34 protein-coding genes and 2 riboswitches (2 of these 36 cut by a window edge) are annotated in these 57671 nt (G+C 39.2%); of the genes, 9 read left to right on the top strand and 25 right to left on the bottom strand.

Features of this window, described 5'->3' with window-relative positions; all coding sequences use genetic code 11:
- The 8 genes from LMF89_RS00980 to LMF89_RS01015 all read right to left on the bottom strand — a co-directional run.
- A protein-coding gene (locus LMF89_RS00980) for a four-carbon acid sugar kinase family protein (protein ID WP_229533468.1) crosses the window boundary here: on the bottom strand, nucleotides 1-1217 show its 5' portion. The gene continues 88 nt to the left of window position 1, outside the view; only the first 1217 of its 1305 coding nucleotides appear in the window; the start codon lies at nucleotides 1215-1217; its stop codon lies off the left edge, out of view.
- A gap of 146 nt (nucleotides 1218-1363) precedes the next feature.
- A complete protein-coding gene (locus LMF89_RS00985) occupies nucleotides 1364-3268 on the bottom strand; it encodes a sigma 54-interacting transcriptional regulator (RefSeq protein WP_229533469.1) in 1905 nt (634 codons plus the stop codon).
- Between the two features lie 381 nt (nucleotides 3269-3649).
- The gene (locus LMF89_RS00990) at nucleotides 3650-4966 is read right to left on the bottom strand and encodes an amidohydrolase (protein ID WP_229533470.1); all 1317 of its coding nucleotides are present in this window, start codon (nucleotides 4964-4966) and stop codon (nucleotides 3650-3652) included.
- A gap of 29 nt (nucleotides 4967-4995) precedes the next feature.
- Nucleotides 4996-5448, bottom strand: coding sequence for a hypothetical protein (locus tag LMF89_RS00995; protein WP_229533471.1), 453 nt, complete (start codon nucleotides 5446-5448; stop codon nucleotides 4996-4998).
- The gene (locus LMF89_RS01000; RefSeq protein WP_229533472.1) at nucleotides 5448-6242 is read right to left on the bottom strand and encodes a DUF3100 domain-containing protein; all 795 of its coding nucleotides are present in this window, start codon (nucleotides 6240-6242) and stop codon (nucleotides 5448-5450) included. The genes LMF89_RS00995 and LMF89_RS01000 overlap by 1 nt, the downstream gene beginning before the upstream one ends.
- A gap of 214 nt (nucleotides 6243-6456) precedes the next feature.
- Complete coding sequence (locus LMF89_RS01005) at nucleotides 6457-7782, bottom strand: helix-turn-helix domain-containing protein (protein WP_229533473.1); 1326 nt, start codon at nucleotides 7780-7782, stop codon at nucleotides 6457-6459.
- A gap of 244 nt (nucleotides 7783-8026) precedes the next feature.
- Nucleotides 8027-8236: a CopZ family metallochaperone gene (locus tag LMF89_RS01010; protein ID WP_229533474.1), complete on the bottom strand. Its 210-nt coding sequence runs from the start codon at nucleotides 8234-8236 to the stop codon at nucleotides 8027-8029.
- A 100-nt stretch (nucleotides 8237-8336) separates the two neighbouring features.
- Nucleotides 8337-8627, bottom strand: coding sequence for a dehydroquinate synthase/iron-containing alcohol dehydrogenase family protein (locus tag LMF89_RS01015; protein ID WP_229533475.1), 291 nt, complete (start codon nucleotides 8625-8627; stop codon nucleotides 8337-8339).
- Nucleotides 8628-8881: 254 nt separating this feature from the next.
- On the opposite strand from LMF89_RS01015, the gene LMF89_RS01020 reads away from it, so the two are divergent.
- Nucleotides 8882-9226: a hypothetical protein gene (locus LMF89_RS01020; RefSeq protein ID WP_229533476.1), complete on the top strand. Its 345-nt coding sequence runs from the start codon at nucleotides 8882-8884 to the stop codon at nucleotides 9224-9226.
- 81 nt (nucleotides 9227-9307) lie between these two features.
- On the opposite strand, the gene LMF89_RS01025 is transcribed toward LMF89_RS01020, so the two are convergent.
- From LMF89_RS01025 to LMF89_RS01055, 7 genes are all read right to left on the bottom strand, one after another.
- Nucleotides 9308-10120: an HAD-IIA family hydrolase gene (locus LMF89_RS01025; protein WP_229533477.1), complete on the bottom strand. Its 813-nt coding sequence runs from the start codon at nucleotides 10118-10120 to the stop codon at nucleotides 9308-9310.
- Nucleotides 10121-11500 carry a sn-glycerol-1-phosphate dehydrogenase gene (locus tag LMF89_RS01030; protein WP_229533478.1) on the bottom strand — a complete coding sequence of 460 codons (1380 nt, stop codon included), beginning with the start codon at nucleotides 11498-11500 and terminating at the stop codon, nucleotides 10121-10123.
- Between the two features lie 138 nt (nucleotides 11501-11638).
- Nucleotides 11639-12454: a PTS system mannose/fructose/sorbose family transporter subunit IID gene (locus LMF89_RS01035; protein WP_229533479.1), complete on the bottom strand. Its 816-nt coding sequence runs from the start codon at nucleotides 12452-12454 to the stop codon at nucleotides 11639-11641.
- Between the two features lie 21 nt (nucleotides 12455-12475).
- Complete coding sequence (locus LMF89_RS01040) at nucleotides 12476-13237, bottom strand: PTS mannose/fructose/sorbose/N-acetylgalactosamine transporter subunit IIC (protein WP_229533480.1); 762 nt, start codon at nucleotides 13235-13237, stop codon at nucleotides 12476-12478.
- Nucleotides 13238-13339: 102 nt separating this feature from the next.
- Entirely contained in the window at nucleotides 13340-13813 is a 474-nt protein-coding gene (locus LMF89_RS01045) for a PTS sugar transporter subunit IIB (protein ID WP_229533481.1), read from the bottom strand.
- Nucleotides 13814-13828: 15 nt separating this feature from the next.
- A complete protein-coding gene (locus LMF89_RS01050) occupies nucleotides 13829-14251 on the bottom strand; it encodes a PTS sugar transporter subunit IIA (protein WP_007960114.1) in 423 nt (140 codons plus the stop codon).
- Between the two features lie 470 nt (nucleotides 14252-14721).
- Nucleotides 14722-17385: a sigma-54-dependent transcriptional regulator gene (locus LMF89_RS01055; protein ID WP_229533482.1), complete on the bottom strand. Its 2664-nt coding sequence runs from the start codon at nucleotides 17383-17385 to the stop codon at nucleotides 14722-14724.
- A 309-nt stretch (nucleotides 17386-17694) separates the two neighbouring features.
- On the opposite strand from LMF89_RS01055, the gene LMF89_RS01060 reads away from it, so the two are divergent.
- The 5 genes from LMF89_RS01060 to LMF89_RS01080 all read left to right on the top strand — a co-directional run bounded on the left by LMF89_RS01060 (nucleotide 17695) and on the right by LMF89_RS01080 (nucleotide 21436).
- Entirely contained in the window at nucleotides 17695-18327 is a 633-nt protein-coding gene (locus LMF89_RS01060) for a TetR/AcrR family transcriptional regulator (RefSeq protein ID WP_229533483.1), read from the top strand.
- Nucleotides 18328-18473: 146 nt separating this feature from the next.
- Nucleotides 18474-18695, top strand: coding sequence for a hypothetical protein (locus LMF89_RS01065; RefSeq protein ID WP_229533484.1), 222 nt, complete (start codon nucleotides 18474-18476; stop codon nucleotides 18693-18695).
- A gap of 128 nt (nucleotides 18696-18823) precedes the next feature.
- Nucleotides 18824-19306 (top strand): LptA/OstA family protein, encoded by a 483-nt coding sequence (locus LMF89_RS01070; protein ID WP_007960108.1) that lies wholly within the window; start codon nucleotides 18824-18826, stop codon nucleotides 19304-19306.
- 103 nt (nucleotides 19307-19409) lie between these two features.
- Nucleotides 19410-20726, top strand: coding sequence for a lipase family protein (locus LMF89_RS01075; protein ID WP_229533485.1), 1317 nt, complete (start codon nucleotides 19410-19412; stop codon nucleotides 20724-20726).
- Nucleotides 20727-21259: 533 nt separating this feature from the next.
- Nucleotides 21260-21436 carry a hypothetical protein gene (locus LMF89_RS01080; protein ID WP_229533486.1) on the top strand — a complete coding sequence of 59 codons (177 nt, stop codon included), beginning with the start codon at nucleotides 21260-21262 and terminating at the stop codon, nucleotides 21434-21436.
- Between the two features lie 145 nt (nucleotides 21437-21581).
- Here the strand turns inward: LMF89_RS01080 and LMF89_RS01085 are convergent, their stop codons facing one another.
- The 4 genes from LMF89_RS01085 to LMF89_RS01100 all read right to left on the bottom strand — a co-directional run bounded on the left by LMF89_RS01085 (nucleotide 21582) and on the right by LMF89_RS01100 (nucleotide 47013).
- Complete coding sequence (locus tag LMF89_RS01085) at nucleotides 21582-36179, bottom strand: SDR family NAD(P)-dependent oxidoreductase (protein WP_229533487.1); 14598 nt, start codon at nucleotides 36177-36179, stop codon at nucleotides 21582-21584.
- A gap of 2 nt (nucleotides 36180-36181) precedes the next feature.
- Entirely contained in the window at nucleotides 36182-43714 is a 7533-nt protein-coding gene (locus tag LMF89_RS01090) for an SDR family NAD(P)-dependent oxidoreductase (protein WP_229533488.1), read from the bottom strand.
- A gap of 143 nt (nucleotides 43715-43857) precedes the next feature.
- A complete protein-coding gene (fabD, locus tag LMF89_RS01095; protein WP_229533489.1) occupies nucleotides 43858-46092 on the bottom strand; it encodes an ACP S-malonyltransferase in 2235 nt (744 codons plus the stop codon).
- Between the two features lie 624 nt (nucleotides 46093-46716).
- Entirely contained in the window at nucleotides 46717-47013 is a 297-nt protein-coding gene (locus LMF89_RS01100) for a LysR family transcriptional regulator substrate-binding protein (RefSeq protein WP_229533490.1), read from the bottom strand.
- Nucleotides 47014-47273: 260 nt separating this feature from the next.
- Nucleotides 47274-47361, top strand: a riboswitch (cyclic di-GMP riboswitch).
- A gap of 172 nt (nucleotides 47362-47533) precedes the next feature.
- Here LMF89_RS01100 and LMF89_RS01105 point away from each other — a divergent pair.
- Nucleotides 47534-48991 (top strand): methyl-accepting chemotaxis protein, encoded by a 1458-nt coding sequence (locus tag LMF89_RS01105; RefSeq protein ID WP_369412550.1) that lies wholly within the window; start codon nucleotides 47534-47536, stop codon nucleotides 48989-48991.
- On the top strand, nucleotides 48954-49247 hold the full coding sequence (locus tag LMF89_RS26095) for a hypothetical protein (RefSeq protein WP_369412551.1): 294 nt from the start codon (nucleotides 48954-48956) through the stop codon (nucleotides 49245-49247). Before LMF89_RS01105 ends, LMF89_RS26095 begins: the two co-directional genes overlap by 38 nt.
- A gap of 234 nt (nucleotides 49248-49481) precedes the next feature.
- On the opposite strand, the gene LMF89_RS01110 is transcribed toward LMF89_RS26095, so the two are convergent.
- From LMF89_RS01110 to LMF89_RS01135, 6 genes are all read right to left on the bottom strand, one after another.
- A complete protein-coding gene (locus tag LMF89_RS01110; RefSeq protein ID WP_229533491.1) occupies nucleotides 49482-50348 on the bottom strand; it encodes a ketose-bisphosphate aldolase in 867 nt (288 codons plus the stop codon).
- A gap of 19 nt (nucleotides 50349-50367) precedes the next feature.
- Nucleotides 50368-51222, bottom strand: a complete 855-nt coding sequence (locus LMF89_RS01115; protein ID WP_229533492.1) for a class II fructose-bisphosphate aldolase — start codon at nucleotides 51220-51222, stop codon at nucleotides 50368-50370.
- 11 nt (nucleotides 51223-51233) lie between these two features.
- Nucleotides 51234-52316, bottom strand: coding sequence for a PTS fructose transporter subunit IIC (locus LMF89_RS01120; protein WP_229533493.1), 1083 nt, complete (start codon nucleotides 52314-52316; stop codon nucleotides 51234-51236).
- 30 nt (nucleotides 52317-52346) lie between these two features.
- Entirely contained in the window at nucleotides 52347-52658 is a 312-nt protein-coding gene (locus tag LMF89_RS01125; RefSeq protein WP_007957991.1) for a PTS fructose transporter subunit IIB, read from the bottom strand.
- 22 nt (nucleotides 52659-52680) lie between these two features.
- Nucleotides 52681-53133 carry a PTS sugar transporter subunit IIA gene (locus LMF89_RS01130; RefSeq protein WP_229533494.1) on the bottom strand — a complete coding sequence of 151 codons (453 nt, stop codon included), beginning with the start codon at nucleotides 53131-53133 and terminating at the stop codon, nucleotides 52681-52683.
- A 142-nt stretch (nucleotides 53134-53275) separates the two neighbouring features.
- Complete coding sequence (locus LMF89_RS01135) at nucleotides 53276-55069, bottom strand: BglG family transcription antiterminator (protein WP_229533495.1); 1794 nt, start codon at nucleotides 55067-55069, stop codon at nucleotides 53276-53278.
- 363 nt (nucleotides 55070-55432) lie between these two features.
- A riboswitch (cobalamin riboswitch) is annotated at nucleotides 55433-55616 on the top strand.
- A gap of 166 nt (nucleotides 55617-55782) precedes the next feature.
- On the opposite strand from LMF89_RS01135, the gene LMF89_RS01140 reads away from it, so the two are divergent.
- A protein-coding gene (locus tag LMF89_RS01140) for a TonB-dependent receptor (protein ID WP_229533496.1) crosses the window boundary here: on the top strand, nucleotides 55783-57671 show its 5' portion. Its footprint extends 349 nt past the window's final position; the window shows 1889 of its 2238 coding nt (coding positions 1-1889); the start codon lies at nucleotides 55783-55785; its stop codon lies beyond the right edge, outside the window.

The raw sequence follows: 57671 nt of genomic DNA on the forward strand, positions 1-57671 counted from the left end.
GTTACCACCTGTAATCCATTGCAACAACCGCCGACCAATCGCCCCAGAGGAATACCAACAGCAACTTCCTCCAGTATTTCAATAGCCTCAGCCCCTAAGGAACGGCAAACATGGATGGCTGTATCACCGCCAGTAAGAACCATCCCAGCCAATTGATAATCTGTTAACTGTATGGCAATATCACCTAAAGCAACCGCCGTTTGCTCACTCACTTCGGTACTGCTAAGTCCGCAAATTTTTCCCGCTGCTACAGCGGCAAGAACATCACAGTCATCAACCGCGCTGGCAATTACTATGTCTTTACCCTGCTCCAATTGTTTTTTCGCTTGTATTGTGCATTGCCTTATTTCTAGTTCTTTATCCTGGATAAGGTTGGCTACATTCATTTTTACTAGTTCAATATTCGGTAAATTCAGCGCTGTACTAATCTGTGCTTGGGTGACCTTACTCACACTGCCGGCAATCACCAGCACAGGTCCTTTTGCTGCAATCCCTATGTTTTTTTGCTCAGCGGACCATTGATAAAAATCTGGTAATTGTTCTGCCAAGCCTGCCGAACCTACCCACAAAACCTTATGAAAGCCTTGTGTTGCTTTGACAATACGTTCTAAATGTTCATCCAATACTGCATCAAAAACGATCCATTTTTCACCACATTCCAGACATTGCTTAATGGCTTGTTTTACTGCTTCTAATCCTTTCATGACAACATGGAGTGAAATTAAGCCAATCTTACTATCGGTTTGTTTATGTAATAATTCCACAATCCGCGATTCATCTACTGGACTCTTCGGCGCATGAGCAATTTCAGTTAATTCGATTGGAATCTGGTCTAACAAATGATATCCACCTACAGTTACCCGTTTATTACTGGGGAACGCAGGGGCAATCACAACTATCTCTGGTTGAAAGACCGTTGCCGTCGCTTCTATTTCAGCACCCAGATTTCCCCTCAGGGTGGAATCAACTTTTTTGTAGATGTTTTTTACACCACTATCCTGCAAAACTTCGCAAACTGATTTTACCCGGTCATAAGCCGCCGCTGGCACAATATCTCTACTATCAGTATCTATAACAATCACATCAGCAGTTTCTTTCAGTATCTTTTTCTGATCAAAATCAATTCTCACACAACTGCTTATATTACGTTTAGAAAATTGTACTGCTGTATCATTTGCACCCGTTATGTCATCTGCAATAACCGCTAGTTTTATCATCTCTATCACCTTCTCTCTATTGCACCTCGCTGCTATGTATTGCAAACTTCGTGCCAACATGATTTTCCTTGATAATACTGGATTTATTTCTGCAACATAAAAAATACGTTGCATTTCTGCAACGTTTTTAGTGCAATATGCACGCATTATTTTTTTGCTGCTTTGGCATTTAATTTTCGCCATAAGGTAGTTCGATGAATCCCAAGCCTGGCTGCTGCCCGATTATAATTATATTCCTCTTCCCTCAGCACACGCAGTAAGATCTCATGTTCCACCATAGCCAAACTATCTTTCATCTCACCTTTTTCGCGGCTTCCTTCTCCTACTGATTCGCCTTCTTCATCATAGGCTTCAATCATATCCTGCTTGCTAATAATTGGTCCGCTGCTTAAGAGCATAGCTCGCTCTATTGTATTTGCCAGTTGTCTAATATTTCCTGGCCAGTTGCGCTGCTTTAAATACTCCCTGGCTTCCAAATGAATCCCCGTAATCTTCCCATTGATATGTTTCATTTTTTTGATCATTTCTTTTGCAAGCAGCGGGATATCTTCTATTCTTTCACGCAACGTCGGCATATGAATACGCAGTATATTAAGCCGGTAATAAAGATCTTGCCGAAAATTCTTTTCTTCGATTAGTTTTGCTAAATTTTGATTGGTTGCAGCAACAATACGTACATCTACCGGAATAACGGTATCGCCCCCTAAATGCATCACTGCTTTTTCCTGTAATACACGCAGTAATCTTGATTGGAGGGATAAAGGCATTTCACCAATTTCATCTAAGAAAAGGGTTCCGCCATGGGCCAGTTCAAATAATCCTTGCCTGCCACCTTTTTTAGCTCCGGTAAAGGCCCCTTCCGCGTAACCAAACAATTCACTTTCCAATAAATTTTCAGGCAATGCTGCACAATTTACAGCCACAAAAGGCCCCTCAGCTCGGGTACTCACATTGTGGATACTTTGCACCAGCATTTCCTTGCCGGTACCAGACTCTCCGGTAATTAAAATGGTTGATTGCGTCAATGCATATTTCGCGGCCTTACGTTTTAATGCATTACAAGCTGATGATAATCCAACAATATCAGCCATTTTTATTCGAGCCACCAAACCTTTGGCATGTAGTTTTTTACGAACATTCTGTTCTAACTGCTGCAATTGTGATACATTTTGGAAGTTATAAATGCTGCCAATGATTTCACCTTTCACCTTGATTTGATTATATTTAATCGTCAATGTCTTATCACCAATGCGTTGTACATCAGCCATTTTCTCGCTGGAATCATCATTTCCTGCCAGCGAGAATTGGGGAATGACGGTTTGCAGCTGATTGCCGATAGCTTCCAAATGGGATACTTGGAAAATTTTTTCCGCCATAGGATTAAAAATAGTAATTCGATCATTGGTATCCGTTGCAATAATACCTTCTGCTGACGTATCAATCACAGTGCCTAATAACTCTGATTTCTCTTGTTCTTCCCGCCGGATATGTGCAATTAATGCTGCTTCGTTGATGGCTTTATAAATTGCTTCTTTGCCAGACTGAATCAATGCCCCCTGCACACCAATACGTGCCGCTAATTTCGTTGATATTGCATCACCAACAATGAGCTCTACGCCGTTTTCTACTGCAGCAGCAATTTTTTCTGGAGCCTCATTTTCATTTTTCAAAGCAATTTCCACAAAAGTAATGCCCAGCAGCGTTGCTAAATCCTCACAGCCATAAATCACATTTTCAAACCCTGCGATACCGATTTTCTCAGGATACTCAGTGCTTTGCCTTAATGCACGCAGCACATCCATTACAGTGACTTGGATATGCACAGTAGGTATATTTACATTTTTTTTTATCAAGTTAGCCGTACCACCACGGCTAACAACTACTTCAACACCATCTTCCACCGCCTGCTTAACAATAGCAATGCATTCTTGCAGATCTCCCTTGACTACCTTAATGAGATGTGACGAATCAGCAAACCGTTCCGCTACCACTTCCTCTGCCAACTTTGCTAAATCCGCAAATGGCGCTACAAATAAAATCCTTGCCTCCACAATTGACTACCTCACTTTTAAATCCAGTAATTAACCATCAATCAAAAAGTTTTCAACAAACAGCTCGTAGAAATTTCTATTACTCTTATACTAACCTGAAACTTGCTATCAAGTCAAAATAAGTAATACTTGTAATAGGAAGAATAGCAATCTATAATTTATTTATGTTTTTACCGCAACAAATAGAAACAATCCCAACAGATCAACCACCCATTTCGAAGGTATATCTACGCACCATTAAGAAGGAGCTGCTACTATGATTTATCTCATCATAATAACAGATATACAAATTTAGAAGGGAACCACTCATTGGCGAGTGATTCCCTTCTAATCTATCCTCTTATATTATCCATTGCAATAGATGACTTGTACCAAACTCTTTTAATCCGCTTGATTAAAAGAATTTAAAAATTCCACGTATTTTTCTTTGGTCAACAATGGTTTATAATCATGCAATATGTTCTCTGCTGCTTGACCATCGCCATACAATAGGTCAATAATCGTCATCGCCAGTGCCTGGGCGGACTTAATATAAGCCGCATGAACATCAGCCACAACATATTCCTTACTATGCAGAGCACCTGATACACAAGCAAGCCAAGGATGTATCGTCGGCATAATATGAGAAAGATCACCGGTATCGGTGCTGCCAGCTTCATGCGTCCCGTCAATCACCTGGGTTTGTCCGTATAACACTTCCGCATTGCCTCTAAATACTTGATTCAGATCCTGGTTATTGTACATTGGCAAATAACCGGGTAAACTTTGAATAGACACTTCAGCGCCTACTGCATCCCCACCAGCGCGCAGGGCACGGTCAATCTTTCCATTGCTTTCTTGCAGTGCCTCCATAGTGGCAGCACGAACATAACTTTCCATGCGCACATCTTCGGGTATTACGTTGACTAAATCACCACCTTGGGTAATGATCGGATGAAACCGTACATAATCTTGTTCACGGAAAGTCTCCCGTTGGGCATTGACTCCCATTATGCCTAACATGGCTGCATTCAGAGCATTAATTCCTTCTGAAGGCGCCATTGCGGCATGAGCAGCTTTACCTCGATACTTAACCAATTTGCCGATAAATCCATTACTGGTACTGCCAAGACGGATGAAACTATCAGCCTGGGTATTGGTGAGTAAATGAATTTGCAGGGCCATATCAATATCATCAAAAGCCCCCAGGTGAATCAATTCCTGCTTACCGCCAAGATACGTGATTTTACCTTCTTCACGAAGCTTATTGCGATAGGAAATCTCAACATATTCTTCTGCCGGAACAGCGAAAAGCACTACATCTCCAGCTAAGTATTCCATGGCACCTGTTTCCAGTAAGGCTCTGCCTACAGCCATCAATATTGCAATCTGAACGTTATGACCACAACAATGAGCAGCACCACTTAAAGGATCTGCGCCAGGATGGGCAGCGCAAGTAACAGCATCAAGCTCACCTAGTATGGCAACGGTACGGTTAGATTTTTTACCTTTGAGACGTCCCTTGACACCGGTAAGTGCCACCCCTTTTTCATAAGATACGCCTAATTCACGAAATATTTCTTCTACCTTGGAAGCAGTCTTCGTTTCTTTAAAACCCAGCTCTGGTTCTTTATAGATAGACTCTCCCAACGCAAGGATTTGTTCTTTACTTGCTTCTATTGCCTGACAAATCTTTTGTTTTAATTCTTCCTTTTTCATAGCCTACCTCCAGCACCAATTTTTTTATATTAAATCGCGCCTTCCCATTTTAGGACAAATTGGGCAATAATCGCAGCAAATAAAAAAGTCCCCGTCATCACAGCCAATGTTACCGGTACGATTTTCCAAGATAACTTTTTAAATAACTCAATATCTTTCCCCAATGATAATCCGGCATAGGCCAAGATAGGAGTAGTAACAGCTAAAAATTGTACCTTTTTTGTTATTTGGATAATCCATGCGCTGCCAGGAAAACTGGGGAGAGAAATAATAATGGCAACAATGGAGATCCAAAAAACCATAGGCAATTTATTCAGTCCAGGCACTTGGCTGACAGCCATTCCAATAAGACCAATCACAATTATGACAAGAACACCTAATAGGGAACTATACCAATCTACTTGATAGCCAATGACATTACCAACTGCCATAAGCAATCCTGATAGTATCATGGCAACGGTCATATTCTGCAATTTATTCATTATACCTTCTCCTTTGCAGTCTCTTTATCGCTCTGAAACTTGCTTAAAAAATTATACAGTTTGGTCGCCAATGGTAAAGAAAAAAAGAGACTTACATAAATGCCCAAGATAGTAGACATTAAGTTCGCTGCCCCTGCATAGGCCCGAATTTGTTGTTCCATCTCCGGATAGGCTGCAATAATGGAACCAACTGAAGCCGCCATCATGCTGCCGCTGCCTACACCTGACCCCATAGCCAATGCATAGGGATGAAGAATTCCCAATTTGGCAACAACCCCTGTTAAAATCGACAGCCATACTGCGCCAACTAGCGTTCCACAGATATACGTGGCCATTACACCCCGTCCTTCTGGCGAATCAAGTCCGTACTTCTCTGCAATAATGGCAATATTGGGTTCTCTCGCAACAGAATACGTAGCGCCAATGGATTCTCTCCCCATCCTTAAAAATACAGCAATTGGCAAGCCTAATATAACCGTGCCGAAGAAATGGCCGATTTCTTGAAGGAGCAGCGCTCCTTTCGAATGAAATAACAAGGATAAATTCGGTCCAATATCCAAGCCAATTTTAACGATTAAAAGCATCATAGCAATGGGCAAAATCCCAGCAGCCACTTCCATTTGCTTTGTTGATAGAATCTTAAATTTAGGAAAACTGATGATGCCGCCAAGTACCAATGCATGCAATAGCGGCAGCAAAATAATGAGACCATACTTTATAATTCCAAGGTTCTCTGACATAACAACAATAATAAGTACTAAAAGATGAATTTTCCAATTACGTAAAATATCCACTACATCACTCCCAAATTATTTTTAGAAATTTGTTTTTATGATATTTTTTCTTTTGCAAATCACCTCTTTTATTTAAGGAATATATACGGTATTTTTCCTAAAATGATTATATAGCAGCATGATTAGAAACAGCAAGTACCTTTGTATATCTTCAATTGTTCTAAATGGAAAATAAGAGAATACCATGCAAAAAGCATATGGTATTCTCGACGAATCAATGTTTTTCATTTTTATACGAGGCTATTTGGTACAGTTTGTTTGGCCGCCCTCTTGCTGCTGCATACTCTTCGCCAACCTGCTCAACTAATCCAGCTTCACAGAGACTCGTTATAATCCTTCGAACATTCCGCTCGGTAACCGACATCTGAGCAGCCAGTTGAGAAATTGAAAAGGAGCTCCCCCCCATACGTTGTACAATGTTTTCTATTTTGCAGTACGTCTTAATTCCCACACTCACTCGATTTAGCTTCTTTAGCAGCTCCGTATCATTGGAATAAAATTCATAGCTTAATGCTTTGTTGTTTTTAACTACCTCAACCATTTTGCCATCATCCTGCACAATAACAATACGTGCTCCCTTTTGCTCTTTAGTGTTGCGAAGTGCACGATGAGCGTTGATCTCACCAGCAAAAACGGTTTCCCCAAAACCGATACCGGCTGTAACAGGAACATCAATATTTATTGCCAATAGTAATTGCTCAATTGTATCTTGCAGCATGGTTATTTCCCGCTGCACCGCCCCGCGGGAGCTAAAAATTTCATATACGCCCGTTCCTTTATCCAACAGATAGCCATCCAAACTCTTGCAAAGAGGCAATAAAATTGCCTTTAGCCTTAACTCTAAGATTTGCAGATCATAGGGGGTCTTCGCTCTTGCAATAATTTCTCCATAGCTGCTAATTTCAATAATCACCAAACCCACTTGGGTATTCTTAAAGTAGGATGACTGTACTTTCTCAATAATAATTTTGATAGATTGATAAATCTCTCTTTCACTTAACGTAAAGTGATAAACAGGAACGTCTTCTTTTTGCAATGCATTCATAACACTGCGCAAAGCAGTTATCACTCCATCAATTTTCCCCTCCCGCCACAATTGAAGATGAAACTGAATAATCTCTTCTGGGTCATATTGGCGGTTGTAATACTTAATGTAAACATCGCTCCATGGTATTCCCGTAGCACGGAGTAATTGCTCTATATCTACTTCCGCTTCAATGAAATCAACAGAAATACGTTCTAAAACCACTTTGTGCTCAAAGGCCATTTGCAGACAGCATAGGTAGAATCCTCCACCCATTGTCTGGCAATAGGCTACCGTATCATCCGCTTCTATATACTCCTGGGCAATGATATAGGGAACGGGACCAGAAAAAAGCCAGCCTTTCACCTGGCTTCGATGCTCCTGTAAAATCCTTTGGATTTCCATCTCGTCGTCATAAGGAAAGGGTATAAATTCAACTTCATGACTGACGTCTGCAGCCACCTCCAGAATCCGCTCCACAGTACGTTCGGGACCGATTACGCCAATTCTATGCATATATGATTACTCCTATCTTTTCTTTTACATATGTAAAAATTCGTAATAATTGAATGTTCAGAGTCTTTTCGAGTCAGAATGTTGCTCTTCTTACTTTTCAAGTCTTTGTGCTTTATTAAGATAATCATACCATAGAAAGAGCAGAATTTCCCCTAAGCCTTGCTGCATTGAAAAGAAATACCCTATAAAGTAGACATCTCCTTGTCTACTTTATAGGGTATTTTCCTCTAGGTTATGAATAGCATTATGCAACTACATCAAAACCCACTTCTTCTATCGCTTGGTGAAGGGCGGCAAGCACTGCAGAACCAGTCACTACCGCTTCTTTTTTCTCTAAATTAACAGCAGCGCTCGTAACTCCTGCAACTTCTTTAAGAGCCTTCTCGACGGCTGCCTTACAATGTCCGCAAGACATACCCTCAATTTTTATTATGATTTCACCCGTTTGAGCCATTTTTATTCACCTCCTCTTCCTCATTATGCCATACCCCCGTACAGTATAATAAAAAGTATATAACAATCATTTTATCTAGTCAAGACCATGATCATAGTACTTAACTTTTTACGATACTCAGCCTTTTGTGATTTCTACCGATAACACCCGCTTTTTGAATGGCTTTTTCTATATTTTTCTTTAAATTCTCTTCATTTTCCCTATCTAAACCAACTCGCTTCAAATCCACAGCTCTTGCAATTACTGTAATTTTTTCTGGAAGATTGTCTATGATCCCAAGCTGCTCAAGACTTATGGGGAGTCCTAATTCATCAATTTGATTTACAAGTTTTTCTACTTCAGCATCAGATTTTTCTTCTAAAATCAGCTGAACGATCAGTCCAAATATCACTCTCTCACCATGAAGGCTGTCTTGCGCCTCCGGGAAATGGGTAAGGCTGTTGTCTTCTCTCCTTAAAACATTTTCATTGCCTTCTACAGCATAACTTCCTCTTTGGCTTATCTATTTCCTTTTAAGTACCACTATTATTTGCAATATTGATTATTTAAATTAGGAAGATTCATCTGAATTTATACACGTTACATATTAGAATTGCGTAATATATATAAGGGGAAAGCCAAATATATGTAAAAGGAGAAAAATGTATGAAAATTCGAAAAGAAGACTTTGTTGACTGTGTCGGATCAGTAACTATAGTAACAGATGACCGTATTATATTTCAGGGACAGATCAAGAGATTTGAAGGTCGTTATTGCAAGCAGGAATGGCCGAAGGTGGAAGTGAAAGCAAAATTGGAAGATGAGCCTGAATTTATTGTACTGTCACTATCTTGCGAACCTGCAATAATAAGAGATAACGCCACAATACAGACCATAAATCCCGAACTATTTCGAGAAGGTGATATTGTTAGAATCAATGTAGATGAAATTATCGCCATTGGTCCAAGCAATGGTTGTATTGATGACGTTGATCTTGCGGAGGAAGAATAAAAAATATTAAAGTTTGTGAGAAAAGCACCCTTCAGGGTGCTTTTCTTATTGCAAAAAATAAACTACGCAATAGGAACAGAATTACGCAAAATAGGCTTTTAATTCCTTTAGTGAATCAAATATTAAAGTTGGATGTATCTCAGACTTCTGCAAATCTCCTAACTTAGTTTCACCTGATAAAACCAGAATCGTCACCAAGCCATTTCCTTTGCCAAGTGCAATATCCGTATATAATCGGTCGCCAACCACAGCAATTTCCTCTTCTTTGAAACCTGTATCTTTCAAAATATACTGCAAGGTATGAGTTGTCGGCTTACCAAAGTATTCTGGTGAAATCCCAGTAGAAGCTGTAATCATGGCGCATATGGACCCGCAATCGGGAATAAAGCCATCCTCCGTTGGACAATTAAAATCAGGATGAACCCCCAAGAAAATCGCCCCTGCGCGAATAAACTTACAAGCCTTGGATACCTTCTCATAAGCTAAGGTTGTATCAAAACCTACAACTACTACATCCGGGTCTTCTTCTACTAAATGTATATTGGAATTTTGAAAGTCACTTGTTAAATATTCATTTCCCAATAGAAATACTTTTTTCCCTGGCATTGCTTCTTGCAAATGACGGATAATGACATGATTTGAAATCAACATCGCATTCTCTTTTACATCATAGCCCATATGATGAATTTTATTGATATAGAACTCTGCATTTTGGGAAGAATTATTGGTAAAAAATTTAAAAGCAATCTTATTTTTTTCTAGTGTTTCTAAGAATTCAATGGCACCATCTAATAATTTACCACCTAAATATACCGTTCCGTCTAAATCCAGAATAAAGCATTTTACCTTATGTAAAATATCTTGTGCTTTACTTTTCACTGCCATTCCATTCATTTATGCTTCTTCCTTCTTTAAGTAATCATGAACCTCATGAGCAAATTCTTCTAAAAGTTCAAGGTCAGATAATAAATTAAGGATGGTATATCTTGTCCGAACTTCTTTTGCCATCAGAATGCCATTGATGACATGTTGCTCATCAATGCCGACTTCCCTGGGACGGCTCGCTCCTCCAGCATGTTTAAGAATGGCTGTAATCTTTCTTGCCGAAGGCATACACTTAACGATATCGATAATTTCATCCATATTTTCTTGGATGGTATGAATCCTTGCAATTCTCTTAGCTACAGAGTTTCGTTGTTCTTTTTCATTGATATGAATAATTTCCTGAGCAGCTTTTTGATAGAGACTTTCAACACTTTTCTTCCATTGCTCCTGATCAAATGAATTGGCTTTGCTAATAGCGTCGTCAAAATCAATCGTTGATTGGGCTAATAGTTCACTCAACTTTGCCGTAATTACGGCAGCGATCCCTACCTTTGTACCATGCAGAACAGCCTTCTTATGTTCAAATAAAAACATCATCTCCCAATAATGGGCTAAGTGATGCTCTGAACCGGAAGCGGGTCTTGAATTGCCGACAAAGCTCATGGCAATCCCCGTCACTACCAGGGCTTCCATCAAGTTTTTAATGGCACCTTCGTCTCTGCTTTTTATTCCTTCTACATTATTGATACATTTTGTCATGGATTCCGTAACCATTTTTACAACTACATCACAATAATATTCACCATTAATCACTTTACCCAATTTCCAATCGGTTAAAGCTGAATATTTTCCAACAATATCCCCAAAACCAGCGATAATCATATTCATAGGTGCTTGCTTTACTATAGTAATATCTCCAATGATGGCTTTGGGACAGACACATTCAAAAGAGGTTTTAAGATTATCAACAATTAAGGCGGCTCCAGTGGAAGCAAAGCCATCCATGGAGGGGGCTGTTGCTATAATAATAGCTGGAATGCTGATTTTGTGGCTGACAAATTTAGCTAAGTCATTGAGTGTACCTGTACCTATGGTAACAATTACATCTGTATCCTTTTCCACTTGAATCAGCAATGTGCCTACGGCTGCTTCGTCAGGAACCAGCTCTCCCTCTCCTTGAAATACAAACTTTTTGTATGCAAAGTTTGCTTGCCTTAAGGCTGCTTCTACCTGCTTGCCAGCGACTTCATCCGTGTGAAGATCGGCAATGACCAATGCTTTTTTATATTGAAAATCTCTTAAGCATTCAGGCAGTTTATCAATCCCATCCTTTTCGATTAGGATACGATCTATCGCAACGCGATGGGCTTCTTTGCATTCGCAATGTATTTCATTGCCTAAAAAATCTTCTATTTCTAAGCGCTCAATCCTATCTAGTGTTATATTCATCTTTGCTGCTCCCTTATCACCAAATTTCCTTTTAAAACATATAAACGAATCGAACCACAAAGACACAAAGTACACAAAGGGTTCTATTTATATTTGTACCTTTGTGGTTGATAAATTCTATAAGAAACACTATAGCTCTTAAAATATACCTAAAATTCCTGTAACAGTACCTAAGGCTATTAAGATACCCATTAGCTTAATAGGAGAAACACCCTTTTTGACCATCGAAAGAACAATTAAAGTTAATGCCAGCGGAATCAATCCTGGCATGAGTTTGTCAAGCAAATCGGTCTGTAAGTTAAATTTCACTTGACCTACATCGAAACTAATTAAGGTTTGCAGGGGAATAAACCGTCCTACCAGCCCTCCCATGACAAGAGTTCCTAAAATCGATGCACCTTCAATTACCTTATTAATCATGCCGCCTTCTAAAATTTGCTCCACTGCCTTCTTGCCATAGGTATAGCCATTCATCCACATGGTAAGTTGAACGGTAGTCATAATAGTAAATTGCGCAATTAAGAAGATAATGGGACCTGCAAGATTTTGATTATTGGTAATGCCAATGCAGATCGCAAGCATAATGGGAGTAATAATCCCTTGGGTTAATGTATCCCCAATGCCTGCTAAAGGTCCCATTAAACCAGTCTTAATCCCATTGAAAGCACCATCAGTAATAGGCTTGCCATTGGCTTTTTCTTCTTCCATGGCAATGGTAATTCCATGAATCACAGCGCCGCATATAGGCTCTGTATTGAAAAAGGATAAATGCCGCTGTACTGCTGCCTTGGCATCTTCTTTATCAGGATATAATTTTTCGATAACAGGCAGCATGGAATGGGCAAATGCAGTAGCTTGCATTCTTTCATAGTTATAATTGGATTGGGCGAACATGTACCATCGAAACCAAGATTTAAGCACATCATTCTTCGTTAATGTCTTTGCAGTTTGCATGCTAACTTACCTCCTTCAAATTTATACGTTGACATCTTTTTTACCGGAATAGCGTATGGAAGTTACTGTCAGGGCTAACACAACACCCATAATGGCAATAATCAATATATCCTGTTTGAAATACACGGATAAAATAACACCTAAGACAAAAAACGGCATGGTAAAGGAATTGCCAATTAATTTCAAATTCATTGCGATACCCAGAGCAGGCAGCATGGCACCAATTACCGTAAACACATGCAGTACGCTAGGACTCATCACTCGCAGCATTCCTGATACAGCATCCGGTCCATAGAATACTACCAAGGTGGCAGGAATAAAACTAACTAAGAATAGCAAAATCTGAGGAGGAAATACATTGATAAAGGCTAACCGCCTTAAATTGCCTTTTTCAACCTCTTTATCCGCCCAATGAACAAAAAAGGAATTCACCGTCATTTTAGCAATCCAGAGCACCGTTGCAATGGTTCCTAAGGGTACTGATATCGCCATGGCAGTGGCTACATCCAGGTTAGAAACTAAAGCAAGAGCCGTTCCAACGTATCCTGCAAAGGAAGGGTCACCCATTTGGGCACCACCGGCTGAAATAAAACCTAAATAAATAACATTGATGCCCGCACCAATTAATGCTCCTTCCAAGGGCTGCCCTAAAATGATACCGGTAATAAATCCAGCTACCAGCGGTCGATTAAAGGTAAAGAAACCAACATAGGTAAACCAGGGACTCCATGAAAGATAATAAAAGACACCGATTAACGCAGCCTGTAAAAAAGAGATGTGCATACTTTTTTCCTCCTTTATTTTGTGTGTACTCTCGCCAAAATGATCCTATAGACGTAAACAGTCAAAAGATGAGTATAAGATAAGCATCATATACTTTGAAGATTAAATCATCGTTGCCATTGGCATTTTATTTGCATCAGGAACAATTTGTACAAAAACATCCACGCCAAGAGTCAATAGTTCTTTAAATATTGCTTTTTCTTCTGCCGATATCGAAATATTTCTGTAGAGCTGCTTTCTGCCCTGTGTTGCTCCCATACCGCCCAGATTTAAGTCGGCAATGTTAACTCCAGCCTCTATAAGACCAAGTACGGTTTTGGGCGTCTTAACTAAAATAATAACTCTTTCGCCAGCATCTTCTCCTGCTAGTGTTACAGCGGCATCCTGAGTATTAAAAATATCTACTTTTATAGAAGATGGTGCCGCCATCTTTAACACTTTTACCATAAAAGAATCTTCGGCTACCTCATCATCCACGACAATAATTCGATCTGCTTTGGTGATTTTTGTCCAGGCTGTAATCACCTGACCATGTATTAATCGGTCATCAATTCGAGTCAGAACAATATGTAACATAACATCCACCTCTTCTTACTTATTAGTTTCATCAAATCGTTCAATTTCTTTAAAAAGTTCTCTGATTCCCGTGATACCTGTCTGGATACATACATTCGTTAACTCATCTAATCCATAGGACTCTCTCATACTAAAAGCCTCAATGATCATTGGTAAACTGAAACCAGCAATACACCTAAAGTTACTGGTAATGGTGCTGCTCGCTTTGGCAGTATTGTTATAGGGACTCGCGCCAAATAAATCAGCAAATACCAGCACCCCCATTCCTGTATCTAATGCTTGGATGGCTGCATTGACCTTCTCGCAAAACGCTTCAATACTATCTCCGCGATAACATCCCAGCGCCAATGCCTTTTCCTGCTTCCCCAAAATTAGTTGAGCAGTTTGTAAAGCTGCTTCACCAAAATTTTCATGGGTTACTACTAAAATTCCAATCATTAAAATCCTCCTTTCTTTGTACTAAGTATTACTGCAACTCCTATGCCAACTATGTGTCTCATTACCTGCCAGTCAGATGACAAACAGCCTATAGTCTAGGATATAAAGGCAGAGTTGCTACATAAATTAAAATTTAACCTTTGGGCGCATTCCCTTTTTAAGAATGTGTCTTAAAATGTGTCTTAGTCATATTTCATGGAATGTGTCTCAAAATCCAAGACACATCATTATATGAAAAACACTTCGCACCCTTTAAAACATGTAGAACAAATCGAACCACAAAGACGCAAAGGACACTCAAGAAAAGTTCCTTAAAAAAGGGCATCGGATATCTTTTCTGACACTCCTGTGATTTATTTCATGACCGTTGCTCACTAATGCTCGCAAAATGACAGGTAAATGAATACTCCTTATGAATGAAAAGAAGCTCAAGAGTTTACATTTCTCTTAAGCTTCTTTGCGCTATTCTTTTAGTTCGATAGGATATTGAAATGCCCATCCATCATTTCAACGACATAGGCTAATTCAGTATTGGGAATCTCAATGCCAAATGCCTCTTCCACGATAATGAACGTATCTTTAATCGTCTTGAAAAGAGATTCCTTGGACTCCTTAATATGCAAGAAATTTGTATAGGGTAAGGGTTCATTCCTTATGATTCTTTCAATCATGCAAGAACAATGAAATAAGAATTTGATCCTGATGCTTTCATCAATAACTCCATTACAGGTATCTGCAACCTTTTCTAATACTTCATTGAGTAATCTTGATGCTTTCCCTACATTTAAGAACGTGAGAATTTCTTCTAGCATAGCAATAGCACGCTCTTGATAGATAATGGGTGAGTAACCAAATTCAACTGGTGAGTTATCCACTTTTATTCTGCCGCCAATTAACGGACTCATTCCATTTACACTTTCCACCAACATATCAAGACTGATATTCGGTAACATAGCTTTTCTCGCTGCTTCGATCACCATAGGGGTACTCACCATTTTAACGACTCTTGTAGGTATGCCTGTTCTTTCTGAAATGATTTCGGAAAAGGTGGTAAGAGAACCCATATCGACTAAGAGCAGCACGCCTCGTCCCTTATTGATCTTTTTTACCCTTTCAGTTGCCTTGTCCAAAATTACTTCTACCTTTTCTTCCAAAGGCATGTCTATCGCATGAATACATTCATAACCTAGAAGGGTTTGGGCTACTTGAACCATATTGGTAGCTGTAGCATACCCATGAGTGATAACTAATACCTCAATATTTTCCTCACTCTTTTTTACATGCAGGGAGTATAGCAGCATGGCGGTAAAAGCAACTTCATCGTCTGGGATATGGATTGCCAATTTCTCTTCCAGCTTGTTTTTAATCTTTTCGGCAACAGCAATTTCTAGCTGATGCTCATCATATATTTTTTTGATATTTGGATGGATGGAGATCTGCCCTAAGCGCAGCCTTTCTACAAGAGTTTCCATATGTAAGGCTAGACTGTATATTACTTTACTATCAAATGACAATCCCATAGCCTCTTTTGATTCTGCCAAAGATTCCTCAATGATATTGACAATCTCGGGAGTAACGATTTTTGCCAAAACTTCTTTTTCTAACAACAGATTATGATCTTGGCTTGCAGAAAAAGAATCGTGAAAGCGATTTTGGATCTGCTGATTCATGCGTTCTCTAATTTCATTTACAGAAAGACCCTTTTCTAGAAATTTCTGCGCACTTCTAAGGATTACATCATAAAAGTCCTCTTCGGTTTTATAATCGTCATACAAGAGCACGTTTTTTAGACTTGCATGTAAGTCTTCCTTTGCACCGTTAAATGTTATAGATTCGAAATCGTTTAAATTAAAAACTTTTGCTATTTCCTGCCTCTTATTATCAATGGTGAAAAATCCTTCTTTTAAGCGCTGTGAGAGCTGAGATAGTTTTATATGCACATCACTTTGCTGCTCAGTGACATATTCTACAAATGCATTGGCACACATAAGCTGGATATCATTTTTTAATTGTCCTATATTACCTGGGCATTTGTAAATCAGCAATACTTTTAGGACCTCTTTTGATACCGTTACAGGTATTTTAATTTTGACAGACTCTTCTCTAAAAAACTGACAGATAAGGGTCATTCGTCCTTTCAATGAACGCTCTGCTAAACTAGGAAGCATAATAATTACCGGAATTCTTCTTAGCAGCGTACCAAGGATCACTTCCTTAGGATCTTCAGTCGTAGCGGCAATGATCAGTATGTCAGCCTTACGGGTATTTTCCGATTCCCCCAAGCGACGATAACTGCCTCTATCCATCAATGAAAACAGCATTTCCTGTCCCTCTGGCGGCAAACGATGAACTTCATCTAAAAACAGAATTCCTCCATTTGCTTGATCCACTAATCCTTTTTTCTCAATATCTGCGCCCGTAAAAGCACCTTTTACATTACCAAAAAGATGTGAAACTAACAGCTGCAGATTTTCCGCATAATCAGCACAATTAAATATGACATAGGGAGCACTGGCGGAAAATCGCCCTATCTCGATTGCATAACGATACATGATTTCCGCAAAAGTTGTCTTTCCGATTCCAGTAGGACCGATTAATAACGTATGTAATCCTTTCGGCGGATACAGAATCGCTGCCCGCGCCTGCTTTACCTGATTCTTTAAATCATCTTTAGAACCCACTATTTTTTCAAAGATATCATCTTTCGGTTTTACATGATTCTCTATTAATTGATGTATCTCATTTTTATTACAAGAAACTGCCTCTTCTTTTGCATTACAAAGCAGCGATGTTCCTATTATTAGCTTTCTAAAATCAGTATCATTTTTAATGATTGGATCTTTTATCATGATCTGTGCATTTGCTTCCAGCCAAATTCGATCCAGATAACGCACAGGTTTACCTAAGATTTTAATAACCCTTCCCTCAGCCACAAGGCTATTTAGTTCCGTGCTAACATTATTCCTGGTAATGTTTAGCTTCTCTGATAAAAGGGTTGTTTCAAAACCGATTTTTTCTAGTACTTTATACTTGCTAATATCAATCTCCTGAGTGAGCGTTCTTAATTTTAAATAGACTTTCTCTTTTCTATGCATCTTATGTTCTAGACCATAAGATGTATCATCCTTTGACAATAGATCCCCCCCTTGTTCCCCATCGTCTACACAGTACTGTAAACACATTAGGAATTATCTAAAAAAACAGATAATTCACATTCCCTGTATTCCACACATTTTCTCAAATCCCCTCTGTCCTGGATAAAATCAATCATTTCACATTTGTTACGTAATAGGAGCTTTCACAAAAGGGACTGTCTTTCATGCTTTTGTATTTTAAGACAGTCCCTGTAATCCAACCTTTGTTATTTTAAATAAAAAATACCTTGACATGAAATTCCAACAAAGTTTATAATTTGACTTAAATCAATTAATGAGGTGATGACCATGGCACGTCCTCCACAAGATCCCCAAATACGAATAGCCGAGATCCTGGATGCTGCTGAACCGCTGTTTTATGCCAATGGCTATCATGAAACAGCAATCAGTGACATTGTAAAAAAAATGGGAGTTGCTCAAGGAACACTCTATTATTACTTTAAATCGAAGGAGGAAATATTAGAAGCACTGATTAATCGGCACATGTCCACGTTCACATCGGCATTTGCGCCGATCATTTATTCCGAAAACATTGCCCCGCCCCAAAAAATTGAATCCCTGCTACAGGCTATATTCCGTACCATTCAATATAAAGAAGGGTTATTGTTTTATTTTTTATATGATGATCGGACTTTACATCTCTTAGACAAATTATCACGCCAGGGTAACCAGTTAGTGGCACCTTTTTTGCTGAAAATTATCGAAGAAGGGAAACAGCAAAACTATTTTCATGTTTCTCATCCCAAAGCAGCAATGAATTTGATTATGGCTATTATTGATTGCCTGATTGATGCAATTTATGAGAAATCACCTGATGATTTACTGACCTGCCAGTTTAAGCTTGCAGAAGAGCTCATGGCAAAAGCATTAGGGATGAAAGAAGGCACGATACATATCGTTATCAACGATTCAGAGCAATGAATATAAAAAACGCCATTCAGTCAATAACTGGATGGATGGTTTTATTTAGACTAATTTCAACACCACGGACACATTCGTTAAGCAGCTTTTGCTGTGTATTTTCGTTGACGAGCATCATTAACCTATAAATTAAGGAGGTATCGCAGATGTATAATACGATCATTCATGGTATACCCGTTGAATCGGATCCTTCCTTATCACGGGAAGAAATCAACAAGCTGGTTTGCGAAGTCATTCAATCCTGGACCTGGGAAGGCAGAAAACTGGGAAAAGTCGAGATTATACGTGATGGACAATGGATGCAAGTCCACTCTTATGAACAACCTTTTGTCCAACTTGTCCCCATGAGAGCAACATTGCAGGAGTGAATCATGCAGCCATTCCATTGATTTAGAAAAGTTCAATATTAAAACAAATAGAATCTTTTTCGGGATGTTCAAGAGCCAAGAAAATAACCTGCTAACAGAATCTTAGCAGCTCGGGAGGTCAATCAAATATGAACCATAAAATTTTATTATCCCTCATCTTGCTTTCGTGTCTTTTTGTCAGCACTACAATAGCTTCCGCAGCTAAGCCTATCATCAACGCTGATACCACCTACTACGATGTAAATACCGGGCTCTATATGTTAAAGGGAAATGTATATATTGAAGTTTCCAATCGCATCATAACGGCGGGCCAGGCAAAAGTCAGCCTGAGTTCACTGGAAGTCTGGGGCTCAGACGGCATAACCCTTACACAAGATAATATTTATCTTACAGCCGGCAGCGTTTACGTATATGGCAGTCAGAAGAAGGCTATGCTTGACGGCGGCGTGACATTTAAACAGCCTAACTTAACTATAACTTCTGATACAGCAGACTTTAACTGGCGTACTAAACTAGGGATATTCAACGGTCAAGTACAGATTACCCAAGGTGATAACACCTGGTCAGCAGACTCCGTAACCTATAATATCGAAACCAATACGCTGCAATAATCTCATCAGTCTGCTTTAACCTGCAGCGAAATAGTAGATGCCGCATTCAAACGAGTTATCCGTGTGGCGGTAATCTGAAATGAATTTGCTCCCATGGAGGCTTATGATGAAGAAGCTAGTACTGTTCTTGTTCAGTTTTACGCTATTATGGTATCCTTTTTTTGTCCACGCTGACCCAAGAGAAGACTATGAAGAAGCTTATAAACTATATATTGCCGCCGGAGCTAGCGGAGCGGCTTATAGCGATCGAATCGGCGAGTTGGCCACCCGCTATTTAGCACAAGGCGGCTGGCAGATTGATCATTACGTCCAGACGCAGGGTCATACCGGTGCCCGCTTTCTTATCGCAAAAAAAGACCATTCAGGTGGTGCTCCAGAGTATCTTCTTGCCATTGTTGGAACAGAAAACAACAAGGATCTAAAAACCGACCTAAAGGTTGACAAAATTTATTTTGCAGGTAGCAATACCAAAGAATTCACAGTCAATGCCAATAAAAAAGATGTTCCCAACACAGAACCTAAGGTTCATAAAGGATTTAATGAATTTGTACAAACGATTCCGTCTGCCGTCTTGCATAATCCCCAGCACTCCCGTCTCTCACTTCCTGATCTGCTCATGGCTGATAAAAACGCTAAACTGTATCTTACCGGTCATAGCTTAGGTGGTGCGGCGGCAACATTGGTCGGAGCAAGGCTCCTCAGTATGGGAATAAATCCGGAACAAATTGAAGTGATTACTTTCGGCGCACCGGCCGTGGGCAATGCCGCGTTTGCCGCCAAATTCGAACCAATTCTTCACCTGACACGAATCGTCAATGCGGGCGATCCGGTAACTGGCGTCCTGCAAACCTTAGTTGGTGGCTATCAGCAGTTTGGTCGAGAAATTAAATGGACTTCGCCTGGCACCGTGGGTGATCCCCATAAATTGGTCAGCTATGTCGATTCTGCAATAAAAAACTATTATGATAAGCGCAGCCAGGCCGTAAAGGCCGGAATGGAACTGCCCGCCGAGCCTGCTACAAAACAGACAGACCTCGGACGCGTCTACATTGCCCCACTCCAAAATAACCTTCCTGATGGTTTAACAGCAGACTTCTGGTATATGCATGAAGCATTAAAGGATGAGTACCGAAAAATACTGCCAGACTATGTTATAGCCAATACACAGACATCCCCTAATGCATGGCGGGAAGCCGCTGTCGCCTCTGGCTGTCGATGGGCCATTATCTCTGAGGTAAGCGCCTTTCGTGTAAAACAAGAAAGAAGCACCTATTACATAACAGTAACCCAGGCTGTGTATGATGTCGCCACCGACATGGTCGTTGACAATGCCATTTTTTCAACCGGGACATACAACCTAACTCCCCTAGAAGCATTCTTCCATGCTTTCAAAGGAATAAATATCCGGCAAAATAATTAGCTCTTGGGTTACCATTGGTTTGATATAGAAATACAAATTGCTGCAAAGTTAACTACTTTGCAGCAATTTTTCATATATCTTTGCTTTTAAGATGCCAAAGTGACAGATATAAAAGATAACCACTGTGCCATTGTCTTATCCATAAACTAGTGACTACTATTGCCATATATAAATATCTATATCCAATAGCTTCCTTTATTGAAAAACTACCAGTGACACCCACTCTATATGAATTCGCGCTTATTGCCCAGTTTCCCAGCTTGATGATACTCCCATGATATAATCCGCATCTCTGTAAAAGAAAGCCGTATAATAAACCGTAATATTTTTGTCACATTTCTCAAGTATAATTAAAATCAATTTTAGAATAATTGGAGGATTAACGTATGCCATCAACCTTATTTCACATTTTCATACAATCTGACTGCTTTATCGTTCCAGATTTGATTGATTAAGCTTGTACTTTCAAAGGAATATTAAATGGAAGTTTGATACTATAAAATGGCGAATAAAGTAATTCTGGAGGTTTAATTGTGAAGAAGTCAGTTCAAAATTTTCAAGTAAGTGAGCTACAAATTCCACAAAACAATATAATGAATTTTAAAATACGACAAGATAATTGTCAAAGAAATTTTGTATTGCAAAAAATACATTCTTTTTTTGTGAAAATAGATGCTTTAAATATTGAGTATATTTCTCGCAGATGGTAAGCGGGTTCTTAAGCCATCCACTAATCTGACTGAGCCCTTTGTATTGGACATTTTAGAAAAAGTCTAACACAAAAGGCTCAATTCATTTAGAAGACAGACGACTCTCTTGTTGATTACTGTTATAAAGTCTGGCTGCAAAGCATCATTAGGATATATATTTGTTTATATCTTCTTTAATCAGTGCCAGCAACTCATCTTGGTTCTGCTCTTTATTCAAAAAGAAATGGTCTCCAGATAACACATGTAATTTGCATGATGACGTAGTATTGTTACTCCATGACTGCATGTCCGTTTCTGTAACACGATCTTCTCTCTTACCATGAAAAGCAGTAATTGGTATATCAAATAGCTCTTCCTCTTTATACGTAAAACTTTCTACAATTCTCAAATCTGAAAAAGCTCCTCCTATTAGCTTCCTAGCCATATCTTCCTCCACAACTTTTCCTTTCATTCCTCCTATTTCATTCACTATTTCTTTTAATTGGGCAGGTGTAAAACATTCTATATCACTTAGGGAGGGGATTCCTTTAAATCCCATAGATTTCAATAAAGCAAGTCTTCGTTCAAAGTTGGGATTCGGTGTAGAACTAGGTGCAGTAAACCCTCCTACGAACAAGTGGCTAGGTTTATTATTGCTATTTTTCCATAAATAGTAGGCTAACCTGTAAGAGATTAGTGCCCCAAAACTATGTCCATAAAAACCATAAGGAATATCTAATTCAGGTTTAATCGCTTTTTCCAGCACACATATTGCATCACTAATATTATCTATAGGCTGTTCCTTTATTCTATTTTCTTTGCCAGGCAACTGGATAGGACATACTTCAATATAATCTGGCAAATTTGCTTGCCACGTACGATACAATGAAGCCCCAGCCCCGCCAAAGGGTATGCAAAAGAGTCTGAACTTGGCATTTTCTTTGATAATCCTATGGGCATACCATATACTTGCTTGATTTTTTTCTTTGAGTTTGCTTTTCTCTACTTCCGGTTCAACAATGAACTCTTGAAATTTAGTCTTCAGCGTAACAGCCAATTCCTTTATACTTGGACCCTGCAGTATGTCCTCCGCTGGAATCTTTATGCCTAATGACTTATCAACCATACTTATAAAATTTACAGCGACAATGGAATCCATTCCCAAATCTCTTAATGGTTCGTCAATGTCAAGATTTTCCGGCAGCATTCCTAGTTGCTCAGCCATAATTTGTCGCAGATAACTTTCCATTTCTTCAACCTTAAGAATTCCTAATTTATGTCTGCTTTCCACGTTTTCAGGCTCAGCAACGATCTCCTGGAATTCGGTCTTCAAAGTAGCAGCCAGTTCCTTTATACTTGGTCCTTGGAGTATTTCCTCCGCTGGAATCTTTATGCCCAACGACTTATCAACCATACTTATAAAATTTACAGCGGCAATTGAATCCATTCCCAAATCTCTCAAGGGCTCGTCAACGTCAAGATTTTCCGGCAGCATACCTAATTGTTCGGCCATCGTTTGCCGCAAGTATTGTTCTAATGCTTGCGTCTTAGAAGCTCCCGTTTTACTTCTTATCTCATCCATGATCCAAGAGCTTTTAATGCCGTCTACTTCATCACGAGTCAGCTTTAAAACTTCCATTCTTTTTATATCTAATTTTTTTACCTTTTTTCCTCTTGCCTGTACGAGAATAAGCCCATCATCATCAAAAAGCTTATATTCCCCTTGTATATAATTGTTCTTTTCACCATTCTTGTCTAGTATAAAGTGACACCATATCGCTTTGTCTCTATTGCCAACGCAATTTAAGTGGAATTCTTTCATCTCTACAACCATAAATACGGTACCTGGTGGCAGACAATCGGAACCAGCAAAGACGAAAAGCTGCGCGCATGCATCTAGCACGCCAGGATGGATACCTATAGAGTAATTATAAATCTTCTCAGCTTCAGTGAAAGGTCTAAAGCGTGCAAGTATTTCTCCATCCCTATGCCAAACTTGATCCACCCATTTTACACTATCACCAAGGCGAAAACCCTGCTCATGTATTTTCTGATAAAACTCAGAGGCCAGATACTGCTCGCTTTGCTCCATAATATAACTTAATTCTTCAACGGCTAGTCTATTATGCTCAATATCCTTGTTTATTTTAAGGCTTCCTGTAACATGCAGAGACCACTCATTCTTGTCTATTTCCCGGCTATTAAATTGAAACTTCATAAAACCATTTTCATCTTCAGGGCTAAAAAGCAAATTGACAATTCTACTACTGCTTTCAGTGAACCTCAAAGCTGATAAAAATTCCATATGATTCACCACATATGAGCTTGTATTGAAACTATCCTTAACAGCATCACACAGCATTTCCTGGTAGTATCCTACATGTAACACATTATGGTTATCCTTTAGTTCGGCAAAATTATCAGTATTCATTATATATTCAAATTGAACTTCTTTTAATGGTGAAGAAATACGTTTGCCTTTCAAAGGTACTGAAGTATTTTTTTCAGAATCAATTCGGTGTAATAACTTGTTTCGATTTTCAAAATTCGCCTGACCATCACTCAATGATACTTGTGAATCTTTAATTGCCTCAGGTATCCAGAATCGCTCCCTACTAAATGGATACGTAGGTAGGCTAATTCGGCGAGGCTTAATCTCTCCATAAATTTTGTTCCAATCAAAGACTAGCCCTTTGACCCAAATATCCAAAAGCTTTGTATATTTCCCTTTGCTGATCCAATTATCAATCGCCAATTGCAAATCTTCATCGGCAAAAATAGCCAGAGTATCTTTATTGCATTTCACCTGCCCCCGATACATCTGGACTATTCCATTATTACCTTCTACAAAACTCTTGAGTTTGTCATTAAGCTCTTTGATTGACCCCGCGATCACAGCCAAGCGTTCTTCCATGGCTTCGCGACCTACCTGGAGGGTATACGCCAGATTTGCAAGGTCAAGATCCGTGAATTGCTGTTCTTCAATTGCGATTAACAATTGCTGTACTTGCTCTTTGAGCCGAGCTTCATTCTTTGCAGATAACACCACAATGGCAGGATTTTGAGTAGTAATCGCAATGCGAGGTCGTTCCTGCTCCTTCGCGATATATTCTTCTATCACTACATGAGCATTTGATCCTCCAGCACCAAATGCTGAAATACCGGCTATCCTTGGATATTCCTTCTTTTCTCCGTTAATCTCAATCACTGGTCGCTTCCATTCTGCAAGTTCCTGCTGCACTACAAATGGTGTCTTTGCAAAATTGATATTGGGATTCAAGTCCTTAGCATGCAGACTTGGAACAATCTTTTGGTGCTTCATTTGCAATACAATCTTAGTAACTCCTGCAATCCCAGCTGCTGCTTCTAAATGCCCAATATTGGATTTTGCCGAACCAATGGCACAAAATTCGGTATCTTGTGTGTCTTTTCGAAAAGCCTGGCTTAATCCCGTAATTTCTATCGGATCTCCAAGTTCCGTTCCTGTACCATGAGCCTCTATATAACTTGTTGTCCGGGCATTTACCCCAGCTTTATCCAGTGCCCTACGAATGACATCTCCCTGAGCTGCAGGATTAGGAACAGTATACCCATTTGTCTTACCGCCATGATTAATACTGGTTCCTCGGATGATAGCATAAATATGATCCTCGTCAGCGATTGCCTGAGATAGGCCTTTGAGTAAAATAGCTCCAACTCCTTCACCAGGTACAAATCCATTTCCGCCTTGCCCAAAGCTCTTGCAACGTCCGTCCACAGACAACATTTGCTGGGCGCTAAGTCCGATATAACTTGAGGAATGAAGGTACAGATTAACCCCGCCTGCAATTGCCATTTCACATTCTCCACGGCGAATATGTTCAGAGGCTTCATGAATGGCTGTTAATGAGGCAGAACACATTGTATCAATTGGCATACTGGGCCCCTGCAGATTCAGCAGGTAGGAGATTCTATTTGCTACAGAACTGAAGGAAGTATGGGGAAACACTATTTTACCCTGTTTCCATAAATCAGGGGCATACAACTCAAAACCAGTCTTGGTAATTCCCGCAAAAACACCAATTCGCCCGTTATATTTTACGGCAAGCTGTTCTTTTGTATATCCTGCATCTTCAAACACTTCCCAACAAGACTCAAGAAACAATCGTTCCTGAGGATCCATATTACCGGCTTCCCGAGGCGAAATATTAAAAAACTGAGGATCAAAATCGGCAAACCCATCTATAAAGCCGCCCCATTTGCTATAGCTTTTGCCTTGTGCTATAGCTTCTTGTTTACTCGGATGGAAGAATCCATCCAAAGACCAACGCTCTGCTGGAATCTCTGTAATGCAGTCTTTACCTGATTTTAAATTCTCCCAATAGTCTTTGAGGTTTTTTGCCTGGGGATAACGCCCGCTCATACCGATGATGGCAATAGGTTCTTGCTCTCCATTACTTAGAACATTATTGGCAAAACTGCGATTTTGCTTCCTTCCTGCTTTCAATGATGTCAGTACAGGAATTTGACTATCTAGATGCAATGCTGGTGAGGACTTTTTCAAATTTTCCGGTTCCAGTATTGATTGAGCCTGATCCCCGAGCCCAGTCCACCGCATACATATTTGTGAATAGTCAGCAACAAGATATTCTGCCAGTGATGCTAAATTTGGGTACTCATAAAATAAGGTTTTTGATAACTCTCCAAAGATACCGGCAAGCTCATGATTGAGCTGGGTAATCACGATGGAATCAATCCCATAATTTTCGAGAGACTCTTCTGCATCAATTCTGGCAATCCCCAGCTTGGTTACTTCTCCTAACAGAACTTTAAGTTGGTGTACTGTTTTTTCTTTAAGTATTTCTGGATCAATTTGTGGCATCGCTGCATTCGACAAATGCAAGTCGGATTTGGCAGGAGTATCTAATAAATATTCTTGTATCCTCTCTAAGTCACCTTCCATCACCATCACCTGCTCTTTACCTGAAGCCAAGCTTTGATACAAAGCCCGAATACCACTTGAGGTCTGCATGGTAATAATGCCCACGCTCTGCATCATCATCTTCTCGGTTTCTTCATCAATGTGCATCCCTCCATCTTTCCACAACGGCCAATTCATCGCTAGCGTTTTTCCATGGCGCTGCTGTTCAGCCACCAGAGTATTGCGATATTTCGCATAAGCGTCCATGAAGGCATTAGCTGCAGCGTAGTCAGCCTGACCTGGATTGCCCATAGGTCCTGCTACTGAAGAGAAGAGAATTAAGAAGTCCAAAGGGAGATTTTTGCTTGCCTGATCCACGTTTACCAGTCCTGTAACCTTTGGCAGCATAACTTCTTGCAGTTCTTTTTTGGTCTTTTTGATAATAAAGTTGTCTCTAATGATTCCAGCACCATGAACGATGCCATTTAGGGTTCCAAAGTCTTTTTGAATACTTTGAATTAAATCAGCAACTGCTTCTTTTTGATTCACATCAACTTGTCTGTATTCGATTCTGGCCCCCAGTAACCGTAATTCCTGCAATTGACTTTGTTTGTCTTCTTTCAGGGGGGATCGTCCAGTGACAATCAGGGTTACCCCCTTAACACGCTGAACAATCTCTTTGGCAAATATAAGCCCTAATCCTCCAGATCCTCCTGTAATCAGATATATGCCCTGATCTTTCCAAGGGATTACCTCTTTCTCTCCGGGAACTTCCAATTTACTCAAATTGGAAACATATCGTGTGCCGTCTTGATATCGAATATAGTTATCGATTGGGCTTCGACTGTTCTCTTTCAGTTTTTCTATGATTCCGTAGGAATCTTCTCCTGCTTCTACTTCAATCAACTGTCCTATTATTCTGGGATTCTCAAGCTTGGCTGTTTTCAAAAGCCCGGAGAGTCCGGAGAGACCGGAGAAAAGTTGCTGCTCCTTTTGAGAAGAAACCACAATCTGTATCAGCACCTTGCCTTTAGGTTTGCTTTCAAGAATGCTTTTGATTTCTTCAAACACTTGGATAGCATAGCTTTGAAACCTCTTATCAATTCCATCTTGTTCATTTGTTACAGTAATGTAGCGCACACCACCCATTTGGGTTTCAATGCTTTCTCTGGATACATCATCCCGCTCACAAAGCATTACCAGATGCTGGGCATAGTCAGGAGCTGTGACTTCCCGGCCAACAGCTTGTTCTTTCCAGCTAGGATAGAACATCACAGTCCCTACATCTGTTGAAGCCTCTACTGCATCCATTTCATCGTCCAGTCTTTTAGTTGAATATCCTTTCATCCGTACACAAACCTTTCCCTGTTCATCGTATAAGTCAATATCAAGTTTTTCCCCTTGATTCCCTGCCACACTACCATCACTATATCTAATGAAAGCCCACATGGCAGAAGTGCACTTACTAAATAACTCCAAATCATTAAGAGCAAAGAGCTGAATTGGCTTGAGCTCATCATTGCCTATCCTTAGGCAGATTGACGCTTGCAATACAGCTTCCATTACACTTGGATGCAGCACATAGTGATCTTTCGTATCGGCTGCAGACTGAGGTAAGGATATCTTAGCCAGCACTTGACCTGATCCCACATACACCTTTTCAATTCCCCTGTATCCCAAACCATACTCGATCCCCATCGCCTTAAATGTCTCGTAGCATTGATTCGAACTGAGGGTATTTGGGCTGCACTGTACTTGTAAGGTCTCTAGATCTACAGTTGGGGCTTTTGCAATCCCACTTAGCACAGCAGTACCCTGACTGTGTACTATAGGCTCTTTATTGCCTTCTACGGACTTGGTATAAATTTCATAGGATATTTCTCCATTACCTTCGGGATATAGTCCTATATGTACCTGTATAGGCTGTCTATTGACTGCAATGGATCTTGCCCAGACAATATTCTTTAGCCAGAGCCCTGTTTGTTCTTCTTCCAAGGTTCCTGCCGCCTCAGCGACTGCCGCGCGAACCATCTCAAGATAGGCCGCCTCAGGCAAGACGCACTGACCTTTCACTACATGATCTGCCAGGAAAAATTCTTGACCTGTAAAGTTTGAACTAAATCGTTGTTCAGAAAAGTTCGAAGTATTTTGATGCAACAGCGGATGGATAGCTGCTGCCACAGAGGATTCTGTTGTGATGCTAGATTTTACTTCTGGAATCCAATAGCTTTCTCTGGCAAAGGGATACGCCGGCAAACTGATGCGACGAGGTTTGTAATTGCCATATAACTTCTCCCAATCAAAATTCAATCCTTTCGTCCAGAGATCCATAAGTTGAGAATATTTTCCGCTTTTAATACAATTTTCAATTAGCAAGTCTTCATTACCTGTAAACATTGTCAATGTATCTTTATTACGTTTGACCTGTCCTCTATAAAAATCCTCAATACCACTCTTTTCTTGCAAAAAGCCCTTCAGTTTCTCTTCAAGTTCTTTGATAGATAACACCGTCATAGCCAAGCGCTCTTCCATAGTTTCGCGTCCCACCTGCAGTGTATAGGCTATATCAGCCAAGCTGTTCTCTTCGAATTGCTCCTCTTGGATTGTGGCCAACAATCGCTCTGCATACTCTTTAAGTCTATCTTCCTCCTTGGCCGACAGTACAATGATTGCCGGGTTATGAGTAGTAATAGTAATAGAAGAACGCTCCTGATCCCTGGGAAGATATTCTTCAACCACGATATGGGCATTTGCACCTCCCGCGCCAAAGGAGGAGATACCAGCTCGTCTTGGTACTTCTCGGCCATCAATTAAGGGGCGTTTCCAATGCTCGGTTTTTGCTTGTACAATAAATGGAGTTTGAGCAAAATCAATATTAGGATTTAAACCCGCTCCATGCATTACATTTCTTACAAGAGTTTTATGCTTCAACTGCAAAAGGACTTTCGTCAGTTGGGCAATTCCTGCAGCAGCCTCTGGATGACCGATATTTGATTTTACAGAGGAAATTGAGCAAAAACTTGTATCTTTTGTATACTTTTGGAAAACATCGGTTAACCCTGTTATCTCAATTGGATCGCCTAATGCCGTCCCAGTTCCATGGGCTTCAATACAACTAATACTCCGAGGAGAGATTTGACTGAGTGCCAGCGCTTTTTCTATTGCCAACGACTGCGACACTGGGCTGGGAACAGTATAGCCATTGGTCTTGCCTGCATGACTGGTAGCACTGCCTTTAATAACGCCGTAAATAATATCCTGATCTTTTATTGCATCCTGCAAAGGCTTTAAGAAAACTGCACCAACTGCTTCTGCAGGAACATAACCTGTCCCCCCCTCGCAAAATGCCCGGCAGCGTCCGTCAGAAGCATTGAATTGCCCTTGTGAAAGTAAGATATATTTACTCGGATGAAGTGATAAATTTGCTCCGCCGGCAATTGCCATACGCGACTGACCGCTGCGAATACTTTCACAAGCCAAATGAATTGCATACAGCGATGATGAACACGCAGTATCCACAGTCAAGCTTGGTCCAGTTAAGTTCATTACAAAGGACACTCGATTCGCAATTGAAAACATTTGGCTGTATGCAGGATAAAGCTCTTGCTTAGCACGCACCGCGGATTCAGCTGCTAACAGCTGATAATTATTGAAGGTTGCACCAACAAATACTCCTATTTGATTTCCATATCCATCTTCTCTCAAAGATTTTCGAGTATATCCGGCATCTTCTAAACACTCCCAGGCCACTTCTAAAAACAATCGTTCTTGAGGGTCCATAAGCATAGCATCTCTTGGCAAAATATTAAAAAATAATGGATCAAAATAATCAATACCTTCTAAAAATCCACCCCACTTGCTATAACTAAGCCCACTTGCAGCAGCTTTGGCACGATCCGGTTCAAAAAATCCATCCAGTGACCAACGTTGGGGAGGTATTTCTTCAATACAATCTTTGCCATCATACAGATTTTTCCAGAATTGATCTAGAGTTGCAGCCTGTGGATATCGCCCGGCAAGTCCTATTATGGCAATATCAGCCCATGGGTGGGTATCTGGAACAGATGAACTCACTTGCCTTTCCCAAGGTTTTGCTGAGTATGTCGAGACCATAGTAGGAATTTCTTTTGTTTGAGATCGGTGGTGCTGTGGCAGTGTTGGTACATTAGCTTTACTGACCAAGGCCGAAACTGCGTCAGGATAGGCTTTTACAAGATAAGCGCCTAAAGTCCGGATGGTATTATATTTAAAAAACATGGTTGCATCTAGTTTCCCAATCCATTGCTCTATTTTTTGATTGAGAATGGAAATCATTATGGAATCCAAACCTAATTCTTCAAAGTGTGCATCCGCATCCAATCTGTTAGCCGGAATCTTAGTAACGCCTTCCAGCAATACTTTAAGCTGGTCTATGGAAGCTGATTTCAAGGTCTCCGCATCAGTGTTGGTGAGTACCTTCAAATGCTCTTGCGGCTGAATTGTGATATCATCTGCAGCATTCAATCTAAAATCCTCTCCCTTCATTACAGGATCTGCGGCAAAAAGCTCCTGTCCCGTAAACGCCGATCCGAAGCTTTGCTCAGAAAAATTTGAAGTGCTTTGATACAATAATGGATTAATGGAAGTTGCAATAGCTGGACTTGTTGTGTTGATAGGTTCAACCTCGGGTACCCAATAGCGTTCCCGCGCAAATGGATAGGTAGGCAGACTAATTCTTTGGGGTTTGCTATCACCGTATAGTTTATTCCAATCCAACACCAATCCCTTGACCCAAAGCTCGAGAAGCTTCCCATATTTCCTCTTAGTAAACCAGGCATCAATCGTTTTTGCCATATCTTCATCTGCAGCAAAAACAGCAAAAGCTTCCTTGTTGCGCCTTACCTGGCCTAGATACAAGTCCTCTATGCTTTCCTTGCCTTCCACAAAATTCTTTAATTTCGCCTCAAGTTCTTTGGTCGTTTTTACGATCATAGCCAGACGTTCTTCCATAGCATCACGCCCGACCTGGAGAGTATAGGCTATATCTGCTAAATCAGCATCTGAGAATTTCTGCTCCTGAATGGCGGTCAATAATTGCCTTGCCTGCTCTTGCAGCTGTTCTTCATTCTTTGCCGACAGCACGATCATTGCAGGGTTTTGGGAATTTATTATCATCTCTGACCGCGCCTGGATCTTAGGGACATATTCTTCAAATACGATATGGGCGTTAGCCCCCCCAAACCCGAAAGAACTTACGCCAGCCCGTCGGGGAAGATCATTGCCATAAGCATCTTTTAATGCCTTCCATTCTTGTGTTTCCTGCACAATATAAAAGGGACTATTATCCAGATTGATATAGGGATTAAGGGTATCGCAATGAAGCGTTTTCACCAGTGTTTTATTTTTAAGCTGCAGTAAGACTTTAATCACGCCTGCAATACCAGCAGACAGCTCCAAGTGGCCAACATTGCTTTTCACCGATCCCAGCCCGCAATGTCGGCCTGCTACTTGAGCATATCCTGAAGTCTCATAAAGCTCTTGAAATGCCATTTTCAGACCATTAACTTCAATTGGATCACCAAGTTTAGTACCTGTTCCATGGGCTTCAATGTAAGTAACCGTCCTTGGATCAATACCAGCCTTAGTATATGCAGCTTTCAATACTTGCGCCTGAGCCTTAGGATTAGGCGCCGTCAAAGAATTGGCATGGCCCCCATGGTTCTCGGCAGACCCCCGAATAATTCCATAGATGTGGTCTCCTGCCTGCTCTGCATCCTTGAGCTTTTTCAGGAATACCATTCCCGCTCCTTCCCCCCTAACGTAGCCGTTAGCCTTGTCGGAAAAAGTTTTGCATCGCCCATCTTCAGAGAGCATTCCGGCTTTATTAAAGCTGATATGAACCTCTGGCATCATGATAGTATTTACACCACCAACGATTGCCATCTCACAAGTTCCATTCTCTATGGCGCTTACCGCCCGGTGGATGGCGATTAATGAACTTGAGCACGCGGTTTCAATAGGTTCACTGGGCCCATGAACATTTAAAAAATAGCTCATTCGGTTGGGTCCTACCGAAGGCACGATACCAGTATTAAAATAACCTTCAATTGTCCTATTTGCCTGAAAAACCAGCTGCATATAACCGGTACCTGTTGTCCCCACAAAAATGCCTGTGTTGGTTCCCGAAAGACTTTGAGCCGAATACCCAGCATCTTCAATGGCTTTCCAAACATAGGTCATCAATAGGCGCTGCTGGGGGTCCATAAACTCGGCTTCTTTGGGAGATATACCAAAGAATAATGGATCAAACTCATCTATACCATCAATAAAGCCGCCCCATTTAGCATTTGTTTTATTTCTATCTTGTTTAGGATCACCATAATACTCCCGCCAATCCCAACGCTCTTTAGGGATTTCAGTGATACAATCCTTACCTTCTGTAAGATTCTTCCAAAAATCATTTACATCTTTGGCCATAGGAAATATACCACTTATTCCTACAATTGCAATAGGTTCAGGACTGATAGTATCCGGCTTCGATGAGTTCGCTGCTTCTAATGTGGGTGCCGTCACCATTCTTGCAAACCGGGAACGTTTTTTTCTTACGCTGAATAGAATTTCTTCCACTTCTTCTTCCTTAACTTGCACAGGGGGTTCAGCCTTAATTTGTACGCCCATTTTTGTTTTAAGCACAGCTTGGTGTTCTTCCACCAAATATTCTGCAAAACTATGAAGGGTTGGATATTCGAAAAATATAGTAGGCGTTAGTTCAAGACTGTATTCCTGATTCAGTTGATTGGCAAATTCAGTAAATGTAATCGAATCAAACCCATATTCACTCAGATCGGCATCCGCATCAACATCCTCGCTCTTAACTTTAAGTAATTTGGATACAGCTTGCAATAAAACGGCCTGCACGTTGTCCAGTATATTACCCATATCAGTCCCTCTTGTAGAATCAGATGCTATGGGAACTATCTCTGGTTCCACTTTAAATACTGCTTGGTGTTCTTCCACCAAATATTCCGCAAAACTATGAAGGGTTGGATATTCAAAAAATATAGTGGGCGTTAGTTCAAGACTGTATTCCTGATTCAGTTGATTGGCAAATTCAGTAAATGCAATCGAATCAAACCCATATTCACTCAGATCGGCCTCGACATCAACATCCTCGCTCTTAACTTTAAGTAATTTTGATACAGCTTGCAGTAAAACGGTCTGCACGTTGTCCAGTATATTACCCATATCAGTCCCTCTTGTAGAATCAGATGCTATGGGAACTATCTCTGGTTCCACTTTAAATACTGCTTGGTGTTCTTCCACCAAATATTCCGCAAAACTATGAAGGGTTGGATATTCAAAAAATATAGTGGGTGTTAGTTCAAGGTTGTATTCCTGATTTAGTTGATTAGCAAATTCGGTAAATGTAATCGAATCAAACCCATATTCACTCAGATCGGCATCGACATCAATATCCTCGCTCTTGACTTTCAGTAATTTGGATACAGCTTGCAGTAGAACGTTCTGCACATTATCCAGTATATTACCCATATTAACCTCGGTTGTAGCAGAAACTTTCGATTGCTGAGTGTTATAAGTTGTCATCAAAAGTTTTTGTTTCATTCGTGCCAGTTTGCCCTCCATCACCATCACCTGCTCCTTACCAGAAGCTAAGCCCTGATACAAGGCTCTAATACCGGTTGGTGTCTTCATGGCAATCATGCCCATGCTTTGCATCATCATCTTTTCGGTTTCTTCATCAACGTGCATACCGCCCTCTTTCCACAGCGGCCAATTAATGGATAAGGTCTGACCTTGCCGTTGTTTTGCATCTACCAGAGTATTACGATACCTTGCATAGACGTCCATGAAAGCATTAGCGGTTGCATAATCGGCCTGACCTAGATTGCCTAAGCTTCCTGCTATCGAGGAAAAAAGAACAAAAAAGTCAAGATTTAAATTCCGGCTTGCTTGATCCAGATTGACTAATCCAGTGACTTTGGGAGATAACACTTTTAAAAACTCATCCCTTGTCTTTTTAATAATAAAGTTATCTCGGTTTACTCCCGCACCATGAATGATACCATCAAGTCTTCCATATTGCTTTTGAACACTATCGATTAAATCGCTAACAGCCTGCTTCTGGGTCACATCAATTTGCTTATATTCTATTCGGACGCCAACCTGCTCTAATTCCTTGATCTTTTCTTGCTTGTCTTCCCTAAGCGGGGATCGTCCTGTAAGGATCAATGACACATTCTTTACTTTATGTGCAATATCATTCGCAAAAATGAGACCGAGGCCTCCAGCACCTCCTGTGATGAGATAGATGCCTTGGTCTTTCCAAGGTATACCCACTTCTTCCTGAGATGCTTCCACTTCTCTCCAACCGCTAACCAATCTTTTTTCTTCTTGATATTGAATTTGATTCTCAAAGGGACTTTGGCAGTTTTCCTTGAGTTTTTCTATGATTTCTTCAGAATTTGTCCACCGGTCCACTCCGATTAGTTGTCCTATAAGTTTAGGATTTTCAAGCTGAGCGGTTTTCAAAAGCCCGGAAAGTCCAAAGAAGAGCTGCTGCTCATTCTCTGTACAAACTACAATCTGAACTAGCGCCTTACCGGTAAGTCTTTCTTTGAGAATGCTTTGAATTTCCTCAAATATTTGAACGGCATAAGTTTGGAATCGTTCCTCTATACTGTTCTCCTTAGATTGTAAGACAAGGCAATGCACACCCCTCATTTGGGTTTTAATACTCTCCAAGGTAACACCATCTGGTTCACAAAGTACCACTACATGCTGAACATAGTCAGGTAATACAGCTTCTTGAACAGCAGTTTGTTCCTTCCAGCAAGGTGTAAGCCGCAACGTTTCGATAGTTTCTGAGGAACCTATAGTACCCACTTCGCCTTCCAACATTCTTGATGTAAATCCTTTCATCCGCACACAAACATTTCCTATTTCATCACATAAATCAATATCAAGTTTCTGCACATTATCCCCAGCTTTGCTGCCCTCACTATATCGAATTAAAGCCCACATTGTTAAAGAACAATTACCGAAAATTTCAATTTCTTGTAATGCAAAGGGCAGAGCGAGCTTTAAGGGGCGCGTACTATCGCCCATCATTAGACCTAATGATGCCTGTAAGGCTGAATCCATCAAACTGGGATGCAGAACAAACTGATCCTGCATAGTAGTAATGGTCGATGGCAAAGACAATTTTGCCAAAACTTGGCCCGATCCTATATAAGCTGTAACAATACCCCGATGTCCCGGACCATAGTCAATTCCCATTGCACTATAGGCTTGGTAGAATTGACTAGAAGAAAGACTTTGATTACAATGAGCTTCTAGTTCCTTAAGGTCCAACGTTGGAGCCTTCCATGCCGAACTCAACACTGCAATCCCTTGACTGTGTACTACAGGTTCTATGCCCGCTTTTTCAGATTCACTAGAAACTTCATATGTAATCTCTCCATTATCTTCAGGATAGAGTTCAATATTTACTTTTACTGGCTGTTCCTCTACGGTAATAGGTCTAGACCAAACTATATTTTTAATCTTAAGCTGGGTCTTATCTTCTTCTAAATCTCCTATGGCTTGTTTTACTGCCTCTCGTGCCATTTCAAGATAGGCTACCCCAGGTAAAATCCGTTTTCCCTGCACTACATGATCCGCAAAAAAAAACTCCTGACCCGTAAAAGTTGAACTAAATCGTTGCGAAGAAAGATCAGAAATATTTTGATGCAACAAAGGATGAATAAAATCAGATTTCGCAGAAATAACTTGAGTTTGTAATTGACGTATTAAATCTTTTGCGTCTATTTTTGCCAACCTCTTGTTTTTCACTTCATATAAAATATACTGAAGAAAATCTTTCATATTTACCTCCTACTATTGTCAAATCCCATTATTTTTGCTTTTTGCAAAGCACTATCAATGCTTATCGTATTATTCATTACCTCATCCAGTAGTTGATCAAAAAATGCATCATCAAATTGAATGTTTTTTTGATCAACTAAGGAAGAAATCTTACGCTGTTTGTCACTTTTCGGAACCCAATAGCGTTCCCTGGAAAAAGGATATGTTGGTAAACTGGTACGATAAGGTTTAATTTTCCCATATAGCTGATTCCAATCGAAATTCAAACCATCAACCCAGAGTTCTAGGAGCTTCCCATATTTCTTTTGAGAAATCCAATCACCTATAGTATTTGCCATATCCTCTTCTGCTGGGGAATTAGTCAATTTTGCTTTCTTACGTTTGGCTTGCCCCCGATATAGATTAGAAATCCCACCTTGGTTTTCTACAAAACTCTTTAGTTTTTCCACAAGTTCTTCACTTGACCCCACGCTCATAGCCAGACGTTCTTCCATTGCTTCACGTCCTACTTGAAGAGTATAAGCCAGATCAGCTAATCCAGTCGCTGAAATTTGTATTTCCCCAATAAAGTCCACTAATTGCTGTGCCTGTATTTTGAGTTGCTCTTCACTCTTTGCCGACAACACGATAATGGCAGGATTTTGAGGAGTAATCACAATTTGAGGTCGTTCCTGCTTCTTAGGAATATATTCTTCAATTACTACATGAGCGTTCACGCCACCAAATCCAAAAGAACTTACACCCGCTCGCCGCGGAAGTTCTTTGCCCGCCACATCTTGTATGGCTTTCCATTCCTTAGATTTTTGGACTATATAGAATGGACTATCTTTAAGATCAATGTATGGATTAATCGTATCGCAATGCAGGCTTTTGACTAACGTTTTATGTTTGAGTTGCAATAAGACTTTAATCACACCTGCAATACCAGAGGCAATTTCCAAATGACCAATATTGGTCTTGACAGAACCGATTCCACAATGACTATTTACAACCTGGGAATCGCCTGTACGTTGATACAATTCTTTAAAAGCAGTCTTTAACCCATTGATTTCAATTGGGTCGCCAAGTTTAGTGCCTGTTCCATGTGCCTCAATGTAAGTGACAGTTCTAGGATCAATTGCAGCCTTAGTATAAGCAGCTTTCAATAATTCTGCTTGAGCCTTGGGATTAGGAGCCGTCAGGGAGTTGGCATGTCCGCCATGGTTCTCGGCAGTACCGCGAATAATTCCATAGATGTGATCGCCCGCCCGTTCGGCATCTTTAAGTTTTTTCAGAAAAATCATGCCCGCTCCTTCACCTCGAGCATAACCATTGGCTTGATTGGAAAAAGTTTTGCATCGTCCATCTGGCGAAAGCATACCCGCTTTACTAAAACTTATATGATAGTCAGATGAAGGTATTGTATTAACACCACCAGCAATCGCCATTTCGCAACTTCCACTTTCAATAGCACTTACTGCCCGATGGATGGCGACTAGCGCACTGGAACAAGCGGTTTCAATCGGCTCACTTGGTCCATGGAAATCGAAAAAATAACTAGTTCGATTAGGCCCCACGGAAGATACCATACCTGTTGAAGAATACGCTTCAAATGCTACATTATATTTAGCAAGTAATCGGCTATAGCCAACATCCATAGTACCTACAAAAATACCTGTATTCGTTCCGGAGATGCTTTGTGCTGAATAACCGGCATCTTCAACAACTTTCCATACATAGGTCATCATTAGACGCTGCTGAGGATCCATAAGTTCAGCTTCTCTGGGAGAAATTCCGAAAAAGAACGGATCAAACTCAGCAATACTGTCAATAAATCCACCCCATTTGATATTTGTTTTATTGGCATCTTTTTTCGGATCACCATAACATTCCTGCCAATCCCATCGATCCTTAGGAATTTCTGTGATACAATCCTTACCTTCCTTCAGGTTTTTCCAAAATTCATTCACATCTTTAGACATAGGAAAGCTACCACTCATTCCAACAATTGCAATAGGTTCAGGAATGGTTTTATCTGGTTGTAATGGTTCTGATGCAGATAAAGCCACCGTTCTTACAAACCGAGAATATTGTCTTTTGCTGGTTAGAATTTCTTCCACTTCGTCTCCCATGGCTTGTATAGGAATTTCAACTTTGGTTTGTGCTGCAAATCTTGATACAAATGCAGCTTGATGTTCTTCCACCAAATATTCAACAAAACTATGAAGAGTTGGACGTTCAAAAAATATGGTAGGAGTCAATTCAAGCTTGTATTCCTGGTTAAGCTGATTGGCAAATTCGGTGAATGTGATGGAATCAAACCCATATTCGCTCAGCTCGGCTTCAGCATCAATATCCTCAATCTTAATATTGAGCAATTTAGACACTGCTTGCATCAAAATTACTTGCACTTTGTCCAGCATATTATTCGTATCCATCCCAATTGTAGAATCGGATGCAGCAGGGCTCTTGGATTGTTGATTTGAAAGCAGTTTTTGCTTCATTCGTATAAGCTTGCCTTCCATAACCATTACCTGATCTTTGCCAGAGGCCAAGCCTTGATACAAGGTTCTTATGCCAGTATTGGTCTGCATGGCGATCATCCCCATACTTTGCATCATCATCTTTTCGGTTTCTTCATCAACATGCATCCCACCATCTTTCCACAACGGCCAATTGATGGATAGCGTATGACCTTGTCGTTGTTTTGAATCCACAAGAGCGTTACGGTACCTTGCATACATATCCATAAAAGAGTTAGCCGTGGAATAGTCGGCCTGCCCTAGATTACCTAAGCTTCCTGCTATTGAGGAAAAGAGAATAAAGAAGTCAAGCTTTAGATCCTTGCTTTCTTGATCTAGGTTCACCAGTCCGGTTACTTTGGGTGCCAGCACTTCTAATAGTTCATCCTTAGTTTTTTTGATAATGAAGTTATCTCGCTTCACTCCCGCACCATGAATGATACCATTAATATTCCCAAAGTCTTTTTGGATGATCTGGATCAAGCTGGATACGGCTTCCTTTTGAGTCACATCAACCTGCTTGTATTCGATCCGGGTACCCAAGCCTTCTAATTCCCTAAGTTTTGCTTGTTTTTCCTCCCCCAGTGGAGATCGTCCTGTCAGAATAAGCGTTGCGTTCTTGACGTTATGTGCAATTTCGCTGGCAAAAATAAATCCTAAACCGCCAGTACCTCCAGTTATGAGATAGATACCTTTGTCTTTCCAGGGAATGTCCACTTCTTTCTGAGAAGCTTCCACTTCCCTCCAATCGACAACCCATCTCTTCCCTTCTTTGTATTGAATCTGGTTATCATTACTTTGACTGTTTTCCCTCAGTTTCTCTATGATTCTTTGAGAATCTCCCCATCCAGCCACGCCAATCAGTTGTCCAATGAGTTTAGAATTCTCAATTTGAGCAGTTTTCAAAAGCCCGGAAAGTCCAAAGAAGAGCTGCTGTTCATTCTGTGTAGAGACTACAATCTGGATTAATACCTTGTCCACAGGTTTTTCTTTGAGGATACTTTGCACTTCCTCAAATACTTGGACTGCATAGGTTTGGAATCGTTCCTCTATGCCCCTCTGCTCAGATTGCAAAGTAAGGCAGCGCACTTCCTTCATCTGGGTCTTAATGCTTTCCTGAATCACCTCATCCGCTTCACAAAGTATCACTACATGCCGAGCATAATCAGGTAATGTAGCTTCCTGAAAAGCCGTTTGTTCTTTCCAGCAAGGTGTAACTCTCAGCGTTCCGAGCGTTTCTGTAGAATTTGCCGAACCTACTTCGCCCTCCAGTATCCTCGACGAAAATTCCCTCATCCGTACACAAACATTTCCTATATCATCACACAAATCAATATCGAGCTTCTGTACTTTATCCCCGGCTTTACTTCCTTTGCTGTAACGAATCAAAGCCCACATAGTAGAAGTGCATTTACTAAAAACTTCAAGCTCCTGAAGTGCAAAAGGTAAGCACAGTCTCAGATCACCAGAGCCCATTAGTAAGCTAATCGACGCCTGCAAGGCAGAATCTAATAAACTAGGATGCAGGACGAATTGGTTTTGGGTTGCGGAGACAGAAGCAGGCAAGGACAACTTAGCCAATACTTGATCTGGTCCTCCATAGATCTTCTCAATCCCTTGGTGACCTGGACCATAATTAATTCCCATTGTGCGATATGCTTCATAGCATTGGCTGGATGAAAAACTGCTTTGGCTGCAGTGAGCTCGTAAGACCTTAAGATCAAGGGTGGGAACTTGAAAAGCTGAACTTAATACTATATTACCTTGGCTATGTACTATAGGCTCTACATTGATATCCTTAGAATCACTATAGATTTCATAGGCAATATTTCCATTATCTTCAGGACATAGTCCAATCTTTACCTCAACTGGATGAGTCCCTACGGTAATAGGCCTAGACCAAACCACATTTTTTAGTCGAATCGGAGGAGTTTGACCTTCTTGTGACCCCCCCACTGCCTGTTCCACTGCCGCTCGTGCCATTTCAAGATAGGCCACCCCAGGCAAGACCCTTTGCCCCTTCACTATATGGTCCGCCAGAAAAAACTCCTGACCCGTAAAGGTCGAACTGAACCGTTGCTCAGAGAAATCAGAGATGTTTTGATGCAATAAAGGATGAATAGAAGCTAGATTCGTTGTATTTTTTGCTGCTTCTAAATGTAAACAAGGACTTTTTACTTCCATAGCTTTGTCAGGCAACCAAAATGAACTCCGATTAAAGGCGTAAACAGGCAAAGGAATATTTTTAAAGGAATTTTCGGGATATAATTTTTGCCATTGAATTCCCACTCCCTGCGTCCATAGTCCGACTAATGATTCTTTAAGAGCTACAGAGAGTTCTGCAGTCGGATTAAAGGTGATTACTTTGCTTGCTAAAGGATCAGAGGTTAGCTTCCCAAAATTTACATATGTCATATCCGGTAAAAGCGGTAGATCTTCCAATACCAACATCTGTTCAAACCAGTTTTGAATATCCGGTATTACGATCTTTTTTTGACTGTATTCGTTTAAATAGCTATAATTAGTTTTGTTATTAATCTTGCTTTGCCGGATGTTTAAAGTTGTGGCAATCGCGGCTAGGTCAGGATTGTTACTCAGTAATAATGTGATCAAAGTTTCTTTAGGCATTACTTCATCCAGTACAAGATCTAGCAATTCATAGAACCTCTGATCTGTTATCAGCTTCCGTTCAGATAAACTCCACTTTTGGTTGAGTTTATATAAAGAACTTAGCATAATAATCATTAATAACAGTTTTCTCCCACTGAAACCTTCCTCTCCTGGAACTAAAAAGGTTTCATCATTAAGCAGTTTTTTAACATCTAATTCTACCGACTTCAACCTGTTATCCCATTGTTCTAAATACTTAACAAAAGTAAACTGATTTGTTAATAGCGAATTCGTTTTTTCTAAATAATGTGATACTATTTCATCAGAAATGTTTAGTTCACCTATCAAACTTCCTATGTATTGGGCATCAAGAATATATGGATTTAATACTTGTCGGTTAATTGGATCATAATAAGGAATAATCGGTCGAGTAAATTTTAACTGGTCTACTTCTTTTTTCCCGCATAAGACTGCTAAAATTTCTTTTATATCGATTACGCCGCTAATAGCTAAACTAATCCATAGCCCTTTCTTCAAACCAGTAATCAAATTCAAAGAGAGTCCTAATTCGATTAAAGTAGAAATAATGGCATAATTCAATATAAATGAATACAAAGTTACATACGGCTTTGGCCAACTCTTCTGAAAAAATCCCTCTCTGATCTGATGATCTACGTCAAATTCATCTAATGAATCTAAAACCTGATCAAATTTCTCTTTAAAAATAGGGAATTCTTTAATAGTCTCTGCCAAATCAGTATCATTCCATGAAATTTCACCAACACGCAAGCACCAGGATTCGTCTGTTATCTTATTAACAGAAACAGCTGTCAATTTTTCCAGAAATTCTATTAATTCGGCTTTATTTTTAAGCAATTTCCCGCAACGGTAAGAAAAATCTTCCCGAGTTAGCAGGGTCAAACAAATGTCTTTAAAATCAATTTTTGAAAAGCTATCACTTTTGGTAAATTCTTTCCAATTATGTAGTACATCTTCCAGACTATGGGGATTCTTTGCTGAAAGTACAAATGGATAACTTGATCCGGCAAGAGACTCAGATTCAATTATTTGTTCAGAGTATTCTTCAAGCAAAACATGACCGTTGACGCCTCCAAAACCGAATGAACTAACCCCTGCTCTTAATGGCTCTCCTTCTTTTCGACTAACCCAATTGGTCAGACCACTAGCAATAGAAAAAGGAGAATTTTCAAAATCAATAATCGGATTTATGGTTTTCATATTTAAACTAGGTGGAATTTTCTTATGGCGCATCATCATTAAAACCTTAATTACACCCGGCATTCCCGCCGCTGCTTCCAAATGTCCCACATTTGTTTTAACAGAACCAATTTTGCAAAACTGTTTTTCAATTGTTGATCTCTGAAACGCCTGTGTTAAAGCTTCTACTTCAATGGGATCCCCTAATGAGGTCCCTGTACCATGAGCTTCTATATAAGTAACTGTATCCGGGCCAAATCCAGCATCTTCATACGCTGCTAAAATTACATCCCGCTGCGCCTCCACCCGGGGGGAGGATATTGAAATTGCTTTCCCGCCGTGATTAACAGCACAACCTTTTATTACTCCGTAAATATTATTTTTATCTTGAACTGCTTTATCTAAAGGCTGTAGTAATAAAACACCAATACCCTCTCCGGAAACAAAGCCATCGGCATCTTTATCAAAAGTTTTACATTTTCCGTCTTTACTTAACATCCGGTTTTTTGACCACATTAAGTACCTTATAGGGGAATAATGTAAATTAACTCCTGATACCAGTGCATAATCACTGTCCCCAATGGCTAGCGCTTTTTTAGCGTCGCATAGTGCCACCGTTGCTGAAGCGCAAGCCGCCTCAATTACTTTGCTCTCACCACTTAAACCTAAATAGTACGATGTTCTGTTTGCCAGCATAAATTGATAATTTCCTGATCCTGAATATAAGTCTATATCATTTTCGGAAGGAGACTTCAGATAGGAATCCAATGCCATAGCCCCTACATATACGGAGGTCCTTTTTTTTTGTAATTTTTTCAAAGATATCCCGGAATCCTCGATACAACGCCAAGTTTCCTCTAATAGTATCCGTTGCTGGGGATCCATATTGTCGGCTTCCCGAGGAGAAATATTAAAAAAATTATTGTCAAATTTATCAATATTATCCAGCAGACCACACCATTTACTAATACTTTTACTATCATCACCAGTTGGAGAATAATGTTCATCAAAATTCCAACGATCAATTTCCCGAATTGAATTAACTCCTTGTGATAAATTTCTCCAAAATTCTTGATAGTTTTCTGCTCCAGGGAATCGGCAGGCTATCCCGACTATGGCAATATCATTACAATTGCCTGTACTATTTGTTTTCTTGCTTTCATTCCCATTCTTTTTAACCTGACTTTTTGGTTTCCGCTCTTTCATTGACTCACCCACTTTTCTAGTTTTCGCAATTACTTAAGTCCCAAAGTTTCCTATCTCCTGAATTTTAACGAATATTTATTTCATAATTGATACATAATATCGGAATAACTGTTTAGAAAACCATCTTCCCTAACTCTGCTAATTTAAGCACTTAGGAAAGTATTAAAACGTTGATCCAATAGTTCCGCTGTTTCATGCATTAGTTTTAATGCTATTTCGTCAACATGCCGTTCTTGCCAATTTTCTAAAGTTGTTCCTCTAACCCATTGATTAAAAGATCCTAGTGCCGGACCGCAATGAATTTGAAAGTCTACTTTAGATTCAGTACTCCCACTTAAAGCCAGACGACTACTATAGCCAAAATACCATCTGAAAATCAAAGCCATCTTGTGTTTAGGGTTGCGTTCCGCTTTTTCGATTTCTTGAGCTGGATAAAAAGCTTTGACATCATTATAGACTTCTTCAAAACTTCTTTTAAAATATCTCTCCTGAATCTGCTTCTTAGTCTTTTCATCAATTTCATTCAAGGAGTTATATTGACGGTATAACTCAAATAATTTGTTAGCCCTGGCTGAAAAAAATAATCCTTTTTTTAACACTTGAACTTTAGCACCCAATTCAAACATATCCCCAGCTGGTGCATACTCCGTATCCTGGACATTCATTTCTTGCAATAAATCTTTTACTGCATCACTGGTAGCTGCTTCTACCGTGCATTGGTTGATCGAACCTGTTACGATAAAGTCTGCACCTAATATAAAAGCTGCTGCCGCGGCCTGAGGAGTTCCAATTCCACCGGCGGCTCCTATCCGAACCTTCTTATTATACTGATATTTTTCCATCATATCGTCTCGTAATTTGATTACTGCTGGTGTTAGTGCATAGGCTACGCCACCATCTGTATGACCGCCAGAATCGGCCTCCACACAAATATCATCCGCCATAGGAATTTGGGTAGATAAATCAGCTTCCTCCTGTGTAATCTTATTTTCGCTTACTAGCTTAGCGAGAATTTGTGCCGGAGCCGGACTTAAGAATGCTTGTGCCACCTCCGGCCGAGATAATTTGGCGATAATCTTGTTTGAAGTAATAACTTTTCCTTGTTCATTTTTTTTTAACCCTTTGACACGATATTTTACTAAGGACGGCGTAACATTTATAAAGGCCGCTGCTTCCACGTTTTTCACACCATAATTTATATAAAGATCAATTGTTTTTTCTTCCATTTCAGGATTGTTTGGATTATGTAATAAATTCATCCCATAAGCTTCTCCTGCTAAGAGCTCCTTTTGAATATATTGAATTGCATCTTCAATTTGCGACAAGTTCAAGCCTCCCGTACCAAAAAAGCCTAGCATTCCTGCCTTGCCCATTTTTACTACTATTTCTTTGGACGCTACTCCCCGATACATTCCACCGGTTACATAAGCATATGTAAGGTTATAATCCTTTTTAAACTCAGAACTCCCTAAACATGAAGGTAGAACATTTTGAACTTGCTTTTCAGCACTTTTAATTACCAATGGCTCCGCTTCTCTTTTAATCCGTTGAACTAATCCGGTTAAAACTTTACCTGATCCAATTTCTTTAAATTCCATTTCTCCAAGCCCCATCAAATATCTAATACTTTCTGTCCATTTCACTGGATGTGTAATTTGTTCCACTATATTTTGTTTAATATCAGATTGTTTATATGGTCTGGCATGAACATTGGAAATTACAGGTATCGCTAATTGGAAAAATTCAAAGCTATTTATAAAGGTTTCAAATTCTCTTTTAGCCCCTTCCATATAACGAGAATGAAAAGCTCCGCTTGTTTTTAAGGTAACAAACATTTTTACGTCCTTAATCCCCTCAAAAATAGGCTGAGCATGTTCAATGTCAGTTTTCAAACCCGAAATTACAATTTGAGTCGGTGAATTATAATTTGCAATATCTATACTCTGCAAATTATTTTGTTTTAAAACATCAGCTATTTGCTCTTCATTTAACCCAATCACTGCGGCCATACCACTCCCGGTAGCATGACTCATTAGCTCGCCTCTCTTTTGCACCAGTTTCAATCCTGTTGCAAAATCAAATGCTCCTGCCGCAAATAATGCATTATATTCCCCTAAACTATGACCGGCAACAAAATCGGGCTTTATCCCAGTTTCTTCAATTCTTTTAAGATAGCTTAGTGCATTTACTACATATAAAGCAGGTTGAGTATATTGGGTTTGACTTAAATTTAAGTCTACATCTTCCAAACAAAGTTCCTTAATCGAATATCCTAAAATTACATCTGCCTCTGCCGTTAATTCTTTAAATTCATCAAAAAGTGTTCCCCCCATTCCTTTACTCTGGGAACCTTGACCAGGAAAAACATACGTAATCATTTCTTTTCTATCCCCTTTCATAATAATTTTCTAATTAAAACTCTCTTTTAATCTTTCAAGTTTTTTAATTTCCTGACTAAAAGGAGTTAAAACGTCATAAGTTTGGGATATCTTTAATTTCTTAATTTTTAACAAAAAAAAACCACAAAAATTTATCATTTACAAATCTCCGTTACTATGCTAAAATTAATGCGTGCATATGTAAAATATGCCAAAGCAGCCCATAAATCAGTGGATTCCCGCCAAAGAAGCTTACTGATTTGTGGGTTATTATTCTTTCACGCTAAAAATACGCATACTAAAAAAGCATACTAAAAAAGCATACCAAAGCAACCACACATATCAAAGGATTCCCGCCAAAGAAGCTTACTGATTTGTGTTTGTATATGGAAATAATAACCGTTTTTATTGTATTTGTCAACCTATTTACATATTTGTAACATTCTGACATCTTTCAATTAAGTGCCAAGGGGAAAGGATTTGTTAACATCTCTATACTTTTAAAACTAAAAGAGAAGATGCCCATAATCTAGTAATCAGATAGATTATGGGTATCTTCTCTTTATTAGCTTTCTACATTATAAGCCTTATCCTATCAGATGCGCAGCACTACTCCGCAGGGGTTTATCCAAACCTTTCATTCACGATTTGAATAAATAGCTGTGCAGCTTTAGAAATATATGCATTTTTCTGAACCGCTACACACATTGTCCAATAGGGCTCATATTTTTCATTGATATAATAGTAGGCAGGTTGATAGATACCAGGAAAAATTTGCAAATATTGCAGCGGAACAAAGGTTATGCCAATCCCTTCACAAGAAAGCCGTCTTGCAGTTTCATAGCTTTTGGTAGTCAGTATAATCATTGGATTGATATTGGCTTTTTGTAAAATAGAATCCGTTCTGTCACAGCCATTCATCTTCCTTTTCTGTTTGTCAGCTCAGCCACAAGGCTTTGCACTGCCATCATCCGCCCTTGCATGAACGATCAGTCGAAACTTAATCTTTCAAATACATATTAGTTTTATATCTGGTATAGAGAAAAACTATATCGGATATAAAATAATAAGTATTTGATTATACCTTATCCCTATTATACAATGACAACATAAAAATTGGTATTTTTTTGACATTATGTGCAATAATATGTAACAAAAAATGCAACGATTAGCAAACAAATTAAATATATTGGCAAACCTGTTGAAAAGCAGGGACGCAAAGCTATGGGTCTACAGTCGTTACACGATCAAGATTGCCAGGCCGCCATGCTTAGTCACGCATGTAGACGGTCGGGATATTCCTGACCGTCTTTTATTGTTTAAAAAACTACCAACGAGGAGGTATGAAAGATTTCACCATTACTATTTTAATTGATTTAGATATTCGAATACGCCGATTGACTAAATCAGCTTGGAAAATTTTTAAAAGGAGAGGGGAAAAATGCAATTTATTGAAAATATGAAAGTCCAATTAAAATTAATAATACTAGTCTTTATCGGTTTTTTATGTATGGGGGTTGTCGGATATACAGGGTATCATTATCTTAGACAGTCAGATACGAATATGAATTTGATGTATAAGGACCGATTGGTTCCAGTTAAACTGGTAAATGAAAGTGCTACGAATGTCAGAGGATCAATCGCAGCAACAATAGAGCTGATGGTTTCAACTGATGAGAAAAAGAATCAAAAGTTAAGAAGTAATATTGATAATCGCTCAACCCTAATTAGGAACGCACTTGCAGAAATTGAGAAAATTCCTACAGACTCACAAGGTAAAGAATTATTAGATAAAGTACAAAGCGCTCTAGAAAAGCAGATTTCAGCGAGAGATCAAGTTATTAAGTTGACACAGGAAAAGAAAAATGCAGAGGCTTATGCGGCATATGTTAAAGAAGTAGAACCATTGACAAATGACCTTACTGGCAGCTTACGAAATCTTATGGATTATTACACCGCATTATCAGAGCAAATGAATGCAAACAATCATGAATCGGTTGTAAAAGCAACGCAGATTATGATTAGTATCATTTTAATGTCTTCTTTACTATTAGGATTATTAGGCTGGTACATTACCAAGATTATAACAAAACCCTTACATACGATGGTATTATTTTGCAATCAATTATCTGCTGGTGATTTTAGTGACAAGCCCCGTACATTTTCCAGTAAAGATGAATTTGGACAATTGGCAGATGCCTTGGCAAACACACGTGCCAGCATCCGTACATTGATGCAGCATGTCAATGACTCTGCGGAACAGGTGGCTGCCTCTTCCGAAGAATTGACTGCCAGCGCTGACCAATCATCTCAAGCTGCTAATCAGGTTGCCGGGGCCATTACCGATGTAGCTAATGGAATGGACGAACAGTTAAGTGTCGCCAATGGCACCTCGGAGATTGTCATAAATATGTCAGCTAGTATCCAGCAAGTTTCAGCTAATACAAATCAGGTGGCTGAACAATCGTCTTTAGCAGCAGAAAAAGCCAACGAAGGTAACAAGTCCGTTGATAAGGCAGTAAATCAAATGGCCTCTATCGAGCAGACGGTCATCTCCTCTGCACAAGTAGTTGCCAAATTGGGAGAGCGTTCCAAAGAAATTGGACAGATTGTTGATACGATTTCCAGTATTGCAGGACAAACGAATTTACTGGCTCTAAACGCTGCCATAGAAGCTGCACGTGCAGGAGAGCAAGGACGGGGCTTTGCTGTAGTTGCAGAAGAAGTCCGTAAACTTGCGGAACAATCACAAGATGCAGCGAAACAAATCGCCTCTTTAATTGGGGAAATACAAGGAGATACCGACAAAGCTGTAGATGCCATGAATGATGGCACCAGGGAAGTTAAGGTGGGAGCAAGTAGTGAACGCTTCCGGAAAAGCCTTTCAGGAAATAGCTGATCTAATATATAAAGTCTCGAATCAAATAAAAGAAATATCTACTGAGATAGAACAAATGGCTGTTGGCAGCCAACGGATTGTCGAATCAGTAAAACAGATCGACACACTTAGTAAAAAAGCATCGGGTGAAGCCCAGACCGTATCGGCTGCGACCCAGGAACAATCAGCATCAATGCAGGAAATAGCCTCCTCCAGCCAAGCGTTAGCTAATTTGGCAATGAATTTACGGCAAGCAGTCGGTAAGTTTCACATTTAAGCGCCAATGTCGGTAGTTACCGCGTTAAGCGCTTAATGAGAGAGAATAATTTCATCTGCTTGATATATGGAACTTTTGCAGAAATATGTCAAAGAGAGACATAATTCACCAAATAAAGGCGAATTATGTCTCTAAATTTTTCCCAAAAAGATTTGATTTTCCTGTAAAGTGATCTAAAAAGTAACTGGATGTGAATCATTGTAGATTCAATAGGCTATGAGGCTAAAAACTTTTTTATTTATATAATTTCACTTTATCCACTGCGTTAAATAAATTCATCTTGAATTCAATAACTTCACGTGCTGCTGCTATACATGGCGGATAAATAGCGTTGGGTTCATACCAACCTTCATTATCTTTTAACACTTCACGCACCTTTTTATAGTAAGCTGCTTTTACGTCGCTAGAAATGTTTATTTTAGAGATTCCGATTTTTACGGATTCCGCAATCTCTTCATCTGCATTTGATGAACCTCCGTGTAAAACTAATGGAACCATAACAACATCTCTTATCTCTTTTAATAAATCCAACCTAAGTTTTGGCTTCATTCCTTTCGGGTAAATACCATGAGCCGTTCCAATAGCAACTGCTAATGTATCAATTCCAGTTTTGGCAACAAAGTCTTTTGCTAACTTAGGATCAGTGTATATAATCTCGCTTGCTCCCCCCTCAGCAGAGGTCCCAGTAGTCCCTATTGTTCCTAATTCTGCTTCTACTGAAATATGAATTGGATGGGCTGCTCCTACAACTTTTTTGGTTATTTCAATATTGTCTTCATATGACAAATGGGAGCCATCAATCATTACGGAAGTAAAACCACATTGAATTGCACGCATTACTTGTTCAAAACTTCCACCATGATCTAAATGAATAACCATTGGTACTTTGGCTGCGTTAGCTTCTGCTTTGCAGGATTCAACAAAGCTATCTCCTAAAAAGGATAATTCATCTGGATGAATTGCTAAGATTACTGGACATTGCATTGCTTCTGCACTTTGAACCACTGCTGTTAAAATTTGTCCACTGCCGATATTGAATGCAGGTACTGCAAACTGATTTTTCTGCGCGACTTTCAACAATTCTTTCATATTCATTAACATGTGCGTCTCTCCTCATATTTTATATTGATTTATCACTTGATCCTGCTAATCGAATATAATATCTAACTTTCTCAATACTGTCTTTTTCTACTTGGTGAATTAATTCAAAGTAGTTCTTATCAGGGGTTTCTTTAAATTGGACTTTCGTGCTTTCTGCGCACGCATTGAAAAAATCACAGCCAACATTGATCTTATTAATGCCAAACTGTACTGCCTGCAAAATATTATCTTCACCAGAACCTGATCCTCCATGTAAAACAAGAGGTACTTTTGTTTTATCTTTAATTGCTTTTAATCGCTGGAAATCAAATTTTGGCACAATTCCATCTGGATAGTTTCCATGAGATGATCCAAAAGATATCGCTAAAGCATCAACTCCTGTTTCCTCTGCGAAGAGCTTTGCTTCATCGGGGTCTGAATACATTGCAGTTTGTGTAAAAGAACCATCTTCATTGGTTCCCATGCAGCCAATTTCGCCTTCGACACTTACATTGTATTCTTTGGCAAATTCCACAATCTTTTTGCTGAATTCAATATTTCCCCTTAAATCATAGCGAGAAGCATCCACCATTACAGAAGAAAACCCACTTATCATTGCCTGGGTTAAATATTGATACTCTGTACCATGATCCAAATTTAAAGCAACTTCTCCATCGGAACTTGCTGCTAACATTTTCACAACGGGAGCAATTAAACCACTATCACAATGTCTTACTAAATGATCTTGTACTATATTTACGATGATTGGTGCTTTTTCAAGTTCCCCTGCAGTAATGACAGCTCTAATCGTTTCTAGATTAAAACAATTAATTGCCATAACTGCATAATATCCTTCATTTGCTTTTTTGAGCATTTCTTTCATTGAAACGTACATGTTTCACCCTCTCATCTAATTTGATCTGTGATGTTAAGTTCTGATAAATCTACGCTTTCATCTTCTTCATCAAAGAATGAATCGTCTGAGGCCGTTTTTTTCGTTAACACTAATATTGCAGCCGTTATCACTGTGCCAATGGATAAGGCAGCTAAAAATCCTATTGGATTCTCCATGGCAGGCACGATAAACATACCGCCTGAAGGCACGGGGCTTCCTACATTCCAAAGCATGGAAAATCCGCCACCTATGGCTGCCCCTATGGAACAAGCAGCGATAACACGAACTGGATCTCTGGCTGCAATGGGAATAACTCCTTCCGTTATCATCGCAACGCCCATGGGGAATGCAATTTTAATATTTTCTGCTTCTTCTTTTGAATATTTTTTCCTTGCTATGATCCATGATAATGCAACGCCGAATGGCGGAACCATGGATGCAAGAATTTTAACAGCTTCTGGTCCATATATTCCTTCTACTAATAAACCATCTGCAAATAATGAAGCAACTTTATTTACTGGTCCGCCAAAGTCAAATGCTGCCATCGCGCCCATTCCTAAACCGAATATAAATCTTGAGCCACCTTGCAAACCTTTTAATACCTCTGTTAGTGTTGCTGTTAACCAAACGATGGGAGTACCAATTACATAGAACATAAGTAAGCCTACAATCATAGTTGAAATTAAGGGTAAAATCATCATTGGCATTAGACCTTGAGCCCATACTGGTACTTTCAAATTATTTTTTAAATATTGTACGAAATAGCCAACGATATATCCTCCTAACATGCCACCTAGGAAACCAGCACCAATTGCATTCGCTATTAAGCCCATCATTAAACCCGGAGCAATACCTGGACGATCAGCAATGGAATAGCTAATAGCACCTGCTATTACCGGAACAATTAAACCCATGCCAAATACACCCAGAGAAACCAGCGCATCAGCAATTGAATACGCTTCTTTGTAATTTTTTATGACTGATCCGCCTGAGAGATTTCCAATAGCAATAAGAAGTCCCGCTGTTACAACCAGAGGCAACATATAGGAAATACCCGTCATTGCATGTTTTTTAAGTTGTAATTTTTTGAGCATACTATCTCTCCTCTAATTATCCATATTTAATTATAGTCCTAAGTCAGCCTGGATCTTTTTTATGATTGATTTTGGCGATTTAATAGCAATATTGGTTGGAATATTGAGAATTTTCTTGCCTGCAAATCGTTCTTTACCACCAACGTTGATATCGGCTGCTACGATTACGATATCTGCATTCTTAATATCGAGATCCGTTAATTCATCCTCCGTTCCTATTGTTCCCTGGGTCTCAATGTGAATTTCATGCCCTAACTCTTTAGCCGCTTTCATTAATTTTTCTTTTGCAATATACGTATGAGCAATTCCTGAAGTACAAGCTGCAATTCCAACAATTTTCATAACATCCCTCCCCTTTCTTTAATTATCTGCCTGAAAATATATCTAAGATTTCTTCAGGTGATTTAGCCTTTAATAACTTGGCACAGACATCATCATCTCCTAAATTACTAGCTACTTTTGCTAATATCTTTATATGAGTGCTATTTTTATCTTCTTCAGTAACAGCAAATAAAATAATAAAACGAACCGGCTGATCATCCAGGCTTTTCCAATCAATATCAGCTTTCGTTCTCCCAATAGCCAGTGATGTTTTGTTAACAAATTTTGATTTTCCATGGGGAATAGCGATGCCATTACCAATTCCAGTTGTTCCTATTGATTCCCGATAAAATACATCTTTTAGAAAGTTCTCTCGATTTGATATCGCATTTACCTGAAACAATAAGTCCGTTAACTCTTCCACAACTTCCTCTTTTGTGGTAGCCTCCATATCCAATTTGATTGTTTCACTTCTTATCACTTTTGATAAATCCATAATTCTACCCCATTCCCTTCAAATTTTCATTAAAAAGCGTTGCACATCGATAGTGCGAGTGCATTCTAGCAGATAATTCATTTCATTTTTTGCCTCGTATAAGTGATAGATCTCCATGACTATATCTTTTACGTGTTCATAATCAGGATTGAGAATATAAAAATTTTATACGATTGCCGTCTTCCGTATTGTTCACGATTTGGATTGCAAGTCGTTTAACATTGCAATTTCCAGCCAAGAATATCTGTATTTCTTTGCCGAATTCAACTTTATAAAACGATAATTTTTGTGCATTGTTATTTTCTAGATCATTAATAATGAATGCATCTTCTGTGTTAATGTAAATATCAGTAGCAGAAATTAATTTTTCAAGATTTTCTAGTTGTAAATCTTGCTTAGTATTTTCAAATGAATCTTCAATTAAGATGCTCTTAATATTTTTAATGTCTTTTTCATTTAATAATGCTGAAACAAGCATATATGGTTTTTCTTTAATCGTTAAATGAACTGTTGAGATAATAAAGTCGATATCATCTAAATTGATCGTGCTTAATTTATGTTCTGATATTACATCGCCAATCTGCCACTGGGGAAATGCCCTTCTCAATCGAGTTGTCAATAATTGTGAAGTACCATAGCCGCTATGGCAAACTACAATTACTTTCTTATAACTGATTCCTCTTTCAATGGCTGCTTGAAAATAAGTCACTAAATATCCAATTTCATCAATACTAATAGTATTTAAATTGTATTTTAAGGTAATCAAATGCACTACGATCTGGCATATGCTTAACATTTCAGTAAATCGTTCCTCAATTTCTTTTAATAATGGATTTTTTATTTGAATGTTATATTTAAGACGATTTAGCATTGGTCTAATATGCAATATTAATCCATCATGCAGCAAAGGATCTTTGGTCAAATCAAAGGTTAAAATATCTGAGACCATTTTGATTAGAGAAGTAGTTATATCAATGTAATTCACTTCCTGGTCTTTTTTAATAACTAATGAATTCCCCAGTAGTCGTTGTCCAACTCCGCATGAAACCAGGTATTGATAAATATAATGAATTTCTGAGTCATTAATATTAATTTTACATTTTTCATAAATTTTTAGCGCTAGCTTAGCAGCACTTTCGGATATTAGGTTGTCAGTAGACAGAAACATGAAGCTGCTATTATTCTGCCCTTGGATTTGGTTGCCTTCACTTACTCTTTTTATACAGATAAGAATATGGGTCAATAAATTAATAAAATATGGATCACCAATCGTATATTCCAATGTTTTTTCTAAATCAATCAATATTTTTTCAATATATAAGACTAAATCAATATCAAAGATCTTAGATAATCCCTTTATTGTCTGTGAATCAAGCCTAGAGATGCTCCTTTCATCAAGGCCATCACTAGTATCATTTAGTAATTCATTGGTAATGGACGCAATTGCTTTTCGTATATTTACTTCTGATCCATTAATCTTTGTGCCTTCCACACTTCTATTGAGTGTAATATCATAGCTTTGCAGCCAATCCCCTATGAACTTTAAATCATTTGCAATGGAGGCTTTGCTAACATAGTATGTATCTGCCAATTTTTGAATGGATGTATTTTGATTTGATTTCGTAAGCAACAATTTCAAAGTTTCTATTCTGCGATTTTTGATTGACAATGGATCGAATGCTCCTAAATTTGCATTGATATCATTTAGTAAATCGATTTTTTGATGATTACCAATCTTTATTTGTATACCACTCCCCGGCTTGCGAGTAATCTCAATATTTTTATTTTTCAAATAATTTTCAATAAAATTTATATCTTTGGATAGTGTTTTATCAGATACTTTAAGAACTCCCGAATAATATTTAATTGGTTTAAAATCATTTTCTGCAATAAGTAGTCTGATTAATTCTTTTTGTCGTAAATTGAATATAGACACTTATTCTTCCTCCTTATTACTATCTGCACTACTTATCTCGTGTTAATAGTAACATACGTATTATTTCTTTAAAATACTAAATGCCTTCCGTTATGATACAGAAGGTTTAATACCTAACTACGTAATTTTAGCGGCAGGAGGATCAAGCCGTCGTTACTCATAAACTCAACGCCCCTGACCGACTAATAAATTCAGAGTAATTTTTATCAAAGATATTATCAATGCCAGCGGCGATTTGGATAGTAGACATTACAAAAATAGTTGAAATTTTTTATTATCCCCTATAAACAGACAGAATTTTCTTGACAATTCCTAGTAAGAAGTGATAAAAGTAATAGATGGTATAGCTTGTCTTACTAAAAATTGAATATCGTTACGTCAGGTGCCCGCAAGGGCTTAATAGGGAAGACCGGTGTAATACCGGCGCGGTCCCGCCACTGTAACGGGGAGTGAATCCGCAAAGATGTCACTGGAGCGCAAGCTTTGGGAAGACGCGGGTAAGCAAAGATCCGAAAGCCAGGAGAACTGCCTGATTGTTAGTCACCGTTATACTCACGAGCGATGAGGAGGGGATTTAGAGAGAACAATCTTTTTTGGCTGTTGCAAAGGTCAGAATCGAATATGAACGGAATCTTTTATGCTTTATAGCCCCTTTCTGAATTTCAGAGAGGGGCTAATTCGTGTGTATTAAAATCTAAGGAGGAAATCTTTGAGTGAAAAAGAAAGCAAAACTAATAAATGCCAATAAAGAAGTTTTAATAACAATGCTGCTTACTAGTTCGATGCTGCTGGGCGGAGGCAATTCCCTTGCTGCCGAAGAAGAAACATCGACTCCTACTTTCACTTTGGATCAAATGATTGTAACCGCTACTAGAACAATGAAAGATGTGAAAGAAGTTCCAGCCAGTGTTGATGTGATTACCGCAGAGGAAATCGCTGCCAAAAATGTGACATCTGTCACGGAAGCATTGCAAATGAAAACAGGTGTCTACATGAGTCCAATCGCACAGGGCGGAATCAGTATCAGAGGTTTTGGCAGCACTGATATTCTGGTTCTCTTAGATGGACAGCCGATGAATTCTGGTTGGAATGGAGTTATGAACTGGGAGATGATCCCTGTAGAGCGTATTGCCCGTATTGAAATTGCTCGGGGAGCAGCATCATCTTTGTATGGAGGACGCGCGGTTGGCGCAGTTGTAAATATTACTACAAAAGATAGTGAAAAAGATACCAGTATTGATGCTGTTGTTTCCTATGGAAGCAATAATACATGGAAAAAAAGTATGTATTTTGATCAAAAATTAAATGACAAACTATCTGTTGGAGCAGGATATGAAAAAAGGTCCTCAGACGGCTATCGCGGTTATTATCGAACCGCTAACGGCAGCGCAAGTACAACGGTAAACCCAAGTACGATCAAAAATGTAAATTTACCTAAAATATCTGATGGGTCATACCTTATTGGCGGTCGTGGTGAAAAAGAATGGGAAAATGAAAACCAGTCTTTTCATTTAAAATATAAATTTGATGATAATAAATCGTTGAAATATACGTATATGAAAAGCAAAAATGACTATTCTTACAAAAATCCTTTCACCTATGCTTATGATGCAAATGGCAATCCAATTTTTAATGGAACTGTAAAGACCCAAGATGGTAGCTATGTGAAGTTAACTGCAGGCAATTTTTTGGGATACGTAGGAAGAAGGGAAACTGATTTACACACATTAAATTATCAAGATGATGATCATAAAGTGCAGTTAAACATTGGATTTAGCGATACGAAAAAAGATGGATTCAGCAGTGCGTCTTCTTCGGTAACAAATATTAATTGGGAAGGTAAAGGAACAAACTCTTTTTATCCAAACAAAACCTATAATATTGATTTTCAAAAGGCATGGGAAAATATTGGGAAGCATACAATTGTTGCTGGCTTCAATGGAAAAGAAGAGTCTTTTGATCAAACAAGATACAATCTGACTAACTGGAAAGATCATAATTCAGTGACCAGTTTCTATGAGAAACATGGAGGAAAAGCTAAAAATATTGCTTTATTTGTGCAAGATGAATATAAGATTTCTGATCCTGTAACAATGTATTTAGGAGTCCGTTATGACCATTATAAAAAGTATAACGGTTATTCTCATTACTATGATGCCGGTGAAGTATTGAACCCATCAACGAGTAAAAACCACGATAATGGCAGTTATGATGAATTGAGTCCAAAAATTTCTTTTGAATATAAAGCGAATAAATCTACTAGCTATTATACTTCCTATGGACATTCTTTTAATCCACCACTCCTTTATCAAGTATATCGGTACGGAGGGGGAGGAATGGGTGATGTCATAGCAAATCCTGATTTAGACCCTGAAACCTCTGATACCTTTGAAATTGGTATGAAAAAATCGTTAAATGAAAAAACCAATTTGGGGATTTCTTTATATCATGTAAAGACTGATGATAAAGTTGCCTATATATCTCACTATCTGCCAGGAACATCCATTGTAGATTTTAAAAGATATGAAAATGCAGGTACTGAAAAACGCAGAGGTGTAGAATTCGATTTTACTCATAAATTTAGTACAAATTGGAATGGCTA

The organism is Pelosinus baikalensis (assembly GCF_020819555.1).
Lineage (GTDB): Bacteria > Bacillota > Negativicutes > DSM-13327 > DSM-13327 > Pelosinus > Pelosinus baikalensis.

Excerpts from the sequence above, each read along its gene's own strand:
- LMF89_RS00990 (WP_229533470.1), bottom strand. The coding sequence starts at position 4,966 with ATGAAAAAGGAAGAATTAAAACAAAAGATTTGTCAGGCAATAGAAGCA.
- LMF89_RS00995 (WP_229533471.1), bottom strand. The coding sequence starts at position 5,448 with ATGAATAAATTGCAGAATATGACCGTTGCCATGATACTATCAGGATTG.
- LMF89_RS01005 (WP_229533473.1), bottom strand. The coding sequence starts at position 7,782 with ATGCATAGAATTGGCGTAATCGGTCCCGAACGTACTGTGGAGCGGATT.
- LMF89_RS01010 (WP_229533474.1), bottom strand. The coding sequence starts at position 8,236 with ATGGCTCAAACGGGTGAAATCATAATAAAAATTGAGGGTATGTCTTGC.
- LMF89_RS01020 (WP_229533476.1), top strand. The coding sequence starts at position 8,882 with ATGAAAATTCGAAAAGAAGACTTTGTTGACTGTGTCGGATCAGTAACT.
- LMF89_RS01025 (WP_229533477.1), bottom strand. The coding sequence starts at position 10,120 with ATGAATGGAATGGCAGTGAAAAGTAAAGCACAAGATATTTTACATAAG.
- LMF89_RS01030 (WP_229533478.1), bottom strand. The coding sequence starts at position 11,500 with ATGAATATAACACTAGATAGGATTGAGCGCTTAGAAATAGAAGATTTT.
- LMF89_RS01035 (WP_229533479.1), bottom strand. The coding sequence starts at position 12,454 with ATGCAAACTGCAAAGACATTAACGAAGAATGATGTGCTTAAATCTTGG.
- LMF89_RS01040 (WP_229533480.1), bottom strand. The coding sequence starts at position 13,237 with ATGCACATCTCTTTTTTACAGGCTGCGTTAATCGGTGTCTTTTATTAT.
- LMF89_RS01045 (WP_229533481.1), bottom strand. The coding sequence starts at position 13,813 with ATGTTACATATTGTTCTGACTCGAATTGATGACCGATTAATACATGGT.
- LMF89_RS01050 (WP_007960114.1), bottom strand. The coding sequence starts at position 14,251 with ATGATTGGAATTTTAGTAGTAACCCATGAAAATTTTGGTGAAGCAGCT.
- LMF89_RS01060 (WP_229533483.1), top strand. The coding sequence starts at position 17,695 with ATGGCACGTCCTCCACAAGATCCCCAAATACGAATAGCCGAGATCCTG.
- LMF89_RS01065 (WP_229533484.1), top strand. The coding sequence starts at position 18,474 with ATGTATAATACGATCATTCATGGTATACCCGTTGAATCGGATCCTTCC.
- LMF89_RS01070 (WP_007960108.1), top strand. The coding sequence starts at position 18,824 with ATGAACCATAAAATTTTATTATCCCTCATCTTGCTTTCGTGTCTTTTT.
- LMF89_RS01075 (WP_229533485.1), top strand. The coding sequence starts at position 19,410 with ATGATGAAGAAGCTAGTACTGTTCTTGTTCAGTTTTACGCTATTATGG.
- LMF89_RS01085 (WP_229533487.1), bottom strand. The coding sequence starts at position 36,179 with ATGAAAGATTTTCTTCAGTATATTTTATATGAAGTGAAAAACAAGAGG.
- LMF89_RS01090 (WP_229533488.1), bottom strand. The coding sequence starts at position 43,714 with ATGAAAGAGCGGAAACCAAAAAGTCAGGTTAAAAAGAATGGGAATGAA.
- fabD (WP_229533489.1), bottom strand. The coding sequence starts at position 46,092 with ATGATTACGTATGTTTTTCCTGGTCAAGGTTCCCAGAGTAAAGGAATG.
- LMF89_RS01100 (WP_229533490.1), bottom strand. The coding sequence starts at position 47,013 with ATGAATGGCTGTGACAGAACGGATTCTATTTTACAAAAAGCCAATATC.
- LMF89_RS01105 (WP_369412550.1), top strand. The coding sequence starts at position 47,534 with ATGCAATTTATTGAAAATATGAAAGTCCAATTAAAATTAATAATACTA.
- LMF89_RS01110 (WP_229533491.1), bottom strand. The coding sequence starts at position 50,348 with ATGTTAATGAATATGAAAGAATTGTTGAAAGTCGCGCAGAAAAATCAG.
- LMF89_RS01115 (WP_229533492.1), bottom strand. The coding sequence starts at position 51,222 with ATGTACGTTTCAATGAAAGAAATGCTCAAAAAAGCAAATGAAGGATAT.
- LMF89_RS01120 (WP_229533493.1), bottom strand. The coding sequence starts at position 52,316 with ATGCTCAAAAAATTACAACTTAAAAAACATGCAATGACGGGTATTTCC.
- LMF89_RS01125 (WP_007957991.1), bottom strand. The coding sequence starts at position 52,658 with ATGAAAATTGTTGGAATTGCAGCTTGTACTTCAGGAATTGCTCATACG.
- LMF89_RS01130 (WP_229533494.1), bottom strand. The coding sequence starts at position 53,133 with ATGGATTTATCAAAAGTGATAAGAAGTGAAACAATCAAATTGGATATG.